Consider the following 55,291-nt stretch of genomic DNA (forward strand, 5'->3'; position numbering starts at 1 on the left):
CGGACCCGCCGCGACGGCGCTCGGCCACGATGGTGCGGACCGGCGGTGCCGGACCCGGCTCGGGGCGGTTCGGCAGCGCCGGGCGCCGCCGTAGGGGCTCTGCGTCGTCGCGGCGGTGTTGGGGTGGGCGGGGGAGGAGCGGGTTGGGAAGCACCGACGCGGTAGCTGACGGAGGTGGTCGTCGGCGGTCCCGGAACCGGTGTGGTTTGTCGGGCTTGTTCAGGGCCGTCGGCCCTGCCGGTCAGAAGAGGCGCAGCTTGTCGTCCTCGATGCCGCGTAGGGCGTCGTAGTCGAGGATCGTGCAGCCGATGCCGCGGTCCGTGGCGAGGACCTTCGCCTGGGGCTTGATCTCCTGGGCCGCGAAGATGCCGCGGACGGGGGCGAGGTGGGGGTCGCGGTTCAGGAGTTCCAGGTAGCGGGTGAGCTGTTCGACGCCGTCGATCTCGCCGCGGCGTTTGATCTCGATGGCCACGGTCTGGCCCTCGGCGTCGCGGCAGAGGATGTCCACCGGGCCGATCGCCGTCATGTACTCACGGCGGATGAGCGTGTAGCCGTCGCCGAGCGTCTCGATCCGGTCAGCCAGCAGCTCCTGCAGGTGCGCTTCCACGCCGTCCTTGATCAGCCCCGGGTCGACGCCCAGCTCGTGCGAGGAGTCGTGCAGGACCTCCTCCATCGTGATGATGAGCTTCTCGCCCGCCTTGTTGATGACGGTCCAGACGCCGGCCTCGTCACCCGTCCCCTCCTTGAGGGTGCATGGCGGCGACATCCAGTTGAGGGGCTTGTAGGCCCGGTCGTCCGCGTGGATCGAGACGCTGCCGTCGTTCTTCAGGATGAGCAAACGCTTTGCTGAGGGCAGGTGGGCGGAGAGACGGCCGACGTAGTCCACGGTGCAACGGGCGATGACGAGACGCATGGGGCCAGCCTACGGGGCTCGCGGACCGCCCAGGACCGCTCCGCCGGTCACGCCCCCGGGGCGCTTCCCGGGCAACACCAGGCCTCTGTCCGGCAGAAGGCCGGGCAAGGAAAACCGGAGTGAGGTCCGTGGCGGACGACAGCACACCAGATGTTCTCATCGCTGGGATCGGTTGCCCTTGAAGTGCATTGCGGAATCGTGTTCACGGAGTGCTGTGGAGGCCTTCCTCAACCCCTCCCTCCGATGCTCGGACCCTGCGATGGCTTCCGGCAGTTCGAGCCCCTGCCGCTCCAGCGCTGACGACGACTCCGCATCCCGGCTGATCCGCTTGACGGCCAACACGCGCATGCCCGTCTCGCTCTGTGTCCGTGAAGGTGCACCGCCAAGCTGGCGATCTTTGGTGAGTCGGGAGACCTGTCGTCTGTTTTGACCAGGATGCGCCGCCGATGATCGACTCGGGTGAGTCGCCTGCACACGCGTGTTCAACCCTGGCCGATTGTGTGCCTAAAGGGACCGTCGCATATACGCAATCTCCTGGTGGGGTCACCGCAGGTTGCCTACCGTAGTAAACGGGAGGTCGCGGATTGTGTACTCAGCGTGTTCGGTATCGCGAACTCCCTTACCTGTCCGCCAACCCCTGCTGTTCGGGGGTGCGAGAGGAGTACCCATGTCGCTCGACGTCTCACCGGCCCTACTCGAACAGGCCGAGCGAGGCGAGGTCGACGAAGCGGATTTCGTCGACTGCGTCCGGACCTCCCTGCCTTACGCATGGGAGATGATCAGCTCCCTGGTGGCCCAGCTGAAGGTGGACGGCGGAGACTTCGCCGACAACCAGACGCCCCCGCCGGACGAGCAGGCACGCGGTCAGCTGCTGCGTGCGCTCGCGAGTGACGCCATACGCGGCGCCCTGCAGCGGCACTTCGGTGTGCGGCTGGCCTTCCAGAACTGCCACCGTGTGGCGGTGTTCCCGCTGGACGCCTCGGTCGACGAGACGCTGGCCCGCTTCACCTCTGTGCGCAATCAGCTGTTGAACCAGTCCCCGGAACTCCGGGACTGCTGACGCCGTGCTCCGCCACTGCTGACGCAGTGAGCCGCTTGCTTGCCGCTCCACACGCGGGAGGTGCATCAGTCACTGGGGCGGCAAGCTCCCCGCGGCGGTGGGGTCACCGGAGGTGCGGCAGCACCTCGGCCCCCAGCCGCCGTACGTTCTCCTCCGTGGCCGCCAGATCCCCGGAGCCTTCGGTCAGCAGGGCGAAGCGGGAGATGCCGGTCCGCTCGGAGGTCGCGGCGAGCCGGTCGGCGCACAGCCGCGGGGTACCCACCGGGTGGAGTCCGCAGAGCAGTTCGGTGTACGCGCGCGGGTCCCGCATCGAGCGGAACCGGCCGTCCACCGTCACATGCGCCTCCAGGCCCTGTTTCAGCCAGCCCGGCATCGCCTTCGTCAGGGTCTCCGCGGCGTCGGTGCGGCTGTCGGCGATCTGGCAGACGCCGGCCGAGACATGGGCCGCCGCGGCGATCTCGTCGCCCGGTCGCCCGGCCGCCCGCGCGTGCTGCCGCCACAACGCGACCATCTCGGCCTTCTCCTCGTCGCCGACGTGCATCCCGAGCAGCATCGGCAGCCCCCGTTCGGCGGCCAGCCGGATGCTCGCCGCGGAGGTGCAGGCGACCACCACCTCGGGCCCGGGTTCCTCCGTCAGCGCCTCCGACGGCCGCGGTACGACGGGGACTTCACGGAACGAGAAGCGCGGACCGGAGGCCGACACGGCGGGTTCGCGCAGCCAGCGCATCAGCAGATCGAGTGATTCGGGGAAGCCCTGTTCGTACGCTTCCAGGCCCGCTCCGAAGACCTCCAGATCCACCCAGGGCCCGCCCCGCCCCACGCCGAGCGTGAAGCGGCCGCCGCTCGTCACGTGCAACAGCGCGGCCTGTTCGCCGAGGGCGACCGGGTGGACGGTGGGCAGCACGCTCACCGCCGTACCGACCCGCAGCCGCCGGGTGCGGCCCAGCAGTAAGGCCGCCAGCGTGACCGCCGACGGGCAGGTGCCGTACGGCACGAAGTGGTGCTCGGCCAGCCAGACCGCGTCCAGACCGGACTCCTCGGCCACCTCCGCCGTGCGCACCGCCCGGTGCAGGGCCTCCCCTTGGCCCTGGCCCGGGAACTGGGCGGCCAGCACAAAACTACCTACGCGCATCGTTTCTTCCTGCTTTCCTGGCTCCGACCCGGAGCTCCCCCACCGGGCATAACCGTCTGACACGTGCCGTGGACACGGCCTGACGGAGAGATTTGCGGATTGTCTGGAGAATGGGTCGCCCTGGTGGGGGACTTGTGCGGGTTCGTGCCCTACGCGTACCCCCGTGCGCGCGTCGTAGGCTGGACACAGCCCGTGCTTCCTGTATAGCCCCGAGAGGTGTCCCGTGTCCCCGCGTCGCAACCGACCCAAGGGCCCGAACGAATCGGCCTCGTCCGGCCGGAGCGCCGAGGACGACCGTGCGGACCGCTACGGCGGCTGGCAGTCCACCGAGAGCTGGCAGGGCGAGGAGTGGAGCGTGCGGCACGTGGCCGGCGCCAGCGCGGTCGGCAAGACGTACCGCTGCCCGGGCTGCGACCAGGTGATCGCCTCCGGCGTCCCGCACGTGGTGGCGTGGCCCGAGTACTCGGGCGTCGACGAGCGCCGGCACTGGCACAAGGCCTGCTGGAACGCGAAGGACCGCCGCACCACGCGGGTGCAGCGGTCCCGGAACGCGCCGAAGTTCTAGAGCGGAATCACACGTCCCGCTTCTCCAGCAGGACGTAGGCGCCGGCGAACGCGACGGCCGTCACGCCCAGGATGATCCACAGCGGGTCCCAGCCCGAAGGGCCGGAATCGCTCAGGGAGTTGGAGTAGAAGACGCTCAGCTGGTTCGGGATCGAGTACTCGAACAGGGCCGTGCGCACCTTCTCCAGCGACTGGGAGAACATGAACAGCGCGATCACCAGCGGGGCGAGCACCGCGCCGATCATGATCGTGATGGCTCCCGCCGAGTGCCGGATGACCGAGCCGATGATCAGCGAGAGCAGCCCGAGCAACGCGATGTAGAGGCTGACGCCGACGGTGCCCTTCAGCCATTCCCCGCCGGTCGGCGTCCGGGCGACGTCGCTCAGCATCGACACCTGCGTCATGGCCACGAACGCGCTGGCCGCGAGGGTGATCACGAACGCCACCGCGAAGAAGACGATCGCCTTCGCCGCGAGCACGCGCGCACGGGAGGGGCAGGCCACCATCGTCGTACGGATCATGCCCGTGCCGTACTCCGAGGCGGTCGTCAGCACGCCGAGCGTGATGATGCACATGCTGCCGAGCAGCAGGCCGAAGAAGCCGAGGGACAGCGCGCTCTCGCCCGACAGGTCGCCGGTCGAGGAGGAGTCGCTGACCACCGCGCCGGCCAGCAGGCCGATGCCGATCACGAGGAGAACGAAGACGCCGAGCGTCCAGATCGTCGAACGCACCGACCTGATCTTCGTCCACTCGGAGGCGATCGCGTGGCCGAGGTGGGTGCGCACCACCGGGATCGGCGAGACGTAACCGGGATACGAACCGCCGGGCGCCGCCTGCCAGTCGGGCGCGGACGGGGCGGCCTGCGGCAGCGGAGGCTGGTGGGTGCTCATCGGGCGTCCTCGGGCTTGGTCAGGTCGGCGGGAGCGGGGGCGGGGGCAGGGGCAGGGGCCGCATAGGGGTTGGGAGCGGCCTGCGGAGGCCCGTAGGGGCCCTGCGGGGCGGGAGGTGCGACGGGCGCCCCCGGCGGTCCGTACGGCCCCCCGAAGGGCTGGCCGCCCTGCTGGGGCGGCGGCGGGGCGTACCAGCCCGGCTGGCCCTGTCCCGGCACCGGCATCGGCGGCTGGGCGCCCGGCGGCAGGGGCTGCTGGAGGCCCGCCTTCTGGTCGGTCGAGGACCGGTAGTCGACGGCGCCCTGCGTCATCCGCATGTACGCCTCCTCGAGGGAGGCCTGGTGCGGGGAGAGCTCCCACAGCCGTACGTCCGCCTCGTGCGCGAGGTCGCTGATCCGGGGCAGCGGCAGCCCGGTCACTCTGAGCGCCCCGTCCTGCTCCGGCAGGACATGGCCGCCGGCCTCGGTCAGCGCCGAGCTGAGCTTCTCGCGCAGCTGCGGCTCGGTGTCCGGGGTGCGCACACGGGCGAAGTCGGCGGAGTTGGCCGAAATGAAGTCCGTCACACTCATGTCGGCGAGCAGCTGGCCCCGGCCGATGACGATGAGGTGGTCGGCGGTCAGCGCCATCTCGCTCATCAGGTGGGAGGAGACGAAGACCGTACGGCCCTCGGCGGCGAGGGACTTCATCAGGTTGCGCACCCAGAGGATGCCCTCGGGGTCGAGGCCGTTGACCGGCTCGTCGAAGAGCAGCACCTGGGGGTCGCCGAGCAGCGCGGCGGCGATGCCGAGGCGCTGGCCCATGCCGAGGGAGAAGCCCTTGGAACGCTTGCCGGCCACGCCCTGGAGGCCCACCACGCCGAGCACCTCGTCGACCCGGCGGGCCGGGATGGCGGACAGCTGGGCCAGGGAGAGCAGGTGGTTGCGGGCGGACCGGCCGCCGTGCACCGCCTTGGCGTCGAGCAGCGCGCCGACCTGACGGGCGGCGTTCGGGAGCTTTCGGTAGGGGAAGCCGCCGATCGTCACCGAGCCGGCGGTCGGGTTGTCCAGGCCCAGGATCATCCGCATGGTCGTCGACTTGCCCGAGCCGTTCGGCCCGAGGAAGCCGGTGACGGCTCCGGGTCGTACCTGGAAGGAAAGGTTGTACACGGCGGTCTTGTCGCCGTAGCGCTTGGTCAGGCCGACAGCCTCGATCATGCTCCGCACCCATCGAAAGGATCAGGACAGCGGGGCAGACGCCCCCCGTAAGGGTTAGGAGGATATCGGGGCGCTGACGGTTCCGCCCAAGAGCATGTAAAGACTTCCGGCGACAGACCCGGTCACGGCCCCGTCACTGGGCGTCGCGCCGCTTCAGCAGGACGTACCCCCCGGCCAGTGCCGCGACCACCCACAGCCCCATGATCCCGAGCCCGCCCCAGGGGCCGTAGGGCACGTCGTCGCCGACCCTCGGCACCACCTGCATGACGTGGCTGCCCGCCTGGTCCGGCAGGAACCGGCCGATCTTCTTCGTGGCGTCGACGTTGCCGAGGATGTTGGAGATCAGGAAGAAGAACGGCATCAGGATGCCCAGCGACAGCATCGGCGAGCGCAGCATCGCGGCCACGCCCATGGAGAACATCGCGATCAGCGTCATGTAGAGCCCGCCGCCGACGACCGCGCGCAGCACGCCGGGATCGCCGAGGTGGGCCCGGTGCGAGCCGAGCATGGCCTGCCCGAGGAAGAAGGCGGCGAAGCTGGTCACCATGCCGACCACCAGCACCAGGCCGGCCGCCACCGCGATCTTGCTGAACAGGAAGGTGGCCCGCTGCGGCACGGCGGCCAGCGAGACCCTGATCATCCCGGTGCTGTACTCGTTGGAGACGACGAGCACTCCGAACACGATCATCGCCAGCTGCCCGAGGGTCATCCCGGCGAAGCTGATGTTCGTCGGGTCGAAGGAGAGCCGTTCACGGGCCGGCATGTTGGAGAACTGGCTGTTCGCGAGCGCGGAGAGCAGCGTCCCGACGGCCACGGTGACCACCATGGCCAGCGACAGCGTCCACACCGTCGAGGCGACGGACCGGATCTTGGTCCACTCGGACCGTACGACCTGGGTGACGACGGCCATGTCACGCTCCCTTGTCCCAGCCGGTGCCCCAGGCCTGCGGCGGGGGCGAGTCTGCGTGCGCGTGGTACTCCACGGACTCCGCCGTCAGTTGCATGAACGCCTCCTCCAGCGAGGCCTGCTGGATGCTCAGCTCGTGCAGCACGATCCCGTTCTGCGCGGCCAGCTCCCCGATCGGTTCGGCCTTCCCGCCCTCCACCTCGAGGGCGCCGGTGCCGGTCTCGACGACGGTGATCCCGGCCGCGTGCAGCACGTCGAGCAGCCGCTCGCGCTGCGGGGAGCGGACCCGGACGTACGACCGTGAGTTCGTCCGGATGAAGTCCGCCATCGAGGTGTCGGCGAGCAGCCGCCCCTGTCCGATGACGACGAGGTGGTCGGCGGTCAGCGCCATCTCGCTCATCAGGTGCGAGGAGACGAACACGGTCCGCCCCTGGGCGGCCAGCGATTTCATCAGGGTCCGGATCCAGTGGATCCCCTCCGGGTCGAGCCCGTTCACCGGCTCGTCGAACATCAGGATCCGCGGATCACCCAGCAGCGCCCCCGCGATCCCGAGCCGCTGCCCCATGCCGAGCGAGAACCCCTTGGCCTTCTTCCGCGCCACCGCCGTCAGCCCGACGGTGTCCAGGACCTCGGCCACCCGCGCCCGCGGGATCCCGTTGCTCTGCGCGAGACAGAGCAGGTGGTTGAAGGCGCTGCGCCCGCCGTGCACGGCCTTCGCGTCGAGCAGCGCCCCGATGTACGTCAGCGGGTCCTTGAGCTGCTCGTACCGCTTGCCGTCGATCCGCACCCGGCCGGCCGTGGGGTGGTCGAGCCCGAGGATCATCCGCATGGTGGTGGACTTCCCGGCACCGTTGGGCCCGAGGAACCCGGTCACGATGCCGGGTCTGACGGTGAACGTGAGGTCGTCGACCGCCGTCTTGTCGCCGTAGCGCTTGGTCAGGCCCGCCAGCTCGATCATGCGGCCACGCTAAGACCGGCCTACCGGGGGTGCCACCGGAGCGCCGTGGCCGGGTGCACGCCGGTGGGGGCTGGTCGCGCAGTTCCCCGCGCCCCCAAAAGAAGGGCTTTGCGGCCGGCGCCCCTTCAGGGGCGCGGGGAACTGCGCGAGCAACCACACACATCCCGCGCTGTCGGAACGAAGATCAGCCACCCCGGAAACAACTCACCGCACCTCACGACAGAGGCCCGCACCCCCCGAAGGGAATGCGGGCCTATGACGTCGCTAGCGCTTACCGGGACTGCTGCGCCGGAACCCCACGGGAGATCGGCTCGTCCTCGGTCGGCGAGCTGGCGGCGGCCACCGCCGCACCCGTCAGCGTCGCCAGCATCTCGCGGACGTTGGTCAGCTGGGCGTTGATGCTGTCGCGGCGGTTGGTCAGCGCGGCGAGCTCGCGCTCGGATTCCGAGCGGATCCGGTCGGCCTTGGCGTTCGCGTCCGCAACGATGTCCTCGGCCTGGCGCTGCGCCGTCTCGACCGTCTGGCGGGCGCGGCGCTCGGCGTCGGTGCGCAGCTTCTCGGCCTCCAGGCGCAGCTGCTCCGCGCGGTGCTCGATCTCCGCGAGGCGCTTCTCCGCCTTCTGCTGACGCGAAGCGAGGTCACGCTCGGACTGCTCGCGGCGCTTGGCGAGGTTCGTCTCGAAGTCGGCGGCGGCCTGCGCGGCCTTCGCACGGGTCTCCTCGAAGAGGGCGTCCGCCTCCTCGCGCTTGGACTGCGCGTCCTTCTGGGCCTCGGCGCGCAGCTGCGAGGCGTCACTCTTGGCCTTCTCGACGATCCGGACGCCCTCGTCCTCGGCCTTGGCCTTGCGCTCCGCAGCGAACGATTCTGCGTCGTTGCGCACCTGCTGGGCCGCCGACTCGGCGAGCTCGCGGTGCTGCTCGGCCGCGCGCCGGGCCTCCTCGCGCAGGTCCTTCGCCTCCTCCTCGGCGAGGCGGAGGATCTTCTCGACACGCGCGCCGAGGCCGGCGTACGACGGCTCCGCGTCGGTTACCTGAGCCTGGGCGTTCTGCGTCTCGAGGTGGAGCTCCTCGATGCGCTTTTCCAGAGCGGTGATGCGGGCGAGAGCGCTGTCACGGTCGGAGACGAGCTTGGAGATCCGTTCGTCCACCTGAGCGCGGTCGTACCCACGCCGCACTAGCTCGAAGCCGTAGGGGGAAGTGTCGCTCATGGGGTTCCTGTCGAAAGAGACCGGTGAGGTGATAGGGGGAATCCTAGGGGCCGAAGCGGTGTGTCATCGAGCGGATACGTGTTTGATCTGGAGAATGACACCCCTTTTGAGTGGCTAGCTGTGAGATCGCTTGCCAAAGCCTCTGCCGCAAATTTAATCAAAAGCCCCAGAACACTACAGAACCGGCCCCGGTCTCTAGCCCTCTGACGACTTGCCACCCGATCGTGGCGCGCCCACCGTACTGCCCGCCTTGACCCCGCCGTCCTTGCCGGCCGACGGAGCCTCGAAGGATTCCAACGCCTCCAGGACGTCCTGGACACGGGAGATCTCGCCGTTGATGTTCTCCCGCCGGCGCTCCAGGATCTCCAGTTCGCGCTTTCCCTCCTCGACCGTGCGGCGGGCCTCGCGGATCGCCTCGGCCTTGAGCTCCTCGGCCTCCCGGACCAGCGTGGCCTTCTTCTGCTCGGCCTCCTTGAGCAGCCCCTCGGCCTTCTTGACGGCGGCGATCCGGACCTTGCCCGCCTCCGAGTTGGCCTCCGAGACCAGGTCCTTGGCCTTGGCCTGGGCCTTGGCGAGCTGCTCCTCGGCGGCCTTGATGAGCGCGTCGCAGCGGTCGCCGGTGGACTTCATGGTCTCGGCGGCCTCGCGGCGGGCCCGCTCGTGCAGCTCCTCGATCTCGGCGGTGATGCGCTCGCGCAGCTCCTCTGCCCGCTCCCTTATGGCGGTGGCGTCCCGGCGGGCGCCGACGAGCAGCTCGTCCGCGTCGGTACGGGCCTTCTCCACCCGCGTGTTGCCCTCGACCGTGGCCTCGGACACCAGCCGGTCGGCCTCCTTGCGGGCCGCGCCCACCATGGTGTCGGCCTGCGACTCGGCGTCCGCGGTGGTCTTCATCGCCTGCTGCTGCGCCTCGGTGAGCAGCTTGTCGGCCTCGGCGGTCGTCTCGTTGATGAGCGTGTCGACCTGCTCGGCCACGTCCTGACGGCGCCTGTTGGCGTCCTTGCGGGCCTCGTCGAGGGTGCGGTCGGCCTCCTCGCGGGCCGCGTTCAGCATGCGCTCGGCCTCGGCCTCCGCGTCCGCCTTGAGCCGCTCGGCGTCGGCACGGGTCCGGTCGGCGTGCAGCTGGGCGGAGCCGACCGTCTCGGCGGCGTCGGCCCGCAGCCGCTCCGCGTCGCCGGTGGCGTCCGAGATCAGCTTCTCCGCCTTGGCGATGGCGTCGGCGCGGACCCGGTCGGCCTCGGTGATGGTCTCGCTCTGGAGCCGCTCGGCCTCGTTGCGCGCCTCGGTGATGAGGGTGTCGGCCTGGGTCGCCGCGTCCGAACGCATCCGGTTGGCGTCCTCGCGCGCCTCGGCACGCGTGCGCGTGGCGTCCTGGTCCGCCTGGGCGATGGTGTCGGAAGCCTCGGTGCGCACCCGCTGGGCGTGCGCCGACGCCTCGGCCCGCACCCGCTCCGACTCGGTCATCGCTTCGGCGACGGTCCGCTCGGCGAGCGCCTTCGCCGCCTCGGACGCCTCGTTGGCCTCGCGCCGGATCCGGGTCGCGTCCTCGCTGGCCCGCTCCCGCTCGGCGTAGGCGTCGGCGCGGACCCGGTCGGACTCCTCCTCGGCCTCCCGCCGGGTGCGGTCCGCGGCGTGCTCGGCGGCCGAGCGCAGCCCGGTGATCTCCTCCTGCGCCTGCTCGTGCAGCCCGGAGACCGAGTCCCGTACCTGCTGGGCGTGGAGTTCGGCGGCCGACACCATCTCGGTGGCCCGGCGGTCCGCCTCCTCGACCAGCCGTACGGCCTCGGCCTGCGCCTCCTCGACCCGGTTGCGCGCCTGGGCCAGCAGGTCCTCGCTCTGCTCGCGGGCCCGCTCGCGCTCCTGGTCGGCCTCCTGACGCGCGGAACCGAGGAGTTCTTCGGCCTCGCGACGCCGTCGAGCGGCCTCCTCCTGGGCGGCGGCCAGCGTCTCGGACGCCTCGGTGGACAGCCGCTCGGCGGCCGCCTGCGCCTCGGCACGGACCCGGTCGGCGGTGTCCTGGGCCTCCTGCTTGAGCCGCTCCGCCTCGGCGGCCGCCTCGGACCGCAGCCGTACCGCGACGGTCTCGCCCTCCGCACGAGACGCCGACGCGTCGGCGGCGGCCTCGTCGCGCAGCCGCTCCGCCTCGGTCTCGGCCTGCTGCTGGAGCGCACGGATCCGCTCGGCGGCCTCGCCGCGCAGCCGGTCGGTCTCCTCGGCGGCCTCCCGGCGGATCCGGCCGGCCTCCTCGCGCGCCTCGGTCAGCGCCTGGTCGGCGCCCGTGAGCCGGTCCTCGGCCTCGGTGTGCAGGCGGGTCAGCTCGGCGGCCGCCTCCGCGCGCCGGGCCTCGACGCCCCGCTCGGTCTCCTCGCGCAGCTCGCGCGCGGCCCGCTCGGCGTCCGCCTGCATCGCCTCGGACTGCTCCTGGGCCTCCGCGCGGAGCCGTTCGGCCTCCTGGCGGGTGCGCTCCAGGGTCTCCTCGGCCTGCCGGCGCAGCGTGGTGGCGCGCTCGATGGCCTCGGTGCGGACCTTCTCGCTGTCCGTGGTCGCGGTCTGCCGCAGTTCGTCGGCGTCCGCCTTGGCCTTGGCGAGCAGTTCCTCGGCGGACTTGGCCGCCTCCTCGATCTGCTGCACGGCCTCGCGCCGGGCCTCGGCGCGGATCGACTCGCCCTCGGCGACCGCGTCGGACCGCAGCTGCTCGGCCTCGCCGCGCAGGCGGCGGGCCTCCTCCTGCAGCTCGACGGTCTTGGCGCGGTACTCCTTGGTGTCGTCCTTCGCCGTGCCCTTGAGCTGTTCGGCGATGTCGTGCGCCTCGGCGCGCAGCCGGTCCGCCTCGGTCTCCGCCTCGGTGCGGATCCGCTCGGCCTCCTCGGCGGCGGCCTTCGTGGTCTGCTTGGCCTCCTCGGACGCCTTGTTCAGGACGTCCTCGGCGGTCTTGGCGGCCTTCGCCAGCTGGGAGGCGCTCTCCTCGGCGGTGAGGCTGCGGGCCTTCTCGGAGGCCTCCGCGATGATCTTCTCGGCCTCGGCGCGGGCGTCGGCGACGACCTGCTCGGCGCTCGCCTTGGTGGCCTCGGCCTCCTTGGTGGCCTCGCTGACCAGCCGGGCGACCTGCTCCTTGGCGGTGCGGGTGCGCTGCTCGTTGGTGGCCTCGGCACTGGAGAGCGCCTTCGTGGCGTTCGCCTCGGCCTCGCTGACCAGCTTCTCGGCCTCGGACTGCGCCTTGCGCAGCGCCTCCTCGGCCTCCGCCATCCGCTGCTCGGCGGCCCGGCTCAGCTCACCCGCCTGCCGGCGGGCGGTGTCCGACTCCGTCGCGGTGGAGCTGCGGAGCTGCTCCGCATGGTCGGTGGCCTCCTGGGCCTGCGTGGACGCGGCGTTCAGCAGCCGCTCGGCGTCCCGGCGGGCACGCAGCAGGATCTGCTCGGCCTCGGTACGCGCCGCCTCGGCGTCGCTGGTCAGCCGCTGCCGGGCCTCGTCGGTCAGCCGCTGGGCCTCGGCCCGGGCGGCGGCCATGGCCTGCTCGGCCTCGGCCCGCGACTCGTCGAGCAGCCGCCGGGCCTGCGACTCGGTGCGGGCGCGCAGCTGCTCGGCCCACGACACGTTCTCGTTGACGTGCGACTCGACGGTCTGCCGGCGCTCGGCCAGCTCCTGGTCCAGCTGCTGGCGGCGGGTCACCGCCTCCTGGTGCAGCTCGGCCTGGAGCCGCGCGGCCTGCTCGGCGTGCTCCTGGAGGATGCGCTGGGTCTGCGCCCTGGCCTCCGCGGCCACCCGTTCCGCCTCCTGGCGGATCTGGTCGGCCTGCACCTGGGCGTTCCGCAGCAGCTGCTCGGCGTGGTAGCCGATGTCACCGCCGTCGAACGCGGGCCGGGACATGATGGTGCGCCGCGCCTCGTGCAGCTTGGCGCGCAGCACCTCGACCTGGTAGCCGAGGTCCTCGGCATGCTGGATCGCCTTTTCCCGCTCGGTCTTCAGCCGTTTCATCTCGGCCTCGAACCGAGAGAGGTGGTCGACGTCAGCCGCCGGCTCTCGCTCCTGGCTCTCGTAGCCCCGCACTGCGCGGTCCCATCCGTCCCCTGGTCGCAACCTTCTCCGAACGAGCTCCGTCCATCCGCCGAACGGGGCCCCCGGGGAATGGTGTCAGATCAACGGCGGAGCACGGGCTGCTGCCCCGACGCTCGTCCCCCGAAACCCGGACCCCGGCATGCGGCCGCCCCGGCCCTGCGAACGTGCGGAGGGACGACCGCCCCCAACCCTACCGGCCCATATGTACGAGGGTCAGTGCTCAGGTGACTCAACAGCCGCCGAAGTGACCAGTTCTGTCAGTACGCCGTGGCAGTCCTTCGGGTGCAGGAAGGTGATCCGCGACCCCATGGAGCCGATCCGTGGCTCGTCGTACAGAACGCGTACGCCCTTGGACCGGATGTCGGCCGCGTCCCCGTCCACATCCGCCGTACCGAAGGCGATGTGGTGGACCCCCTCGCCGTTCTTCGCGAGCCACTTGCCGACCGCCGAGTCCTCCCGGGTCGGTTCGAGAAGCTGCAGGTAGGAGGCGCCGCCGTCGGACGTCTCGTTGATCTTGAGCATGGCCTCGCGCACGCCCTGTTCCTCGTTGACCTCGGTGTGGAACACCTCGAAGCCGTACGTGGCCCGGTAGAACTCGACGGTCGCGTCGAGGTCGTGGCAGGCGATCCCGATGTGGTCGATTCGCGTCAGCATGGATTCAGTGCAGCGCCACGGCGGTGGTTACGCAACGTGCCAGCGATCACACTGACGGCCCGATGACGGCACGGAGTGCCACGCAATACATTCGAAGTAAACCCTCGTTCACTCCTCGGCAGTGCAGCCGGTAAGGGGATCGCAGCTCATGTCTTCTGGAACCGCTGGAACCACCTCAGTGATCGTCGCGGGTGCGCGCACGCCCATGGGGCGACTGCTGGGCTCGCTCAAGTCCTTCTCCGGAGCCGACCTCGGCGGCTTCGCGATCAAGGCCGCCCTCGACCGTGCGGGGATCGGTGGCGACCAGGTGCAGTACGTGATCATGGGGCAGGTGCTCCAGGCCGGCGCCGGGCAGATCGCGGCCCGCCAGGCCGCCGTGAAGGCCGGCATCCCGATGAGCGTCCCTGCGCTCGCGATCAACAAGGTCTGCCTCTCCGGCCTCGACGCCATCGCGCTCGCCGACCAGCTGATCCGCGCCGGCGAGTTCGACATCGTGGTCGCGGGCGGCCAGGAGTCCATGACCAACGCCCCGCACGCGCTCCCGAAGTCCCGCGAGGGCTTCAAGTACGGCGCCATCGAGATGCTCGACACGATGGCGTACGACGGCCTGACCGACCCCTGGGAGAACATCCCGATGGGCGAGTCGACCGAGAAGCACAACACCCGCCTCGGCCTCGGCCGCCAGGAGCAGGACGAGATCGCCGCCCTGTCCCACCAGCGGGCCGCCGCCGCCCAGAAGAACGGTCTCTTCGAGGCCGAGATCACCCCGGTCGAGATCCCGCAGCGCAAGGGTGAGCCGGTCGTCTTCAGCAAGGACGAGGGCATCCGGAGCGACACCACGGCGGAGTCGCTGGGCAGGCTCCGCCCGGCGTTCACGAAGGACGGCACGATCACCGCCGGCAGCGCCTCGCAGATCTCCGACGGCGCGGCGGCCGTGGTCGTGATGAGCAAGGCCAAGGCCGAGGAGCTGGGCCTGGAGTGGCTCGCCGAGATCGGCGCCCACGGCAACGTGGCCGGACCGGACAACTCCCTCCAGTCCCAGCCGTCGAACGCCATCAACCACGCCCTCGGGAAGGAGGGCCTGGAGGTCGGGGACCTGGACCTCATCGAGATCAACGAGGCCTTCGCGGCCGTCGCCATCCAGTCAATGAAGGACCTCGGGGTGTCCACCGAAAAGGTGAACGTGAACGGCGGGGCCATCGCCCTCGGCCACCCCATCGGCATGTCCGGCGCCCGGCTCGTCCTGCACCTGGCCCTGGAGCTCAAGCGCCGGGGCGGCGGGGTCGGCGCGGCCGCGCTGTGCGGTGGCGGAGGCCAGGGTGACGCGCTGATCGTGCGGGTACCGAAGGCCTGAGTACGTTTCGCTGAGCGAACGTAAGCGAACGGAGCGAACGGAGCTGTGATGCAGGACGTCTCCTCACTGGTGGCCCAGGCCAGGGAGGGCCGACCGCGTGCGGTGGCCCGCCTGATCTCCCTGGTGGAGGGGGCGTCCCCGCAGCTCAGGGAGGTCATGGCGGCACTCGCGCCGCTGACGGGCAATGCCTACGTCGTGGGTCTGACCGGCTCTCCGGGAGTCGGCAAGTCGACATCGACGTCGGCACTCGTGACCGCCTATCGCAAACAGGGCAAACGGGTCGGCGTGCTGGCCGTCGACCCGTCGTCCCCCTTCTCCGGGGGCGCCCTGCTCGGCGACCGCGTCCGCATGTCCGACCACGCGTCCGACCCCGGCGTCTACATCCGCTCGATGGCGACGCGGGGTCACCTGGGCGGCCTCGCCTGGGCGGCACCCCAGGCCATCCGCGTCCTGGACGCGGCGGGCTGCGAGGTGATCCTGGTGGAGACGGTCGGCGTCGGCCAGTCGGAGGTCGAGATCGCTTCCCAGGCGGACACCAGCGTGGTGCTGCTGGCCCCCGGCATGGGCGACGGCATCCAGGCCGCCAAGGCCGGGATCCTGGAGATCGGCGACGTGTACGTCGTCAACAAGGCGGACCGGGACGGCGCGGACGCCACGGCCCGCGAACTGAACCACATGCTGGGCCTCGGCGAGTCCCGCGGCCCGGGCGACTGGCGGCCCCCGATCGTCAAGACGGTCGCCGCGCGGGCGGAGGGCATCGACGAACTGGTGGAAGCCCTGGAGAAACACCGCGCCTGGATGGAGGAGCGGGGCGTCCTGGCGGAACGCCGCGTGGCCCGCGCCGCCCGCGAGGTCGAGACGATCGCGGTGACGGCCCTGCGCGCACGCATCGGCGACCTCCACGGCGACCGCCACATCGACGCCCTCGCGGACCGCATCGTGGCCGGTGAGCTCGATCCCTACCGGGCGGCGGACGAGCTGGTGGCGGGCCTGACGGAGGGCTGACGCGGGTCGGGCCGACGTCGCGCGGTGCGGGCTGTCCTCCCGCTGCGGGCCGGCGGGGGCTGGTCGCGCAGTTCCTCCCCCAGCCTTCGGCCGGGGGTGCCCCCAGCGCCCCAAAGGGGCGCTGCCGTACCGCTCTGGATTTCGGCGGCCTCGCTTGGCTGCGGGCCGGCGGGGGCTGGTCGCGCAGTTCCTCCCCCAGCCTTCGGCCGGGGGTACCCCCAGCGCCCCTGAAGGGGCGCTTCGCCCACCGCCCCTTCCCGGCCGTGGGCAGTCGTGCCGCTGGGGCGGCACGGGTGGGCGCGGGCGGTGCCCTGGAGGCGCCGGTAAGCGTCCACCGTCCACATACGGCGACCGGTGCTGCTACTTTGACCGCATGTTCCTCTCCTTGGCGTAGAGCGCACCCGGCGCCGCCGCTGGCACGTGAGTACGCCGTGCCGTGGCGCGCACAGGTGTCCCCTCTTCCGCCTCTGACAGAGGAACTCACTCATGTCCGCGTTGACTTCGTCGCGCCCTTCGTCTGCCCGGCGGCCGTCGTACGCCGCCGTCCTGCGCCTTCCGCACGCCCGCCGCACCTTCTTCGCCGCCCTGGCGGCCCGTCTCTCCTACGGCACGGTCTCGCTGTCCGTCCTGCTGTCGGTCACCCGGGCGACCGGCTCGTACGCCGTGTCCGGGGTGGTGATGGCCCTGTTCGGCGGCGCCACGGTCGTCCTGCTGCCGGTCCGGGCGGCCTTGGTGGACCGCTTCGGTCCGCGGCGTGCCCTGCCGCCCATGGCGGCGGTCTACAGCGTCCTGCTCTGCGCCCTGGCCGCCCTGGCCTGGCGTCCCGGCACTCCTGCGGCGGCGCTCGCCGCGGCCGCCGCGCTCACGGGCTGCTGCGCCCCGCCCCTGGGCCCGACCATGCGGGCGGTGTGGGGCCGCATGGCCGACGACCCGGCGCTGCTGCGGCGGGCGTACAGCCTGGACGGGGTCGCCGAGGAACTGCTGTTCGTGTCAGGTCCTGTGCTGGTGGGTCTGCTGCTCCGGTTCGGGCCGCCGCCGACGGGGGTGCTGCTGAGTGCGGTGCTGATGCTCGGCGGCACCTGGGTGTTCGTGGCATCGCCCGCGGTGCGGGGTGTGGTGTCGCCGAAGCGGGAGCCGGGCCGGCGGCCCGGCCGTTTCCCGGCGGCCCCGGTGATCGCGGCCGTGGGCCTCGGCCTTGCACTGAGCGCGGCCGACCTGCTGGTGATGGCGTTCGCCGTGCGACGGTCCTCCGGTGAGGCGGCGGTCCCCTGGGTACTGGCCGCGCTCTCGGCGGGCAGTGCGGTGGGCGGCCTGCTGAACGGTGCGGTGGACTGGCGCCGTCCGGCCGGGGAGCGGCTGGCGTGGCTGGCGGTGGGGCTGGGCGCGGTCCTGGCCGCGGCGGGTCTGGCACCAGGCGTCTGGACGCTGGCGGCGGCCATGGCGGTGACGGGGCTGTTCGTGGCACCGACGCTGACGACGGCTTATCTGCTGGCCGACGAGACGGCGGCGGAGGGGGAGCGGACGCGGGCCGGGGCGTGGGTGAACGCGGCCGTCAACGCGGGCAGCTCGGGAGGTTCGGTCGTGGCAGGGCTGTTGGTCGGAGGGCTGCCGGTGGCGGTCTGCTTTGCTCTGGCGGGAGGTGTCGCGGTCGTGTCCGCCGTGGGCGTGCGGGCCGTCGTCGGGCCGCGGGCGGGTGGGGGCTGGTCGCGCAGTTCCCCCCAGGGCCTCTGACGGGGCGCTCCCGTGATGCAGCGAGCGGCGGACGGGACCTGAACCCCCGTCCGCCGCTTTCAGGTGCTGTCTGTCGTCACGGGCGCCCGCGCTGCCCCCGCAGGTGCTCGGCGATCGGCTTCAGGCCCTTGTCCAGCTCCATGAGTGCCTCCGGCGACAGCAGGTCGATGAAGTGCCGTCGCACGGAGGCGACATGATGTGGCGCCACCTTCTTCATCGTCTCCATGCCGTGCTCGGTGAGGACGGCGAACAGCCCGCGGCGGTCGGACTCGCAGTTCTCGCGGCGGACCAGGTTCGCGTTCTCCATACGGGTGATCTGGTGGGACAGCCGGCTCTTGGACTGGAGGGTGGCGGAGGCGAGGTCGCTCATCCGCATCCGGTAGTCCTCCGACTCGGACAGGTTCACCAGGATCTCGTAGTCGTTCATTGTCAGGCCGAACGGCTGCAGATCCTTTTCGAGCTGGTACGTCAACAGCCTGTTGACCTCCAGGTGGGTGCGCCAGGCGCACTGCTCCGCATCGGTCAGCCAGCGCGTGGCCGTCTCGGTCTCCATGAATGAAGTCTACCTAAAATGTTGAAAGGCGAACTAGTGAGGGCGGTGTGACTGTGCGCACGCGTTCGATGTCACACTCCGCAGACTACCGCTCACAGCCCGAAGCGACGCTGGAGGTCCCCCAGCTGTCCGGGAAGGCGCGGTGCGCCCGGTTGTTGTGAATGACCTGTGGAGGGGGCGCCTCCGCCGGGCACTCCGGGCTCGTGCGGAACCGCTCCCGTGGACTGCTCGGCCATCAGGGTCTCGGTGGACTGGAGCAGGACCGTGCCGGCCCCTACGAACTCGAACTGGTGCTCCTCTCCGGAGGCCCCGCCGAGGCCCGTCAGTGCACGTAGACCGCCCATTACGCCGGTCATGTACCCATGGTCGTAGTGATGGCACGGGGAGGGGCAGTCGGCCCATCCCACCAGTGCCTGCGGATCCACCCGGATGGGGGGTTCCATGAACACCACCGGACCGTTGGACGCGGCCACAAACTTTCCGGTTCCGATAAGGGTCAGAAAACCGGGAACGATTGATTGCTTCAGCGCGAGACTTGGCTGAAAAGCGAGCAGGTTGCCGGAGCGAATGGTCAGGTTGCCGTCGTCCAGGTCGTACGAGTTCACGTCGAACGCCCGGTCGGCGAGGAGCATCTTGCCCGAGCCCTCCGCCACCACCCAGTCGCTCGCGTGCAGAGGCGAATGGAACGACGTACGGACAAGCCGGTCCAAACGGCCGTGCCCGATGCCGTTGAAGTCGATCGAGCCGTAGTAGGCGATCATCTTCCCCTTCTGCAGGAACCACTGGCCGCTCTTGAGCTCCACGCAGAAGGTGTACTTGTTGACGTTGTCGTCGACGGGAAGGGTCATCGGGTCGTACACGACAGGTCCGGCCGGCCCGGCTGCTCCGTATGAGCTCACAGCTTCTCCTCCGACGCCTGCACGTACACCATGCCGTTGCCGCTGAGCTCCAGCTGGAACGCCTCGCCGGAGCCGCGGCCCACCATCTCCCGCCAGCCGAGCGCGGACGACAGCTTGTTGCGTACGTCGCCGTGGTGGGCGACGTAGGCCTGCGGGTCGACGTGGACCGGGCGCTGCGGGGTGACCGGGATCTCGAAGACTCCGCCGTGGGCCATCACGGCGACCGCGCCGTGGCCCTTGAGGGTGGTGGTGAACAGGCCCTGGCCGGTGACCTGGCCGCGCACCATGCCCATCACGCCGCCCTGGGAGCCCATGAACATCGTCCCCTGCTGCAGCGTGCCCTCGAAGGCGAGCAGCCGGTCCGCCTCGACGTAGAGGGTGTCACCGGTGAGGGTGATGACGTGGACGTGGTGGCCGCCGTGCCCGAAGAAGACCGTGCCGCTGCCCTCGACGGTCATGAGGGGGGTCGCCTCACCGGCGACCCGGCGGCCGAGCATCGACATCAGCCCGCCCTGGCCGCCCTGGATGTTGGGCGTGAAGGACACCTCGCCCTTGTAGGCGAGCATCGCACCGCGCTGGCTGAACAGCCGCTGCCCGGGTACGACGGTCGCCTCGACCATCTTGGAGTTCACCTCGCGCAGGGCCATCTCAGACGTCCCCCGCGATCGTGTTGCGCTCGCTCGGCTGTACGTACACCAGGCCGTCCCCCTCGAACCGGATCTGGAAGGCCTCCCCGCCGCCCTCTCCGAAGAACGTGCGGAAGGTCACACCGGACTGGAAGGACTGGCGGAGGCGGCCCTGGTGGGCGATGTAGGCGCCCGGGTCGACGGTCAGCGGGTACTGCGGGCTGACTCTGAGCACCACCGCCGGGCCGTCCGACATGATCGCCGCCTGGCCGTGGCCCTCGACCGTGGTGGTGAACAGGCCGTTGCCCTGGGAGGCGCCGCGCAGGCCGGTGAACGTCGTGCCGGTGCGCAGGCCGGCGTCGGTCGCGAGCAGGTTGCTGGACTCGACGTACAGCTTGTCGCCCTGGAGGCCGACCAGGTTGATCTCGGACGCCCGGTCCGCGAACCAGCACGTCCCGTGCCCCTTCACCTCCATCACCGTCATCTGCTCGCCGGTGAGCCGCCGGGTCACCATCCCGCGCAGCCCCTCGCCGCCGCCGCTCAGCTTCTTGAACGCCATCTGCCCGTCGTACGCGACCATCGAGCCGTTCTTCGCCTTCACGGCGTCCCCGGTCATCTCGACGGCGAGCACCTTGCTGCCCTGGAGTCGGAACATCGCCACGCTGTGAAGGTAGCCGCAGGCAGACGGCGACGACAGGTCCCGTGGGTGGACATCATCCCGGATCCGTCCCCTAGGGGTGCGGCCGGAAGCGGTGTGCGGCCGTCACGGGTGCCGCCGCTCCCCGGGGAGGCGTATCACCGCCGTACCGGCCGTCAGGTCGACCGTGGACCTCGGCGGCGCGCCGTCCTCCTCGTCGTCGCGCAGCACCAGCGCGCTCTGCCGCTCCTTGAGCTCGTTCTGCTTGCCGGGGGAGAGAGCCGCGTGCAGCTGCTCGAAGCCGGTCGCGGAGATCTGGCCCTGCCGGCCGGCGTTCCGCCACGGCAGCGCCCCCGCCCGCCCGGCCCGCAGCAGCAGCTGGTCCACGAAGGCCAGCACCGTGAGCAGCACCACCAGCCCCGGCAGGGTCAGGAAGAACACGAACCCCATACCCGCGCCCCTTTCGTCGCGCGGCCAGCCTGCCACCCCCGCGCCGGGTCCGCGCCGTCCCTTTGCCACAATGGCTGAACGTTTGTGCTCGCGTTCACAAAGAGTGGACGTCTCTCCCACCGAAGGTGACTCGTGGACATCAAGACCGCCACCGCCATCCGCCGCCTGCGCCTGGTCTCCGCCCCGGAGGCCGTTTCCTTCCTGATCCTCCTCGTCTGCTCGGTGCTCAAGCGGACCACGGACTTCAACGCGGTGCCCGTGATGGGCGCGATCCACGGTGTCCTGTTCATCCTCTACGTGATCTTCTGGGCCGACGCCTGGAACCGCACCAAGTGGTCCCTGAGGACCGGCCTCTTCTACTTCGTCCTCTCCGTCCTGCCGACCGGCGGCTTCTTCGCCGAGCGCAGGCTCAAGCGCGCCGCCGAGGACGAGGTCATCGCCGCCCGCGCCCGCAAGGAAGGGGTCGTGAACGCATGATCGTCGCCTTCTCCGTGACGCCGCTGGGCGTCGGCGAGGACGTCGGGGAGTACGTCGCCGACGCCGTCCGGGTGGTCCGCGAGTCCGGGCTGCCCCACCGCACCGACGCCATGTTCACCTCGATCGAGGGCGAGTCGTGGGACGAGGTCATGGACGTCGTCAAGCGGGCCGTCGCCGTCGTGGAGAGGCGCGCCCCGCGCGTCTCCCTGGTCCTCAAGGCGGACATCCGGCCGGGTGTCACCGACGGACTCACCAGCAAGGTGGCGACGGTCGAGCGACACCTCGCCCAGTAGCCGACAGCGCACAAGGAGACCCCGGCCGCTTGCGGCCGGGGTTTTCTTCCGTCCGGTGATTGAGCGAACGCTCAAAACTCGGTACCGTCATCACCGGAGGGTTTGAGCGGTCGCTCAAAAGGACCTCCGAAGACCAGGTGACGGGGGTACAACACCGATGGGGCTCTACATAGAGGCGCACATCCGCGCCGACCTCGACGAACTGTGGGCCCGGACCCAGGACCCGGCCCGGCACCAGCGCTGGGACCTGAGGTTCACCGAGATCGATTACCTCCCGCGCACGGCGGACGAGCCGCAGCGCTTCCGCTACGCCACGCGCGTGCTGCCGTTCCTGACCATCGCCGGCACCGGCGTCTCGGCGGGGGAGAAGGAGCGCCCCGACGGCACCCGCACCTCGGCCCTGCGCTTCGGCTCCCCGCACCCGCTCTCGCTGCTCGCCGAGGGCAGCGGCTACTGGCGGTACATCCCGGTCGGCGACGGCGTCCGCTTCCTCACCGGGTACGACTACCGGCCCCGCTGGGGCGCCTTCGGCGCGCTCGCCGACCGGCTGGTCCTCCGCCCGCTCATGGGCTGGGCGACCGCCTGGTCCTTCGACCGGCTGCGGCTGTGGCTGGAGCACGGGATCACCCCGGAACGGGCCCGGCGGAACTGGCTGGCCGAGCTGGCGGTCCGCGCGCTGACGATCGCCGGCTGCGCCGCCGGCCTGGGCCGGGGCCCGTTCCTCGGCGCGCTCTCGCCCACCGTCGCCTTCCTGGTGCCGCTCCTCCTCGTGGTCGCCCTCTCGCTGGCCCTCTTCGCGGCCCCGCTCGCGACCACCCCCGCCGCCCGCCGCTGCCTGCGCACCCCGCCGGCCAAGGCCACCGCCCCCCGCGTCCTGCACACCCTGGAGAAGCAGTCGTGACCTCGATGTTCCGCACGGTCATGGGTCCGGACTTCGACCGGCTGCACCCGCAGCTCCAACGGCGCTTCTCGGTCGGCCTGGCGAGCGGTGAGGCCTGCACCGGCCGGGGCGTGATGGAGCACGTCTGGCACGGGCCGGCGTTCGTGAAGCCGTTCCTGGCGCTGGGCGCCACCCGCAACATCCTGGTCCCGGAGGCCGCCCGGAACGTGCCCTTCAAGATCGAGAATGTGCCCTACGCGGACACCTACGGCCGTGAGACGGTGACTTTCGTGCGCACCTTCGACCTGCCCGGCCGCTCCCGCCGCTTCGACGCCCAGATGGTGCTCAGCCCCAAGGGCGACCGCATCCTCGACTACCTCGGCACCCACCAGCACCTCGCCAGCGAGCTGCACCTCAGCGCCGAGGCCGACGGCTCCCTGCTGATCCGCTCCGGCGAACACCGGTTCCGGGAGGGCCCGGTGGACGTCCGCGTCCCCGAACTCGTCGGCGCCACCGCGGAGGTGCGCGAGTCCTTCGACGACCGCGCCGGCCGCTTCCGGGTCCGGGTGCGGGTCGTGAACCGGTACTTCGGGCCGCTCTTCGGCTACCAGGGTTCCTTCGAGGCGTCGTACACCGATGTCCGCCGCGGCGGGGTACGGCCGGGGCTGCGGCCGGTCCGTGAGGAGTCGCGCGCGTGAGCCCGGAGACCGCCAAGTCCCTGGAGACCAAGAACAAGCTGCTGGAGGGCGCGCTGCGGACCCTCACCGAGCAGGGGATCGCCAAGACCTCGGCCCGCACCGTGGCGGCGGCGGCCGGGGTCAACCAGGCGCTGGTCTTCTACCACTTCGGATCCGTGGACGAACTCCTCTCCGCCGCCTGCCGGTACGGAGCCGAGCAGGCCGTCGCCCGCTTCCGTCCCCGCCTCGCCGCGGTCGGCTCGCTCTCCGAACTCCTCACCGTAGGGCGGCAGATCCACGAGGAGGCGCGCGCGGGCGGCCATGTCGCCCTGCTCGGCCAGCTGCTGGCCGGCGCCCAGACCCACGAGGCGCTCGGCCCCGCCACGGCGGCCGGGCTCGACCTGTGGATCGCCGAGATAGAGGAGGTGCTCGTCCGCGTCCTCGCGGCGACCCCGTACGGGGAGTTCGCCGACCCGGCCGGGCTCGCCCGCGCGGTCGCCGCGTCCTTCGTCGGCATCGAGCTGTACGAGGGCGTCGACGCGGCCGGCGCCCACGCGGCCCTGGACGCCCTCGAACAACTCGGCGCACTGGTGGCCGCGTTGGAGGACCTCGGCCCGGTGGCCCAGCGCGCGGTCCGCCACCACCTGCGCCGGGTCGGCCGCAAGTAGGCGCTCCACTGGAACTCCGGCGATGTGCGATGTGCCGTCTGCCGTCTGCCGTCTGCCGTCTGCCGTCTGCGGCGCCGTCGTGGCCGGTCGCGCAGTTCCTCCGCCAGCCTTCGGCCGGGGGTGCCCCCAGCGCCCCTTCGGGGGCGCTGCCGAACCGCAGCGGACTTCGTCGGGCCGCTCGGCGGCCGCCGCGACCGCATGCGCGGGAGCGGCACGGGTCAGCCGCCCGGTGCCCCCGACGCCAGTGCGATGCCCAGCGGAGTCCGCTCGTACAGCACCTGGTGGCCGTAGCGGCGCGAGGTCAGCAGGCCCGCGTCGCGCAGTGCCGCCAGGTGTGCGGAGACCGAGGAGGGGGCGAGACGCAGCCGGTGGGCGAGGGCGGTGGTGGTGGCCGGTTCGGCGAGGGCGGCCAGGACCGTGGCGCGGCCCCGGCCCAGCAGCCGTACCAGGGTGTCGGGCGTGGTCTCGGCCGGGTCGGTCCACAGGCCGCCGATGCCCCGGGCCGGGTAGACCAGCGTGGGCCGGGCCGGCGGCTCGAAGGTGCTGATCACGTCCGGCCAGGTGAAGACGCTCGGCATCAGCACCAGGCCCTGCCCGCCCAGGCGCCGCTCGTACGCGCCGCCGGGCGAGGCCACGGTCAGCGTGCCGGGCCGCCAGCCGAACCGGTGGTGGATCTCCGGCAGCAGCCCGCCCAGACCGACCTCCGCGAGCCGCCGCGAGTGGAAGGCGATGTCCGCCTCCAGCAGGGCGCGCAGCCGGGGCCAGTCCGGGGCCACCAGCACGCGCCAGGCCTCCTCCAGCGCGTCCGTCAGCTCCCGGACCATGCGCGGCGGGTCGGCCAGCCACGCCCGGCCGGTCGCCGACCCCAGAGCGCCCGGCGTGTCCGCGAGCGAGCGCGCGGTGTCCGCCCGGGCCGTCTCCGGGTCCACCGCCCGCAGGGCCGCCAGTTCCTCCTCGACGGAGACCGCCGGACCGGTCGGCGGCGCGACCAGCCAGTCCGGCGAGTGGCCGCGCCGGGGCATCAGCAGCCAAAGCGGCCTCAGGTCGAGACCGGCCGCCACCGCCCGGATCCGCCGCAGCCAGGGCGCGTGATAGCCGTGCCGGTCCGGCCGCCGCAGCGTGCGCACCGCCTCCTGCGTCTCCCACAGCGGCGACACGGCGAACCGGCACCGGAGGAAGTCGTCCTCGTCGAAGTGGAGGTGGGAGGGCATGGCGGGACCGTTCCGGGGGGTGAAGGCGAAGATTCGGCTGGTGCCGAAACTCTAAGCGGTGGGCCGGAGCACGGGCACGCTGCCGTCCATGTCCGCGCCCGCCCTTGAGCGACCCGCCGGCTACGGCCGGGTCCTCGCCGTGCCCGAGTTCCGTGCCGTCTTCGCCGCCCACGTCCTGTCCATGCTCGGCGTGATCGTCAGCGAGATCGCGCTGTCCGTGCTGGTGTACGACCTCACGGGATCGCCCCTGCTCAGCGCCCTGACCTTCGCGCTGGGCTTCCTGCCCTACCTGGTCGGCGGCACCCTCCTGGCCCCGGTCGCCGACCGGTTCCCGGCCCGCCGGGTGCTGGTGGTGTGCGACCTGGTGTGCGCGGGCTGCGTGGCCGTGATGACGGTCCCGGGAACCGGGATCGGGGTGCTGCTCGGGCTGCGCTGCGCGCTCGCCGTCGTCTCGCCGGTGTTCGCCGGCACCCGGATGGCGACCCTCTCCGACGTCCTCGGCGGCGGCGACCTGTTCGTGCTCGGCCGCTCCCTGCTGCGGATCGTCGCACAGAGCGCCCTGCTGGTCGGCTACGGCCTCGGCGGACTGCTCCTCGCCGTCCTCGCCCCGCGGCACGCCCTGCTGATCACCGTCGGCACCTTCCTCGCCTCGGCCGCGCTGCTGCGCCTCGGCACCCGGCGCCGCCCCGCCCGCGCGCGGGCCCGGGAGGGCGGCGGCACCCGGCAGCCGTTCGCCGACCGCCGCATCCGTCTCCTGCTCCTCCTCTTCTGGGTCCCGGCGATGTTCGCCGTCGTCCCCGAGGCGCTCGCCGCCCCCTACGCCGACGCGCTCGGCACCGGATCCCCCGGGCTCGGGCTGCTGATGTGCGCGCTGCCGGTCGGCACGGTCGCCGGGGAGCTGTACGCGGGCGCCCGGCTCGGCCCGGCCGCCCGGGAGCGGATCGCCCTCCCGCTGGTCTGCCTCACCCTGCTGCCGTACCTGGGGTACGCCCTGCACCCGTCCCTCGCCCTCTCGCTGCTGCTCCTGCTGACGGCCGGGGCCGGGTCGGCGTACACGCTGGGCCTGGACCAGTGGTTCGTGCGGGCCGTGCCCGAGGAGCTGCGCGGCCGGGCCATGACCGTGCTCAGTGCCGGGCTGATGACGGTGCAGGGCGTCGGCATGGCGCTGGCGGGACTGGCGGCGGAGGCCGTGGGTGTGCGGGCGACCGTGGCGGGTGCGGGGGTGGTGGGGGCGGTCTGCTGCTGCGCCCTGGCGGCGGTGGCCCGGCGGTCGTCCCGGCCCGCCCCGGCAGAGGTGACCGAAAGCCGAGACACGGCTGACCCCTATATGACCGGCCGGTAGGGTCGGTGACGTGCCCAAGCCTCTCAGTCTCCCCTTCGACCCCATCGCCCGTGCCGACGACCTCTGGAAGCAGCGCTGGGGAAACGTCCCGTCGATGGCCGCGATCACGTCGATCATGCGGGCCCAGCAGATCCTGCTGGCCGAGGTCGACGCAGTGGTCAAGCCGTACGGGCTGACGTTCGCGCGCTACGAGGCGCTGGTGCTGCTCACCTTCTCGAAGGCCGGCGAACTGCCGATGTCGAAGATCGGCGAGCGGCTGATGGTGCACCCGACCTCGGTGACGAACACCGTCGACCGGCTGGTGAAGTCCGGTCTGGTCGACAAGCGGCCGAACCCCAACGACGGGCGCGGCACGCTCGCCACGATCACCGAGAAGGGCCGCGAGGTCGTCGAGGCGGCCACCCGCGACCTGATGGCGATGGACTTCGGGCTCGGCGTGTACGACGCCGAGGAGTGCGGGGAGATCTTCGCCATGCTGCGGCCGCTGCGGGTCCACGCGAACGACTTCGACGAGGATTGAATCCTCCCCTTCCTGGAGGGAGGGGAGTACTGGCTCAGGCCGCCTTCTGGAGCAGCGCTCCAGGAGGTCTTGCGCCATCGGGGCACATGCGTTCGCCTTCGCTCGGCTCGGCCGGGCGGGCGGGCGGGCGCGGTGGCGCTCCGCGTCCACGGGCGGGATGCGGTTCCTCCCCGGCGCGAACGCCGCGACCTTCGTGCCGGACACCAGGTGAACCTGCTGCCTGCCGAGCGGTGACCCGGGGCAAGATCTCCCGGAACGGGTGGTTACGCTCGTCCCCATGAAAAAGAGCGTGCTGACCCGCTACCGCGTCCTGGCCTATGTCACCGGTGTGCTGCTGGTGCTGCTGTGCCTGAGCATGATCGCCAAGTACGGGCTGGACATCGACGGTGCGGCCGACGTCACGCGCGTCGTCGCCATCGCGCACGGCTGGCTCTACGTCGTCTACCTGGTCTTCGCCTTCGACCTGGGCTCCAAGGCGAAGTGGCCGGTCGGCAAGCAGCTGTGGGTGCTGCTGGCGGGCACCATTCCGACCGCCGCGTTCTTCGTGGAGCGCAAGGTCACCCGCGAGCTGGACGCCCAGGTCGCCGAGGGTTCTCCGGTGGCCGCGAAGGTCCGGGCCTAGGCCGCAGTCCCCGGGACTCACCGCCGTACGGACACCCGTGCGGCGGTTTCCCATCGACATTTACTAGGACGTCCTAGTAAATTCGAAGGTATGGACGCTGACGCCATCGAGGAGGGCCGCCGACGCTGGCAGGCCCGTTACGACGCGGCCCGCAAGCGGGACGCCGACTTCACCACGCTCTCCGGGGACCCCGTGGAGCCGGTGTACGGGCCCCGGCCGGGGGACACTTACGAGGGATTCGAGCGGATCGGCTGGCCGGGGGAGTACCCCTTCACGCGCGGGTTGTATCCGACCGGCTACCGCGGGCGGACCTGGACCATCCGCCAGTTCGCCGGGTTCGGCAACGCCGAGCAGACCAACGAGCGCTACAAGATGATCCTCGCCAACGGCGGCGGCGGCCTCTCCGTGGCCTTCGACATGCCGACCCTCATGGGGCGGGACTCGGACGACGGGCGCTCGCTCGGCGAGGTCGGGCACTGCGGGGTCGCCATCGACTCCGCCGCCGACATGGAGGTCCTGTTCAAGGACATCCCGCTGGGCGACGTCACGACGTCCATGACCATCAGCGGGCCTGCCGTGCCCGTCTTCTGCATGTACCTCGTCGCCGCCGAACGGCAGGGCGTCGACCCGTCGGTCCTCAACGGCACGCTCCAGACCGACATCTTCAAGGAGTACATCGCCCAGAAGGAGTGGCTGTTCCAGCCCGAACCCCATCTGCGGCTCATCGGCGACCTGATGGAGTACTGCGCCGCCGGCATCCCCGCGTACAAGCCGCTCTCCGTCTCCGGCTACCACATCCGCGAGGCGGGCGCGACGGCCGCGCAGGAGCTGGCCTACACGCTCGCGGACGGCTTCGGCTACGTCGAGCTGGGGCTCTCCCGAGGCCTCGACGTGGACGTCTTCGCGCCCGGCCTCTCCTTCTTCTTCGACGCGCACGTCGACTTCTTCGAGGAGATCGCCAAGTTCCGGGCCGCGCGCCGGATCTGGGCGCGGTGGATGCGGGACGTGTACGGCTCCCGGTCCGACAAGGCGCAGTGGCTGCGCTTCCACACCCAGACCGCCGGTGTCTCGCTGACCGCCCAGCAGCCGTACAACAACGTGGTGCGTACGGCGGTGGAGGCGCTGGCGGCGGTGCTCGGCGGGACCAACTCGCTGCACACCAACGCCCTCGACGAGACCCTCGCCCTGCCGAGCGAGCAGGCCGCCGAGATCGCGCTGCGCACGCAGCAGGTGCTCATGGAGGAGACCGGTGTCGCCAACGTGGCCGACCCGCTGGGCGGTTCCTGGTACGTCGAGCAGCTGACCGACCGGATCGAGGCCGACGCCGAGAAGATCTTCGACCAGATCAAGGAGCGGGGGCTGCGCGCCCATCCGGACGGGCGGCACCCGATCGGGCCGGTCACCTCGGGCATCCTGCGCGGGATCGAGGACGGCTGGTTCACCGGCGAGATCGCCGAGTCCGCCTTCCAGTACCAGCAGGCGCTGGAGAAGGGCGACAAGCGGGTCGTGGGCGTCAACGTCCACACCGGGTCCGTCACCGGGGACCTGGAGATCCTGCGGGTCTCGCACGAGGTGGAGCGGGAGCAGGTGCGGGTGCTCGGCGCCCGGCGGGCCGCGCGGGACGAGGGCGCGGTGCGCGCCGCCCTGGACGCGATGCTGGGCGCCGCGCGGTCCGGCGCCAACATGATCGAGCCGATGCTGGAGGCCGTACGGGCCGAGGCGACCCTGGGTGAGATCTGCGGGGTGCTGCGGGACGAGTGGGGGGTGTACACGGAGCCGGCGGGGTTCTAGTCCCGTACCAGGGGGCTCCGCCCCCTGGACCCCCGAAACCCATGCCCACCCACCACCCGACTCGGTCGGCCGAGAAGTGGCCGCCCGGGTGGGCTCGGTGGGGTGAGGTGTGGCTGCCTGGGTGGGCTCGGTCGGACGAGGAGTGGCCGCTCCGGCCGGCCAGGTGGGCCGGGCGGCGGTCGGGCCGGTCGGGGCGGTGGGGCGGGGTGGGGCTGCTCAGGGCTGCTCGGTCGCCGGTGGGGCGGCGAGACCGAGCAGCAGGACTCGGGTGAAGTCGCGGACCCACTCCTCGTCCGCCGGCTTGCCGCTCATCAGGGTGCGGTGGACCACCGCACCCGCCACCATGTCGAAGATCAGGTCCACCGTGCGGGCGGCCTCCTCCGGGTCCGGCTCGGTGGGGAGTTCGCCCCGGCACTGCGCCCGGGCCCGGCCCTCCAGGACCAGCCGCTTCTGGCGGTCCACGATGGACGTGCGGATACGTTCCCGCAGCGCGTCGTCGCGGGTCGACTCGGCGACCGCCGCCATCAGGCCGCTCCGGGCCTCCGGGCGGTCCAGGATCGCCGCGAACTGCAGCACGACGCCCTCGATGTCGTTCGCCAGGCTGCCGCGGTCGGGGAGTTCGAGTTCGTCGAACAGTTCCGCCACCGCGTCGACGACGAGTTCGTTCTTGCCGGCCCAGCGGCGGTAGAGGGTCGTCTTTGCAACCCCGGCCCGCGTGGCCACGTCTCCCAGGGTGAGCTTGGACCAGCCCAGTTCGACCAGCGCCTGCCGCGTCGCCGCCAGGATCGCCGCGTCCGCGGCGGCGCTGCGCGGGCGGCCGGTACGTCCGGCGGGGGTGCGGCTCTGCATCCCACGACCATAACCGGCGGTTCATGTGATGCCGTGAGGGAGATCACCGGAAAGTGGTGTCGCGCGGGTCCCGGATGGCATTACGCTACGGGTCGTAGCGAAAGCTCGTGGGTGACCGCACGGGCGACGACCATGGCGTGGGGTGGGGACCCGGCGCCGTCGATGAACACAGGTTCGGCCCGGCTTTCACAACGCTTTTCACACACGCGCGGGAACGGGGGAGGATAGACGCATGCAGCCACGGAACATGTCCATGAGCGGCGTCGTCGACCTCGCCGCGGTCAAGGCGGCCCAAGAGGCCAAGACCAAGGCCGAGCAGGCGCGCGCCGAAGCGGCCCGGCAGGGTGGTGCCGGTGCCGTGTCCCCGGCCGATCTGGTCATCGACGTCGACGAAGCCGGCTTCGAGCGCGAAGTCCTCCAGCGGTCCGCCGAAGTCCCCGTCGTCATCGACTTCTGGGCCGAGTGGTGTCAGCCCTGCAAGCAGCTGAGCCCGGTCCTCGAGCGCCTCGCCGTCGAGTACAACGGCCGCTTCCTGCTGGCGAAGATCGACGTCGACGCCAACCAGATGCTGATGCAGCAGTTCGGGGTCCAGGGGATCCCGGCGGTGTTCGCCGTCGTCGCCGGGCAGGCGCTGCCCCTCTTCCAGGGTGCGGCCGGCGAGGAGCAGATCCGCGGGACGCTGGATCAGCTGGTCCAGGTCGCCGAGCAGCGGTTCGGCCTGACCGGCCTCGTCGTCGACCCCGACGCGGAGCCGGGGGTCCAGGCCGGCCCCGCGGCGGCGCCCGCGGGGCCTTACGACGCGCTCCTGGAGGCCGCCGTCCAGGCGCTGGACGCGGGCGACTTCGGCGGTGCGGTCCAGGCGTACAAGAACGTGCTGAGCGACGACCCGGCCAACAGCGAGGCCAAGCTGGGGCTCGCACAGGCCGAGTTGCTCCAGCGGGTGCAGGGGATGGACCCCCAGCAGGTGCGCAGGGACGCGGCCGAGAAGCCGGCCGACGCCGGGGCGCAGATCGCGGCCGCCGACCTGGACCTGGTGGGCGGGCATGTCGAGGACGCCTTCGGGCGGCTGATCGAGACCGTCCAGCGGACCGCCGGGGACGACCGGGATGCCGTGCGGCGGCGGCTTCTTGAGCTCTTCGAGGTCGTGGGCACCGACGACCCGCGGGTCGTGGGAGCACGCAGGGCGCTGGCGCGCGCGCTGTTCTAGGCAACGATCTGAACACGGGCCTGACCAGTCGCTAAACGTCACGTCCTGTGATGCCCGAGTGAAAGATTTGCCGAGACGGGGCCACGGCGGCCGCTCTTTACCAAATCTTGGTAATCGCGGCCGCTGTTACTCGGAGTAAATCAGGGCTGTTGGTCTGTCTGTTTTCGTCCACTGATCAACTGTTTTGCTCTGCCTCTGAATGCCACCCAGAGTCGCGCTCCGGGACCGGTGGGTCGTCCTTCGGTTATCCGCCCGTTACTACCGAGTAACGAAGCCCCTTGTGCGGGCGGCGAGAATGCACCACGATCGGCGACGCTCGGTCCATTCCCGTACCCCGACAGCCGGTCGGGCCGCGGGTTCATCTGGGTCCCCACCGAGCAGAGTCGGCGGCAGTGACGCCGGCTCTTGGGCAGGGGGGTCTTCGCCTCACGGTGAAGCCTGTCCAGCAAGGTTGTGCGTGATGCGTGTCAGGCGCGACCAGTGGTTGTCGCTCGGGGGTGATCGCCGGTGATCGAGGTGCGTTCGTGCCTCCGAGTACGGGCGCTCCCCTTCCGAGGACGTAGCACTTCTCCCATCCCTGCCCGGCCGAGCCGCCGTTGGGGGCGATTCCGGGCCAGGAGATGTACGTCCGAGAAGGAGGAAATATGGAGTCCCAGGTGCGTGGCGGGACCAGATGGAAGCGGTTCGCTGTGGTCATGGTGCCCAGCGTCGCCGCCACGGCGTGTATAGGTGTCGCCCTCGCGCAGGGCGCTCTCGCCGCGTCGTTCAGCGTGTCGGGCCAGCAGTTCAAGGTCTCGGCCGACTCGCTCGAGGGTGACGGCTTCGAACAGTACGGTGCTGTCGACATGGGCAGCAGCGCCACCAAGGCGAACACTCACCCGGTGGCGGTGTCGGCGTTCAACAGCGCGACCATCACCAACCTGTGCCAGTCCGTGGTCACGCCGAACGTGCCGTTCTTCGGGAACGTCAGCCTGATCCTGCACGCGGGCGCCGACGCGAAGAAGCCGGTCGAGGCCACCAAGCTGTACATCGACCTCGACGACCTCACCGCCGACGCGACGTTCACCAACATCAACATCGGTGTCGCCGCCGGAAGCATGAGCAAGGGTCCTGGCATCAAGCAGGACGAGGTCAGCAAGGGGCTGGCCAACCCGAACGGGTTCGGACAGGAGGCGGACCACGCCTCGCTGACCGGCGTGAAGCAGACGGCGTGGGCCACCACTGCCGGAACCTTCAAGCTGAGCGGTCTGCACATGTCGGTCTCGACTTCGGGCGCGGAGTGCTACTGAGCACTCCGTGACGGGCGGGGGAGCCGATGGCACCCCCGCCCGTCCACCTTCCGCCCACGGTCTTCACGCGTGGTGCACAGCACCACCCCTGCACCACCACAGCAACACCACCACAGCAACGCCGCACCAGGGAGCTGTTTTCCATGAGCGCCGAGACCCCTGCCGCCGCACCCGGCCAGTTCACCCGCCGGAGGCTGCAGTTCCGCGCCTGGCGGGGCACGCGGCCGTTCTGGGCCGGTCTGTACATCCTGCTCGCCGGCTTTCCGATCATGTACTTCCCGTACGCGCATCTCCAGCTCGGCAACCTGACGGTCGCGATGTCGACCACCGCAGGCGCCGGATCCCTGATCATCGGCGTGCTGCTCGTCGTCCTGGGCGTCAGCCTCTGGTTCCAGAAGCACATCCGCACGTTCGCGGGAGTCGCCGCGATCCTGCTGGCGCTGGTGTCCCTCCCCGTGTCCAACTTCGGCGGCTTCGTCATGGGCTTCCTGTTCGCCCTGATCGGCGGAGCGATGGCCGTGGCCTGGGGGCCGGGTACGCCCAAGCAGCCGCAGCCGGAGGGCGACGTGCCGCCGGCCGGGAGCGGCGCCCCGGAGGAGGCCGCCTACCACCCGGGTCCGGACGGCGTGGGCGACGGGGGCACCTCCCAGGCCCCTCAGGCGCTGGGGGAGAACGACCTGTCAGGAACGAGCCCGCTGAACGGGGCGAACGGGAGGCACAGTGCCGGCTGACGAGGTGACCCACGGGACTGATGTGGACGAGTCCCGTGCGAGAACCGGGCCGCGGCATGCGGCGCCCAAGAAGCCGCTGTTCACCAGGTTCCACATGCCGGCGGGCAAGGCGATAGCCTCCGTCGCGATGCCGACGGCCGTGCTCATGGGCTTCGGGTTCACGTCGACGCTGGCCATCGCCGACACCAACAGCACGTCGTCGGCGTCGTCGAAGAGCCTTGCCGAGGACTACAAGGACTGCGTCTCGGCCCTGGACTCCGCCTCGCCCTCCGCCTCGGCGGGCGCGAGCGACAAGGCCACGGACTCGGCCTCGCCGTCGGCGACGGCGTCGGACGACGCCAAGGACTCGTCGTCGTCGGGCAAGTCGTCCTCGTCGGATTCAGGTTCCGACGACACGGCCACGCCGACGCCGTCCGCCTCCAAGTCGTCCTCGTCCTCGGGCGATTCGGGTTCCTCGGACTCGTCGGGGTCCGGTTCGTCGGGCTCCGGGAGCACGGCGACCCCGTCCGCCTCCGCGAGCAGCACCAGCAGCAGCGGTGGCGGTCTGCTGGACTCGATCGGGAATGCGATCGGCAGCATTCTGAGCGGCGGCAGCACGACGAGCTCGTCCTCGTCGGACTCCACCGCGAGCGCGACCCCGTCGCCGTCGGCATCCGCGTCCTCCGACTCGTCGTCCTCGTCCTCGTCGGGCAAGGACAGCGGCTCCGACACCGTGTCCAAGACCGTCAAGAAGGTCACGGACACCGTGAAGGACACCACCGACACGGCGACGAAGGCAGCCGGTGACGTCACCAAGACGGCCGAGGACGCCGCCTCCACCGCCGCCTCCAGCGCCTCGCCGAGCCCGTCCGCGAGCTCCAGCACGTCGGCCGCCAACTGCGACGCCGCCACCGACGACGTGAGCGGTGTCGACAACAAGGTCGCGGTCGCGGACGACCCCTGGTACCTGGGCGCCAGCTCGCTGACGCTGAAGGGCGCCGACTACCAGGGCATCGTCGAGGTGAAGACGGCCAGCGGCAAGACGAAGAAGGTGCTGAAGTACGTCATCTCGGGTGGCACCGACATCGGTGACCTGCACCAGACGGTGAAGGACACCAAGATCAACAAGACGTACCACGTGCAGGCCGCGTCCGGTTCGACCTCCACGATCCGCAACGGCGCCACGACGATGTACACGGAGTCGATCTCGGGCAACCTGTTCGGCCTGATCCCGATCACGTTCGACCCGGACAACCCGCCGCCGCTGAACATCCCGCTGATCTACTTCACCAACGTGAAGGTCGTCCAGGCGGCCCAGTTCGGCGGCACCCTGCACGTGCCCGGGATGCACGTCTACACGACCGACGGCACCAGCTGAGCGCCACCACAGACCCTTCCGGGAGCCGCGCAGAGAGCTGTGGCCCGGCCGTCCGCCCAGTGCGGCGACCGGGCCACAGTGCTGTCCGGGGTCCCTTTGGCATCGTCCGCCTGGGCCTTGATAAATCATTAACAGCTTTCACACCGTCCTCATAAGGCTGCGCTTGCCGCGTGCATGACCAAGCGCGCGGCGTGGGGGAGGTGCCAGGCGGCCGCGACCGGTTCGCGGCGCCTTCGGCGTGCGTGTCCGCGACGTCCCCCGTCGACGCCGACGACGGAGTCGGGGTCGGCAAGAGCGCCGAGCGGATCGGGGAGGGCCGCCCGCTGGGGTCGGTCGCGGACGACGAGATCGGCGAGACCCTGGAACTGCTGTGGGGCACCGCAGCGGTCAACACCTGGAACGCCCGCCGGGCGGCGGTGCTCTCGTGGCTGGGCTGGTGCGAGTCGTACGGCTACGACGGCCCGGCGGTCCCGGCCTGGACGAAGCGGCTGTCGGTGCCGGACTCCGAGACCCCGGCCCGCTCGAAGATGGCCGTGGACCGGCTGATCGCCCGGCGCGAGGTCCATCTGCGGGAGAAGACGCTGTGGCGGATGCTCTACGAGACCGCTGCACGCGCGGAGGAGATCCTCGGCGTGAACATCGAGGACCTGGACCTCGCCGCCCGCGGCTGTCCGGTCAAGGCCAAGGGCGCCCGCAGCAAGGTCCGCCGCCGCGGGCAGGCCCGCGAGGACTTCGTGCTGGAGACGGTCTACTGGGACGCCGGCACCGCCCGGCTCCTGCCCCGGCTGCTGCGCCGCCGCACACGCGGACCGGTGTTCGTCACCCACCGCCGCCCCGGCCCGGGGAAGGTCGTCAGTCCGCGCGACGTGTGCCCGGACACCGGCCTGGCCCGCCTCTCCTACGGCCAGGCCCGCGCCCTCCTCGACGAGCACACCGCCGTGCGCGGGCCGGGGACGGGCCGGGACCTGCACGAGTACCGCCACGGGGCCCTGACTCACCTCGGCGAGCAGGGCGCCTCCCTGCTGATGCTGATGCTGATGGCGAAGTCGAGGCACAAGAAACCGGAAAACGTCCGCCGCTACTTCAAGCCGTCCCCCGAGGCGATCTCGGAGCTGACCAGTCTGCTCGCACCTGGCGACAGCCGCCGGTGAATGTACGGTGCTGCCGGGACGGGTGCGTATCCGATGCGGGCCGTGGTGGGGATGGGGCACTTGCTATAATCCAGCAGTCGGCCTTCGGCGCCCCAAGTTGGGTGCGCGCGAAGGCTTTTTTCATGCCTTCTGACACATCTGCCTCCGGCACTCCGCCCACCACCTACCGTGACCTGCTCCGCAACCGTGAATTCGTCGGCCTGTACGCCAGCTTCACGCTGACGGTCGCCGCGAGCACTTTGTCGGGCTTCGCGCTCGGCACGCTGGTCAACCAGCAGACCAAGTCCCCGTTCCTGACCGCTGTGAGCATGTACGGTGCCACCTTCGCGACGGTACTCGGTGCGCTGACGCTGATGTCGGTCGCGGACGGAAGCCGTCCTCGCCGGACCCTCGTCGCGCTCCAATGCGTCTCGCTCGTAGGTGTTGCGGCACAGGCGGTTCCAGGGCTGCCGCTCGCCGCCCGGTTCGGTCTGCTCCTTGTACTGGGCTTCTTCCAGTCCCTGGGAACGGGCGCACGGATGGGGCTGCTCGCCGAGGTGGTGCCGACCTCCACCTATGCACTGGCACGTTCGCTGATGAACATCACCTCGGGAGGCATGGCCATCCTCGGCTACGCCAGCGGCGCCGTACTGCTGCGGTACCTGAGCCCGCAGGAGGTCTTCGCCGTCGCGACAGCCCTGACCGGCGGAGGATTGATCACCGTGGCGGTGACAGTCCGGGAACGTTCGATCCGTCTGACCCGTCGCCCCGGACTGCGCCAGACCTGGACGACGAACATCGAGCTTTTCTCCCACTCCGGCCAGCGCGCGCTGCTGCTGAACCTGTGGGTCCCCAACGGTCTGATCGTTGGCTGCGAGGCCCTGTTCATCTCCTACGCCCCTCATCACGCCGGCGTCTTCCTGGCCGCCGGATCGGCAGGCATGCTCTTCGGTGACCTTGCTGTCGGGCGGCTGTTCACCGCCGAGCAGAGGCGCCGCTACGCATTCGCCCTGCGACTGCTGCTCGCCGCCCCCTACCTGCTGTTCGCCGTCCACCCGCCCGTGCTGGTGGCGACAGCCGCGGTGTTCATCGCCAGTGCCGGCTTTGCTGCCACCCTGCCGCTTCAGGAGCAGCTTCTGGAGTTGACCCCTGATCCGGTCCGTGGCCAGGTCCAGGGAGTTGAGTCCGCCGGCCGGATGACGTGGCAAGGTATCGGAGCCGCGATCGCTGGCGGCATTGCCCAGCACTTCACTTCTGGCACGGCCATCACCTTTGTCGCCGCCGTCTCCATCGCCATCACCGTCTGCTCCCGGCCCTTCGTGGTCCGCGCCCGAGCCGTCCGCGTCCAGGCGGCCAACGCATAGAGTCCCCACGACGGTGCGAGCGGCGGGCGCGGCCAGACGCGCCCGCCGCGTCTCGCTACTCGTCGACAGCGTCCGGGGCACGGAGGGGCCGCAGGCCGCCGGGCAGGTCAGGGAGCTGGAAGGAATACCGGCCCAGCGATCCCGCTCGGCCGGTACTCGTTCAAGCTGCCCGAGCTGCCCGGCGGGATGCGCCCGCTGCGTGACAAGGACGCCACCGACGACGAGTGACGTCATACGAATGGTTCATCGTGGTCGCCACCATCTTGACCTAGGCGTCTGCGCTGGCCAGGCCCCGGAGAGGGGTACGGGAGCCGTCACACCGGCCGGAGCTGTTACGGCTTCGCGGATCCGTTCGGCGGCCCAGCGTGCCCGGTACGCCTTCTGCCGGCAGGCGGGCCGGCGTCCCGGCGGTGACCGTGGCCCAGGGCGAACTGGTCCGGCTTCTCGTCGTTGGTCAGGTTCCCGTTTACCGGGGTGAGCGCCCGACGGCGAGCCGACCCGGTGCGTGGGCGCGGGGCCAGCTCCTGGTATCAGTGCGGCGTGACCTTGCCTGCTGGCTGATCACTTCGCCTGAGAGAGCGAGACCGCGTCAGGGCCGGCGGGGAATCGCAGCTGGCCCGTCGTGTCGTGCACGGCTCGCCACACTGTCTCGGCGACGTCGCTCTCCTTGGTGAACAGGTCCTGGCCCGTGAAGTCGCCCATGGCCTTCTTCGCCCATGGTGCATAGGGCGCCGGGACCAGCTCGTCCAGCGAGGCGCCCTTCGTCGCGTTGGCCGCGAAGTTCGTCGTCAGGCAGGCGCCCGGCTCGACCGTCTTCGCCCGCACACCGAACGGCGCGAGCTCGAGCGCGAGGGAGGCGGTGAACCCCTCGATGGCCATCTTGCTCGCCTTGTAGACGGCCGAGAGCGGCATGTGCCCCAGCACCACGCTCGAGGTCACGTTCACCACCACGCCGGAGCCACGCTCGCGGAACTGGGGCAGCACCGCCTGCGTCATCGCCATCACGCCGAACGTGTTGGTCTCGAAGACCTCCCGCACTCGGGCCATGGGGGTGCCCTCGAACACGCTGATCGAGGGCAGGCCCGCGTTGTTGACCAGGACATCGATGGGGCCCTCGGCCTCGAACGCGGCGGTGATGCTCTCGGGCCTGGTCACGTCGAGCTCGATGACGCGGAGCCGGTCCGACTCAGGAAGGACGCCTGGACGCGGCGTCCGCATCGTGGCGATGACGTTCCACCCCTGCGAGTGGAAGTAGAGGGCGGTCTCCCGCCCGTACCCGGATGAGGTACCAGTGATCAGAACTGTCTTCATGTTGTGCCCCTTTGCGATGTGGTGGGATCCATACGGGTAGGCAGGCATTTTCCTGCTCCACGGGAGAACCGGTGATCCCATTGAATCGCTCTGACCTGCGGAGATAGTAGAACTATCCTCGCTACTTCTTGCACGATCCTCCAGTAAAGCCCACCCAGGTCAGGGCAGGAGACCTGCCGGCGCACGCACGGCCTGACGCAGGCGGGCGGCGTCCTGGCTGGGGGGCGCGCCGAACTGGCGGCGGTACTCCCGGCTGAACTGCGACGGGTTGTCGTAGCCGACGCGGTGGCCGACTCCGGTGACGTCTCCGGGGTGGGTGGCAAGCAGCAGCCGGGCCTCCTGGAGCCGGATCTGCTTCTGGAACTGGATGGGGCTCATCGCGGTCACCGCTTGGAAGTTGCGGTAGAAGGCGGAGACGCCCATGCCGGACTGCCGCGCCACGTCCTCGACCCGGAAGGGCTGCGCGTAGTGCTCGCGGATCCAGCGCACGGCCCGCGAGATGTGGCTGAGGCTGCTGTCGGCCAGGCCGAGCTGGCGAACCGTCGCACCCTGCTCGCCGGTGATCAGACGCCACAGGATCTCGCGCTTGACCAGCGGGGCCAGTACGGCCCGGTCACGGGGCTCGTCGAGCAGGCGCAGCAGCCGGACCACCGCGTCCAGCAGCGCGGCCGGAGCGTCACTGACGGCGATCCCCGACGGCGCGCCCCCGCTGCTCCGGGGGGCGTCTCCGGGCCCGGCCTCAAGCAGCAGCTCGGCAACGGCGGACGGTTCCAGGACGAGACCGACCCCCAGCGCCGGCTGCTTGGGGTCGGCCTGGGTGAACTGTCCTGTGACAGGCAGATCGACGGATGCAACCAGGTACTGCCCGGGCCCGTACTCGAACACCCTCTCACCCAGGGCGAGGCGTTTGGCGCCCTGCGCGATGACCGCCAGGAGCGTGCCGGACATCGAAGGCGCCGGCGGATCAGGGCGGTCGACCTTCGAGATGAGGACGCCGTCGAGGGCGGTGGTCCAGTCGGGCCGCGCATGGCGGGCCAGCAGGGTGCGGAGTTCTTCGAGGTACATGCGTCCATTGCAGCACCATTCCGCGCCGCGGTTCCCAAAGCTGCGAGGATCGTGCAAGTACGAACGAGTATCGGTCTAACGTTTCCGCAGGTCAACCCGCTTGAATGGAATCACCGCACTCCATCACCGAAGAGGAAGAGAAGGAATCCATGATTGCCAACTACGGCTTCAGCGCCACCCTGACCGCCAGGCCTGGTATGGGCGACCAGCTCGTCGACCTGCTGCTGACCGGACTGAACGAGGGCAGCCCCGGCGCGAGCGAATACTGCCTCGTCTACCTCGTCTCCCGCTCCGCGTCCGACCCCGACGTCGTCCACGTCGCCGAAGGCTGGACCAGCGAGGAGGACCACCACCGCGTCTTCGCCGGCAAGACCGCCCAGGCCATCGTGGCGCAGATCGACCCGCTGCTCGCCAAGGACTCCGAGTACACCGACTACGTTCCGGTCCGCGGCAAATCCGCCCTCTGACCCGCCGAACACCCCACATCCCAGCGTCTGCCGCCTCGGTGCCCACCGAGGCGGCCCCCGTCCTCGCCCTACCGTCCCGCCACCACCCACGAGAGGCAACGACCATGACCACAGCACGCCCCTCCCTCGACCCCGAACTGCATGAACTCCTGGCCGACATGCCGCTGATGTCCCAGCTCAGCCCGGAAGTGCTGGCGCAGGTACGCCCCTTCTCCTCGACGCCCGTCGAACCCCTCCTCGAAGGTCGCGCTATCGACCGGCACGAGGTCACCGTTGCGAGTTCGGACGGCACCCCGATCCCCTTGTCCGTCTTCAGCCCCGCGAACAGCGATCGCACCGCTGCCGCACCCTGCGTCTACTGGATGCACGGCGGCGGGATGGTCATGGGCGACCGCTTCTCACAGATCGACATCCCGCTGGAGTGGCTCGACGAGTTCGGCGCCGTCGTGGTCTCCGTCGACTACCGGCTCGCGCCCGAGTCCACCGGCACCATCCCGGTCGACGACTGCTACCAGGGACTGCTCTGGATCGCCGACCACGCCGCCGAACTGGGCATCGACCCCGCCCGGATCATCGTCGCAGGCGCTAGCGCGGGCGGCGGCCTCGCCGCCGGCGTCACCCTGCTGGCCCGCGACCTCGGCACCCCGACGATCGCCGCCCAAGTCCTGATCGGCCCCATGCTCGACCACCGCAACACCACCACCTCCAGCCTCCAGTACTCGAACGGGCCCGGCGTCTGGACCCGCGAGATGAACGGATTCGGATGGCGCTGCCTCCTCGGCGACCTCACCGACGACGAGGTACCCGCATACGTCTCACCCGCCCTGGCCGACGACCTCGCGGGCCTGCCGACCACCTACATCGACACCGGCTCCGCCGAAGTCTTCCGCGACGAGGACACCGCCTACGCCACCCGCATCTGGGCGGCCGGCGGCCAGGCCGAACTCCACGTCTGGGCAGGCGGCTTCCACGGATTCGACGCCCTGTACCCGCAGGCACACATCTCGGCCACAGCCCGCCGAACCCGCACCGACTGGCTCGCCCGGCTCCTGCCCACGAACCCCGCCGCATAGGTGAAGTCGACGAGTTTCGGTCGTACGCTTCAGCCTTGGCTAAGACCTCGGCGTCTGCTGTCTCCGGGCGCGAGCAGGCTGGTGACCTCGGCGATCGCCTCCGCCGAGGGGTGGAAGGAGCGCCGTACGTTCTCCGGTTTCTTGTGCCGGGACTTCGCCATCAGCATGGGCAGGCTGGCCCCGGCCTCGCCGAGGTGGGTGAGACCAGAATGGCGGTATTCGTGCAGGTCCCAGCCTGTGCCCGGCACCCCGCCGACTGCGGTGTGGGCGTCGAGCAGGGCGCGGGCCTGGCCGTACGACAGCCGGACCAGCCCGGTGTCCGGGCACACGTCACGCGGCGCGAGGACCTTGCTGGGACCCGGCTTGCGGTGGGTGACGAACACCGGCCCGCGCGTGCGGCCCTTGATCAGCCGGGGCAGCAGGCGGGCGGTGCCGGCGTCCCGGTACACGGGCTCCATGACGTAGTCCTCGCGTGGGGCACCGCGGCGGCGGGTACGCGGCTTCGAGCCCTTGGCCTTCACCGGGGCCCTGCGGGCGGCAAGGTTCAGCTCCTCGATGTTGACACCGAGGATCTCCTCCGCCCGCGCGACGGTCTCGTACAGCATCCGCCACAGCGTCTTCTCCCGCAGGTGGACCTCGCGCCGGGCGATCAGCCGGTCCACGGCCATCTTCGAGCGGGCCGGGGTCTCCGAGTCCGGCGGGGGCATCCGCTTCACCCAGGCCGGGACAGCCGGGCCGTCGTATCCGCGCCCGACACACCAGCCCAGCCACGACAGCACCGCCGCCCGCCGGGCGTTCCACGTGTTGACCGCGGCCTCGCCCCACAGTTGTTCGAGGGCGCCGCCGATCTCGTCGTCCGCGACGGTTGCGAGCGGGCGGGCATCACCGAGGTGCTCGGCGGTCTTGCCGACGCCAATTCGGTACGACCGGAGCGTGTTCGCGTTGTCGAGCGAGTCGAGGAACACGTCGGCCGCCGCGCGGACGGTCAACGCCTTCCCGACGGGCAGTCGTACGACGGCGGGCACCGCTTCCCCCCTTGCCGCAGATAACGGGGCCGCTTCGTGCACAGCCCCGAGAACGTCGCCGCAGGTCGTGATCAGCGATGCCGCAGATAATAGGGCGTTATCCGTGGAACAACTTCAGACCGGTCCCACCGCCGGCGCCCCGTCAGCCGCCCACCAGGGCCGACGAACGCTTACGAGGTGGTCGGCTATTGATGTTGAGACGTGATGGTTGGGTGTTCACCCAGTTGGTGATTTAGCGGGTCATCGGGCTGACGGGCACGAGTTCGGCGCTCGGTTTGGGGCGGGTGGGGCGCTGGGCGGCCCGGTCGGAGACCAGGCCGGCGATGGCCCGGTGCGTGGCCGGGTAGTGCTCGCGGCGGCCGAGGAAGCGTTGCAGTGGGCGCCATTGCCTGTGCTCGGCGTTGGCGTGTTCGACGCAGATCCGCGCCGAGGACTGGCGGCGCCGATGCTCACGCCAGGCGTACTGGTCACCGAGAGCGGCGTCTTCCTTCGGCTTCTTCGGCGGTGCACTGACCTGTTCGGAGAATGCGTTCGCCAGACCCCGGTAGCCCTCATCCACCTCGGCTCTCACGTCCGGGTGGAGACGGAGCTGCTCGGCGATGCCCTCGGTGCGCATCGCGGTCTGGTCGTGCATTCTTCCGGGCCGGTCGGCCCCGGACCACAAGGTGCGGCCCTGGCCGTCGCTGATCGTGGTGGTCTTCATGGTGTTCTGCTTCTTCTTGCCGGAGACGAACGCGCAGCGGCCCGGCCGGTGAGCCTTCGGTCGGCGGACCTGGGTCTCGGTCCCGTCGATCCGCAAGGTCACGCCCTCCGCATCGGCGTAGGCGAACACGTCGGCCAACGTCCGCAGACGCACTCCGGGTCGACCGGGGACAGCGAAGCCGCGGTCGGCGAGCAGCGGGCGGATCTCGCCGATGGCCTCGGTGACGGTGGAGCGGCCGACCCCGTAGAGCTCGGCGAGCGCGGCGTGCGGGAGCTGAGTGCGCAGGTGGACCAGGGCGACCAGCACTCGGTCGGTGAACACCAGCTCGTGCTTGCGGCCGGCCCCGGCGGCACGGTGACGCTTCCCTCCCCGCCGCTGCTGCAATGCCGATTCACGCCGGACCTGCCACGGCCCGGCCAACTCCTCGATCAAACTGCCGAGATGCACGCGCGAGATGCCCATGAAGGCAGGATGGGACAAGGCCGCCCGGGCCCAATTCTTGGTCACACTCGAAGAACCCGTGCGGCCGTCCCCACGTCACGGCCTGTGATCGCGCTCATGTTTGGCGGGCAGGACGGAAGTCCTCCTCCAGGAACGCCGAAACCGCCTCGGTGAACGCCTCCGGCGCTGCGTGGTGGATCAGGTGTCCCACCGGGATGGTGACCATTCGCCCGCCACGGATGCAGCGGGCGAGCTCAGCGACGCCGGCCTGGGGAACATGACTTTGTGGGCCGCCGGCGATCACGAGGGTCTCGGCGGTGATCCGGTCGAGTCGCTCCAGCCACCTGGGATCGGGCTGGTCGATCTGCCGCCTGACAGCCAATACCATCTCCCAGTCGAAGGTCAGGGCGCCGTCCGGCCTGGCCGGGGTGCTCGGCTCCCGGGGACGGGGAACCGACACATCCTCCAGGACAAGCCGGCTCACCCATTGCGGATGGTCCTCCGCGAGCAGGTAGGCCACGAGCCCGCCCATGGAGTGCCCGATCAGATCCACCGGTCCAAGCCCCAGTGCGTCCAGGAACCGGAGCACATCGGCCTGCATCATTTCGAGCGAGTAGTCCCCCGGCCAGTCGCTTCGGCCGTGACCGCGAAGATCGAGGGCATACACCCTTCGGCTCCGGGCGAGAACGGGCGCAACCGCCTCCCAATCGGTGGCATCCTTGCCCAGCGCGTGCAACAGGACGAGTGGCGGAGCATCCGCAGGACCCGACAGCTGATAAGCCAGCCGGACCTCGCCAACGTCGACCGAGCGTTGATCAACCATGTCCGGACGATATGCGGACGAGTCCCGCCGGAGATTGGCGTTCACCAGCAGCCGAACCACCATCCCCGGTCAGCAGCTCGGATTCTCAGCCACACGGTTCCGGCCCCGACCTTCAATAGCCGACAAAGCCGTTAGCGCACGATCTGACACGGATGTTCCTCAGCCCCCAGGACAGCGCCACCTGCGTCGCGTCGTCGGGGTGACCCAGCACACCGCCGACGCCCTGGTCTCCGTCGGCCTCGGCGGGGAAACCGTACGGGCCACTCCGGAACATCCGTTCTGGGTGATCGGGAAGGGGTGGACGGGCGCTGAGTCGCTGCACCCCGGAGACCGGCTGCGCACCCTGGACAGCCAGGACACGCTCGTCAGGTCGGCGAAGCGGGCCGCGATCCGCACTCAGGTGTTCAACTTCGAAGTGGAAGGCGATCACACCTACTTCGTCGGCGGAACGCGCGTGCTGGTGCACAATGCCTGCACACTGTGGCCGAACACGATGTCCGCCACACTCGGTGAGGAACTCGCACTGGCCGAGCGGTTGGGCGTGCGTCCGGCGAAGCCGGGTTCCGCGGCCTGGGACGAGTACATCGACATGGACGGTGAGCCGATCAAGTGGGCCGTGCTGCAGGACGGAGACCTTTTGATCATGCCGAAGATGGTCCAGGGAGGGAGCTCTCCCACCCGGTGCTGAGCGGTGGTGCGCCGGTCAGGGCCGCCGGCGAGGCCGAGCTCGCCGGCGGGAACGGCCAGTACTTCGGTCTTCGTATCGACAGCCACAGCGGTCACTACTTCAAGTCGGGCGATCCGTACTGGGCACCCGGCGGCGGAGCGGAGCAACTGGGCAAGGAGATGTTCGAGGCGGCTGGGGTGCACTTCGGATGAGTGGTCTCTTCGACGGCCTCGACAGGCTGGACGTGGACGGGCATGCGCGCCGCTGGTCGGCACCGGACGTGATGCGGACCGACGGTGCGGTGAGCGAGTGGATCGGTGCCGCCCAGCTGTTCGCCGCCCGTGTTCAGCAGGACCCGGCGAAGCTGACCGGCGAGCAGTGGCGGGCGATCGCCGAGGCGTGGCCGCTGCTGCTGCTGGCGGCGGCCGAGCGGGCGACCGGCGCGCAGCATGACGAATGGCTGCTGCGCGACCTCTGGCTCAGGGCCTCCCTGTTGAAGGAGCTCAAGGAGGCGGGCGCGGCACCGGACGTTCCGCTGCTGGATCCGGGTCCGGTCCTCGACAGGGCCCTCGACGCGATGCCAATGGCCCCGGACACGGCCGCCGCGCTCGCCCCACGGTGGCGTGAGCTGGACCGTGAGCAGGTGCTCTCCCTGCGCATGGTCCGCCGGCTGCTCGGCCCCGCCCGCGCCGTGGCGCCGCTGCTCGGCGACCACCCGCGGCGAGGCGAGTTCGAGGCATGGGACCGGATCGCCGACGGTCTGCCATAGAGCCCCGTGACAAGAGCCGAGGGCGCCCCCTGTCGCAGGGAGCGCCCTCGGTGTCGTGCAAGGGGCCGTACAAGGCCCGTGCAAGGCCCTTCAGGCGGCCGTCACTTGTTGATGCCGCCGATGTGGTGGACCCGGAGCATGTTGGTGGTGCCCGAGACGCCGGGGGGCGAGCCGGCCGTGATGATGACGGTGTCGCCCGGGTGGAAGCGCTTGATCTTCGCGATTTCCATGTCGACCATGTCGACCATCTCGTCCGTGCTGTTCACGAACGGCACCACGTGCGACTCCACGCCCCAGCTGAGGGTGAGCTGGTTGCGGGTGTTCTCGTCGGTGGTGAAGGCGATGATCGGCTGCTGCGCGCGGTAGCGGGAGAGGCGGCGGGCGGTGTCGCCGGACTGGGTGAAGGCGACCAGGCCGCGGCCGCCGAGGAAGTCGGCGATCTCGCAGGCCGCACGGGCCACCGAACCGCCCTGCGTGCGCGGCTTCTTGCCCGGGACGAGCGGCTGCAGGCCCTTGCTGAGCAGCTCCTGCTCGGCCGCCACCACGATCTTCGACATCGTCTTGACGGTCTCGACCGGGTACGCGCCCACGCTGGACTCGGCGGACAGCATCACCGCGTCCGCGCCGTCCAGGATCGCGTTGGCGACGTCGGAGGCCTCGGCGCGGGTCGGGCGGGAGTTGGTGATCATCGACTCCATCATCTGGGTCGCCACGATCACCGGCTTGGCGTTGCGCCGGCACAGCTCGATCAGGCGCTTCTGCACCATGGGGACCTTCTCGAGCGGGTACTCGACGGCCAGGTCGCCACGGGCCACCATGACGGCGTCGAACGCCATCACGACGCCCTCCATGTTCTCCACCGCCTGCGGCTTCTCCACCTTGGCGATGACGGGGACCCGGCGGCCCTCCTCGTCCATCACCTTGTGGACGTCGTCGACGTCCTTGGCGTCCCGCACGAAGGACAGCGCGACCATGTCGCAGCCCATGCGCAGCGCGAACCGGAGGTCCTCGACGTCCTTCTCGGACAGCGCGGGCACGTTGACGGCCGCGCCGGGCAGGTTGATGCCCTTGTGGTCGGAGACGACACCGCCCTCGATGACGATCGTCCGCACCCGCGGGCCCTCGACGTCCAGGACCTTCAGCTCGACGTTGCCGTCGTTGATGAGGATCTGGTCGCCGCGCGAGACGTCGCCCGGCAGGCCCTTGTAGGTCGTACCGCAGATGGTCTTGTCGCCCGGGACGTCCTCGGTCGTGATGACGAACTCGTCACCGCGCTCCAGCTCCACCGGTCCCTCGGCGAAGGTCTCCAGACGGATCTTCGGGCCCTGCAGGTCGGCGAGGACGCCGATGGCACGGCCGGTCTCCTTGGCGGCGGCCCGGACGCGGTCGTACCGCCCCTGGTGCTCGGCGTGGGAGCCGTGGCTGAAATTGAACCGGGCCACGTTCATGCCCGCCTCGATCATGGCGACGAGCTTCTCGTGGGTGTCGACCGCGGGGCCGAGAGTACAGACGATTTTCGAACGGCGCATGGGGGCGATCCTATCGGTTTGTTTCGCTACGGAATATTCCGTCTGGTGGAAGATACAAATGGGCGCTAATGTGCTCAGCTGTTATTTCCGGCCGACGTCGATCCGGTGCCCACCAGCGCGTACGTCTGGGTGGCGATCTCCAGCTCCTCGTCGGTCGGCACCACGGCGACCGCGACCCGCGCGGCCGCCGGCGATATCAGCCGCGGCTCGTCCGCCCGTACGGCGTTCAGCTCCGGGTCGACCGCGAGCCCCAGCCCCTCCAGGCCCGCCATGGCCGCCTCCCGCACCGGGGCCGCGTTCTCGCCGACGCCCGCGGTGAAGGCCACCGCGTCGACCCGGCCGAGGACGGCGCAGTACGCGCCGATGTACTTCTTCAGGCGGTGAATGTAGATGTCGAAGGCGAGTTGTGCCTCTTCCTCGCCCTCGTCGATCCGGCGCCGGATCTCCCGCATGTCGTTGTCACCGCACAGACCGAACAGACCACTCCTCTTGTTGAGAAGAGTGTCGATCTCGTCCATGGACATTCCGCCAACTCGCGCCAAATGGAAAATGACGGCCGGGTCCAGATCGCCGGAACGGGTTCCCATCACCAGCCCCTCCAAAGGCGTCAGGCCCATCGAGGTGTCCACGCACCGGCCGCCCCGGACGGCCGACGCGGACGCCCCGTTGCCGAGGTGCAGCACGATGACGTTCACCTCTTCCGGTGTCCTTCCCAGCAGTCTCGCGGTCGCCCGGGACACGTACGCGTGCGAGGTGCCGTGGAAGCCGTAACGGCGGATCCGGTACCGGTCGGCGAGCTTCGGGTCGATCGCGTACCGCGCCGCGGACTCCGGCATCGTCGTGTGGAACGCCGTGTCGAAGACGGCGACCTGCGGCAGGTCCGGTCGCAGCGCCTGCGCGGTGCGGATGCCGGTCAGGTTGGCCGGGTTGTGCAGCGGGGCGACCGGGATCAGCCGCTCGATCTCGGCGAGCACCGCGTCGTCGATCACCGTCGGCTCGGTGAAGAACATCCCGCCGTGCACCACCCGGTGCCCGATCGCGGCCAGTTCCGGCGAGTCGAGCCCGAGCCCGTCCCTCGTCAGCTCCTCCGCCACGGCCTTCAGGGCGGCCTCGTGGTCGGCGATCGGCGCGACGGCCTCGCGGGTGACACCGCTGTCCAGGCAGGTGTGCCTGAGCCGTGAGGTCTGCTCGCCGATCCGCTCGACGAGACCGACCGCCAGCCGGCTGCTGTCCCGCATGTCCAGCAGCTGGTACTTCACCGACGAGGAACCGGAGTTGAGGACGAGGACACGGGTCGGACTGGGGCTCACTGGGCGGTTGCCTTCTCGCTCGGGGACGCGGCCGCGGGCTCGGCCGGGGACTCGTCCGGGTTCTGGGCCTGGATCGCCGTGATGGCGACGGTGTTGACGATGTCCTGGACGAGGGCGCCCCGGGACAGGTCGTTGACGGGCTTGCGCAGCCCCTGCAGCACCGGCCCGACGGCGATCGCGCCGGCCGACCGCTGCACGGCCTTGTAGGTGTTGTTGCCGGTGTTGAGGTCCGGGAAGATCAGCACGCTGGCCTGCCCGGCGACCTCGGAACCCGGCAGCTTGGTGGCGGCCACGGACGGCTCCACGGCCGCGTCGTACTGGATCGGCCCCTCGATCAGCAGATCGGGCCTGCGCGAGCGCGCCAGTCCGGTCGCCTCCCGCACCTTGTCCACGTCCGCCCCCGAACCCGAGGTGCCCGTCGAGTACGACAGCATCGCGATCCGCGGCTCCACACCGAACTGGGCGGCCGTACCCGCCGACTGGACGGCGATGTCGGCGAGCTGCTCGGCGTCCGGGTCCGGGTTCACCGCGCAGTCGCCGTAGACCAGCACCTTGTCGGCGAGGCACATGAAGAAGACGGACGAGACGATCGACGACCCCGGCCTGGTCTTGATGATCTCGAACGCCGGGCGGATGGTCGCCGCCGTGGAGTGCACGGACCCCGAGACCATGCCGTCCGCGAGGCCCTCCTGCACCATCAGGGTGCCGAAGTAGTTGACGTCGGAGACCACGTCGTACGCCAGCTCCACCGTCACGCCCCTGTGGGCGCGCAGCAGGGCGTACTGCTCGGCGAAGGCGTCGCGCAGTTCGGAGGTGGCCGGGTCGATCAGCTGGGCGTCGCCGAGGTCGATGCCGAGGTCGGCGGCCTTCTTGCGGATCTGGTCGACGGGCCCGAGCAGGGTGATGTCACAAACCCCCCGGCGCAGCAGCACCTCCGCAGCGTGCAGCACCCGCGCCTCTGTCCCCTCCGGCAGCACCACCCGCCGCTTGTCGGAGCGCGCCTGCTCCAGGAGCTTGTGCTCGAACATCATCGGGGTGAGCCGGCCGGTGCTCGGCGCCGAGACCCGCTTGTTGAGGCCCGCGGTGTCGACGTACCGCTCGAACAGGCCGAGCGCGGTCTCCGCCTTGCGCGGGGTGGCCGCGTTCAGCTTGCCCTCCAGGGAGAACAGCTGGGCGGCGGTCGGGAAGCTGTTGCCGGGCACGGACATCACCGGGGTGCCGGGGGCAAGCCGGGCGGCCAGGGTGAGGATCTCGTCGGCGGGCCGCTCGCCGAGGGTGAGCAGCACGCCGGCTATCGGCGGGGTGCCGGCGCTGTGCGCGGCCAGCGAGCCGACGACCAGGTCCGCGCGGTCGCCCGGGGTGACCACCAGGCAGCCCGGGGTCAGGGCGGGCAGGAAGCTCGGCAGCATCGCACCGCCGAAGACGAAGTCCAGCGCGTCCCGGGCCAGCCCCGAGTCGTCGCCGAGCAGCACCTTCGCGTCGAGCGCGTGGGCGATCTGGGCGACCGTCGGCGCAGACAGCGCGGGCTCGTCCGGCAGCACGTACACCGGCACCGGCAGCCGCCCGTCGATGCGCCGGGATATCTCGTCCCGGTCCTCGCGGACCACCCGGTTGGCGATCATCGCGAGCACGTCGCAGCCGAGACCGTCGTACGCCCGGAACGCGTTGCGGGTCTCCGCCAGCACCGACTCCGCGTTCTGGTCACGCCCGCCGACCACCGGGATCACCGAGGCGCCGAACTCGTTGGCGAGCCGGGCGTTGAGGGACAGCTCGTCCGGGAACTGGGTGTCGGCGTAGTCGGTGCCGAGGACGAGGACGACGTCGTAGTCACGGGCGACCAGGTGGAAGCGGTCGACGAGGGTGGAGACCAGCTCGTCGGCGCCCCGCTCGGCCTGGAGGGCGGAGGCCTCGTGGTAGTCCATGCCGTAGACGGTCGCCGGGTCCTGGGAGAGGCGGTACCGCGCGCGCAGCAGCTCGAAGAGGCGGTCGGGACCGTCGTGGACGAGGGGGCGGAAGACACCGACCCGGTCGACCTGCCGGGTGAGCAGTTCCATCACGCCCAGTTCGACGACCTGACGGCCGTCGCCGCGGTCGATCCCGGTCACGTACACGCTGCGCGTCACGTGTGCACTCCGTCTCTCTAGCCGTCTCTGTGGCAGCCGTCTCTGTAGCCGCACGAAAATCGCCCACCGGGGTGAGCGGAACCCCCTTGACAGTACCCCCGGCGCCGGATAAGGCGCCCGTCAGGATTTCACCGCCCCGCGTGTCATGAAACAATCGGATCGGCTCACCGGTAACGACAGCGAGCAGGAGACACAGCACCATGCGCATCGGAGTTCTCACCGCAGGCGGCGACTGCCCCGGCCTGAACGCCGTCATCCGATCGGTGGTGCATCGGGCTGTCGCCCAGTACGACGACGAGGTCATCGGTTTCGAGGACGGCTTCCGGGGTCTGCTCGACGGCCACTACCGCACCCTCGACCTGGACGCGGTCGGCGGCATCCTGTCCCTCGGCGGCACGATCCTGGGTTCGTCGCGGCTGGAGCGGGACCGGCTGCGCGAGGCGTGCGACCGGGCCACCGACATGGTCGAGGAGTTCGGCATCGACGCGCTGATCCCGATCGGCGGCGAGGGCACGCTGACCGCGGCGCGCATGCTGTCCGACGCGGGCCTGCCGGTCGTCGGCGTCCCGAAGACCATCGACAACGACATCTCCTCCACCGACCGCACCTTCGGCTTCGACACCGCGGTGGGCGTCGCCACGGAGGCGATGGACCGGCTGAAGACCACCGCCGAGTCCCACCAGCGGGTGATGGTGGTCGAGGTCATGGGCCGGCACGCGGGCTGGATCGCCCTGGAGTCCGGGATGGCGGCCGGCGCCCATGGCATCTGCCTCCCCGAGCGGCCCTTCGACCCCGCCGACCTGGTCAAGATGGTCGAGGAGCGCTTCGCCCGCGGCAAGAAGTTCGCCGTGGTGTGCGTGGCGGAGGGCGCCCATCCCGCCGACGGCACGATGGACTACGGCAAGGGCGAGATCGACCAGTACGGCCACGAGCGCTTCCAGGGCATCGGCACGGCCCTGGCGTACGAGCTGGAGCGGCGGCTCGGCAAGGAGGCCAAGCCGGTCATCCTCGGACACGTCCAGCGGGGCGGCACGCCGACGGCCTACGACCGCGTCCTCGCGACGCGGTTCGGGTGGCATGCGGTGGAGGCGGCGCACCGGGGCGACTTCGGGAGGATGACGGCGCTGCGGGGGACGAACATCGAGATGGTGCCGTTGGCGGAGGCGGTGACCGAGTTGAAGAGGGTGCCGAAGGATCGGATGGACGAGGCCGAGTCCGTCTTCTAGGGCTGGGGTTTCGTTTCGGGCCGCGGGCCGGTGGGGGCTGGTCGCGCAGTTCCTCCCCCAGCCTTCGGCCGGCGGTACCCCAACGCCCCTTTCAGGGGTGCTTGTCCTCGACTCTGTTCCAGAAGTGGCCGACGATCCCCGCCAGCAAGTCCTTGCCCTTGTCCTCGGCTGACTCCGATGTCGGGATGTTGCCCCAGGCCAGGGTTGCCGTCATCCGGCCCTGGTAGTCCTCGTGCAGTTCGCGCAGCGTGTCCTCGACCAGGCGTTTGTCCAGGGGGAGCAGTTTGCTCACCTGGCGGACGTAGGCCTGCCAGCGCGTGGTGACCGCGTTGCGCAGCAGCTCCGCCAGTTTCTCCTCCTTGCCGGTGACGGTGACGAAGTCCGGCAAGGACAGGCGGAGGGTCTCGGCCAGGACGGTGGACTGCCGTTCCGTGCCCTGCCAGTCCTCGTCCTCCTCCATCGCGAGATAGGCGAGCAGGTCGAGGCCGACCGCCAGGGCCACGTCCTCGGGCGCCAGCCCGCGGGCGATCCGGTGTTCGCGCAGGGTGCGCGGGCGTCCGATCAGTTCACCCGGCGTGCACCACAACACGCCCGCCAGCGCGGTGAGTTCGGGACTGCTGGGGATCAGCGCCCCGCGCTCCCAGGCACGTACGAGATCGGGCGTGGCGTACGGCAGCCCGTACGAGGCCCGCAGATCGTGGGCCACGTGTTCCGGACCCATGCCGAGAGCGGCACGGAGTCTGCGGGCGGCGGGCGCGTTGAAGGGAGGACCTGGCTGGTTCGGCAGAGCTGGGGGTCGGCGCACAGCCGACAAGGTAGAGGTGCCCGGCAGCACTGACTACGGTCCGTTCGGCCAGGAACACGGATTGTGGGAACGTACGGATTCACGGGCGGACCTTACCTGTTCATCCCTTGACGGCCCCGCCCAGTGCGAACCCGCCTCCCAGCCGGCGCGCGACCAGCACGTACAGCAGGATCACCGGCGTCGAGTAGATGACGGAGAAGGCGGCGAGCTGGCCGTAGGCCACCATGCCGCGGTTGCCGAAGAAGTCGTTGATGCTGACCGAGGCGGGCATCTGGTCCGGCGAGAGCAGCAGCATGAACGGGACGAAGAAGTTGCCCCACATCATCACGAAGGCGAAGACGGTGACGACGGCGAGACCGGGTCCCATCAGCGGCAGGACGATGCGCACCAGCGACTGCGCGGAGTTGGCCCCGTCCGTCCAGGCCGCCTCCTCCAGCTCTTTCGGGACGCCGTCCATGAAGTTCTTCATCAGCCAGATGGCGAAGGGGAGCTGGGAGGCGGCGAAGAACAGGATCGTGCCCTGCATGGTGTCGATGAGGTTGATCCGTACGAACAGCGCGTACACCGGCACCATGATCGCGGTGATCGGCAGGCTCGTCGCGAACAGGATGGACAGCAGGAACGGCCGGTTGAACCGGGAGCGGTAGCGGGAGAGCGGGTAGGCGGCGAGGGCGGCGCAGACCACGGTGAGCGCGGTGGCACCGCCGCACAGGATCAGGCTGTTGAGCAGCGGGGTGTAGGTGATCTCCGGGGTGAGGATGGCGTCGAAGTTCCCGAAGGTGAACCCGTCCGGGGTCCTGACCCGCAGGCCGGCGTGCGGATCGACCGCGGAGAGGACCACCCAGGCGAGCGGGAGCACGAAGGCGGCGGCCACGATGAGCAGCCCGAGGTCGGCGGCGAGCCGGTGGGAACGGCGTTGACGGCGGGGCATGTTCTGGTTCACACCTCCGTGCGCAGCAGTCGCATGTAGACGACGGAGAAGAGCGAACCGACCAGGAGAAGGAGCAGGGCGACCGCGGTCCCGTACCCGATCATGCTGTTCTGGAAGGCCTGTTCGTACATGAAGAGGGGCAGCGTCTGGCTCTTGTCGCCGGGCCCGCCCCGGGTCATCACCCAGATCAGTCCGAAGACGGAGAGCGTCTGGAGGGTGTTGAGCATCAGATTCGTCCCGATGGACCGCCGGATCATGGGGAGCGTGATGTGCCACATGCGCCGCCAGCCGCCGGCGCCGTCCACCTCCGCCGACTCCTCGATCTCATGGGGTATCTCGTCGAGCGCGGCGGAGTAGACCAGCATCGAGAAGGCCGTGCCCCGCCACACGTTGGCGAACGACACCGCCAGGATCGGAAGCGTGAACAGCCAGTTCTGGGACGGCAGATGGAGGAGGTCGAGGATGGCGTTGAGCGTGCCCTCCCGCCGGAAGAACGCGTACAGCAGGAACCCGGCGACGACCTCCGGCAGCACCCACGCCGTGATCACGATCCCGCCGGTGAGCGTCCGCACCGGCTTCGACGCCCGCCGCATCAGCGCGGCGAGCGCGAGGCCCAGCGTGTTCTGCCCGACGAGCGAGGACAGCACGGTGAAGACGAGGGTCAGCCAGACGGCGTTCAGGAAGGCGTCGTCGCGGAACGCCCTGCGGAAGTTGGCGAAACCGACGAACGAGGAGTGGGCCTGCCCGGTGAGCTGGAGGTCGGTGAAGGCGATCCAGGCGCAGTAGACGATCGGCCCGCCCAGGAACAGGAGGATCAGGACCAGGGCGGGGGTGAGTGGGAGAGAGCGGGCGATGCGACGGGTGGTCACCGGGTGACCACTTGGCCGTCGGTGACGTCCTTGAGGTTCGAGTCGTAGGTACTCGCCGCCTTGTCGACCGACGCGTCGCCGGTGGTCACGCTCTCCATGGCCTCCTGGATGGCGGTGGAGACCTTCGGGTAGGCCGTGTAGGCGGGCCGGTAGTGCGTCCTGGCGACGAGATCGGTGAAGAACTTGATGCCGGGCTGGGCGGACGCGTACGACGGGTCGCTCGCGACGTCCTTCCGCACCGCGATCCCGGAGTTGGCGATGTACCACTTCTGGGCGTTCGCCTTGGTCTGCATGGTCTTGATGAAGTCGAAGGCGAGGTCCGGGTTGCCGGCCTTGGCGGGGACGGCCCAGGTCCAGCCGCCGGACATGCTCACCTTGCCCGGGGCCTGCCCGTGCTGGGTGGGCATGTAGGCGAGCCCGAGCTCCTTCGACCAGTCGGGCCACTCGTGCCCGCTGCCCTGGAGCCAGTTCTGGGGCAGCCAGGACCCGTCGAGGTTGATGCCCAGCTTGCCCTGGGGCATGAGTTCACCCCAGACGGTGTTCCGGTAGTTGGGGTCGAGCGCGTCGGAGACGTCCGGCCCGAGCTTGTCCTTGTACACGGTCTCGACGAACGACAGCGCGTCCTTGAACCCCTGGCTCCCGGCGATCCACTTCTTGCTCGCCTTGTCGTAGAGCGGGTCACCGGTCCCGTCGTCGGTGCCGTACAGCAGCATCTCGAAGCCCTGCATGCTGGCGGTCTCACCGGCGGCCTTGCCGGTGTACACGTTGAGCGGCGTGACGCCGGGGACCTTCTTCTTTATCGTCCGGGCGGCGGCGAGCACGTCGTCCCAGTTCTTGGGCTGCCAGTCGGTGGGCAGCCCGGCCTTCGCGAACACCCGCTTGTCGAACCAGAGTCCGCGGGTGTCGGTCCCGTCCGGCACCCCGTACGTCTTCCCGTCCTCGCCCCGGGCCGCCGACTTC

At 70.4% G+C, this 55,291-nt stretch carries 54 protein-coding genes (1 of these 54 cut by a window edge); 26 read left to right on the forward strand and 28 right to left on the reverse strand.

Annotated features, from left to right (window positions below; all coding sequences use genetic code 11):
• Positions 1 to 241: 241 nt before the first annotated feature.
• Positions 242 to 913 (reverse strand): endonuclease NucS, encoded by a 672-nt coding sequence (gene nucS / locus ACFY6U_RS46120; RefSeq protein WP_390048242.1) that lies wholly within the window; start codon positions 911 to 913, stop codon positions 242 to 244.
• 667 nt (positions 914 to 1,580) lie between these two features.
• Between nucS and ACFY6U_RS46125 the strand changes: the two genes are divergently transcribed.
• The gene (locus tag ACFY6U_RS46125) at positions 1,581 to 1,973 is read left to right on the forward strand and encodes an SCO5389 family protein (protein ID WP_089098747.1); all 393 of its coding nucleotides are present in this window, start codon (positions 1,581 to 1,583) and stop codon (positions 1,971 to 1,973) included.
• Between the two features lie 103 nt (positions 1,974 to 2,076).
• Here the strand turns inward: ACFY6U_RS46125 and ACFY6U_RS46130 are convergent, their stop codons facing one another.
• A complete protein-coding gene (locus tag ACFY6U_RS46130) occupies positions 2,077 to 3,105 on the reverse strand; it encodes an LLM class flavin-dependent oxidoreductase (protein ID WP_390048244.1) in 1,029 nt (342 codons plus the stop codon).
• A 223-nt stretch (positions 3,106 to 3,328) separates the two neighbouring features.
• Between ACFY6U_RS46130 and ACFY6U_RS46135 the strand changes: the two genes are divergently transcribed.
• Positions 3,329 to 3,670, forward strand: coding sequence for an ATP/GTP-binding protein (locus tag ACFY6U_RS46135; RefSeq protein WP_390048246.1), 342 nt, complete (start codon positions 3,329 to 3,331; stop codon positions 3,668 to 3,670).
• 7 nt (positions 3,671 to 3,677) lie between these two features.
• Here ACFY6U_RS46135 and ACFY6U_RS46140 read toward each other — a convergent pair whose 3' ends face one another.
• From ACFY6U_RS46140 to mce, 7 genes are all read right to left on the reverse strand, one after another.
• Entirely contained in the window at positions 3,678 to 4,559 is an 882-nt protein-coding gene (locus ACFY6U_RS46140; protein WP_390048248.1) for an ABC transporter permease subunit, read from the reverse strand.
• Complete coding sequence (locus tag ACFY6U_RS46145) at positions 4,556 to 5,752, reverse strand: ABC transporter ATP-binding protein (protein WP_390048250.1); 1,197 nt, start codon at positions 5,750 to 5,752, stop codon at positions 4,556 to 4,558. The genes ACFY6U_RS46140 and ACFY6U_RS46145 overlap by 4 nt, the downstream gene beginning before the upstream one ends.
• Before the next feature lie 133 nt (positions 5,753 to 5,885).
• Entirely contained in the window at positions 5,886 to 6,662 is a 777-nt protein-coding gene (locus ACFY6U_RS46150) for an ABC transporter permease (RefSeq protein WP_390048252.1), read from the reverse strand.
• A gap of 1 nt (position 6,663) precedes the next feature.
• Entirely contained in the window at positions 6,664 to 7,617 is a 954-nt protein-coding gene (locus ACFY6U_RS46155; RefSeq protein ID WP_390048254.1) for an ABC transporter ATP-binding protein, read from the reverse strand.
• Positions 7,618 to 7,888: 271 nt separating this feature from the next.
• Positions 7,889 to 8,824 carry a cellulose-binding protein gene (locus tag ACFY6U_RS46160; RefSeq protein WP_390048256.1) on the reverse strand — a complete coding sequence of 312 codons (936 nt, stop codon included), beginning with the start codon at positions 8,822 to 8,824 and terminating at the stop codon, positions 7,889 to 7,891.
• Positions 8,825 to 9,019: 195 nt separating this feature from the next.
• Positions 9,020 to 12,868 carry a polarized growth protein Scy gene (scy, locus tag ACFY6U_RS46165; RefSeq protein ID WP_390048258.1) on the reverse strand — a complete coding sequence of 1,283 codons (3,849 nt, stop codon included), beginning with the start codon at positions 12,866 to 12,868 and terminating at the stop codon, positions 9,020 to 9,022.
• Positions 12,869 to 13,090: 222 nt separating this feature from the next.
• Positions 13,091 to 13,531 (reverse strand): methylmalonyl-CoA epimerase, encoded by a 441-nt coding sequence (gene mce, locus ACFY6U_RS46170; RefSeq protein WP_123974084.1) that lies wholly within the window; start codon positions 13,529 to 13,531, stop codon positions 13,091 to 13,093.
• Positions 13,532 to 13,679: 148 nt separating this feature from the next.
• Between mce and ACFY6U_RS46175 the strand changes: the two genes are divergently transcribed.
• The 3 genes from ACFY6U_RS46175 to ACFY6U_RS46185 all read left to right on the forward strand — a co-directional run bounded on the left by ACFY6U_RS46175 (position 13,680) and on the right by ACFY6U_RS46185 (position 17,621).
• A complete protein-coding gene (locus ACFY6U_RS46175; RefSeq protein ID WP_390048260.1) occupies positions 13,680 to 14,885 on the forward strand; it encodes an acetyl-CoA C-acetyltransferase in 1,206 nt (401 codons plus the stop codon).
• Between the two features lie 48 nt (positions 14,886 to 14,933).
• A complete protein-coding gene (meaB, locus tag ACFY6U_RS46180) occupies positions 14,934 to 15,890 on the forward strand; it encodes a methylmalonyl Co-A mutase-associated GTPase MeaB (RefSeq protein ID WP_351494359.1) in 957 nt (318 codons plus the stop codon).
• 486 nt (positions 15,891 to 16,376) lie between these two features.
• On the forward strand, positions 16,377 to 17,621 hold the full coding sequence (locus ACFY6U_RS46185; RefSeq protein WP_390048262.1) for an MFS transporter: 1,245 nt from the start codon (positions 16,377 to 16,379) through the stop codon (positions 17,619 to 17,621).
• Between the two features lie 76 nt (positions 17,622 to 17,697).
• On the opposite strand, the gene ACFY6U_RS46190 is transcribed toward ACFY6U_RS46185, so the two are convergent.
• The 5 genes from ACFY6U_RS46190 to ACFY6U_RS46210 form a co-directional block, all read right to left on the reverse strand.
• Positions 17,698 to 18,174, reverse strand: a complete 477-nt coding sequence (locus ACFY6U_RS46190; RefSeq protein WP_316782318.1) for a MarR family transcriptional regulator — start codon at positions 18,172 to 18,174, stop codon at positions 17,698 to 17,700.
• Positions 18,175 to 18,266: 92 nt separating this feature from the next.
• Entirely contained in the window at positions 18,267 to 19,022 is a 756-nt protein-coding gene (locus ACFY6U_RS46195) for an AIM24 family protein (RefSeq protein ID WP_390048351.1), read from the reverse strand.
• Between the two features lie 47 nt (positions 19,023 to 19,069).
• Entirely contained in the window at positions 19,070 to 19,720 is a 651-nt protein-coding gene (locus ACFY6U_RS46200) for an AIM24 family protein (protein ID WP_351494366.1), read from the reverse strand.
• Position 19,721: 1 nt separating this feature from the next.
• Complete coding sequence (locus ACFY6U_RS46205; RefSeq protein WP_390048353.1) at positions 19,722 to 20,354, reverse strand: AIM24 family protein; 633 nt, start codon at positions 20,352 to 20,354, stop codon at positions 19,722 to 19,724.
• Positions 20,355 to 20,462: 108 nt separating this feature from the next.
• Entirely contained in the window at positions 20,463 to 20,786 is a 324-nt protein-coding gene (locus tag ACFY6U_RS46210; RefSeq protein ID WP_390048265.1) for a DUF6191 domain-containing protein, read from the reverse strand.
• 132 nt (positions 20,787 to 20,918) lie between these two features.
• Here ACFY6U_RS46210 and ACFY6U_RS46215 point away from each other — a divergent pair, with 132 nt between their 5' ends.
• From ACFY6U_RS46215 to ACFY6U_RS46235, 5 genes are all read left to right on the forward strand, one after another.
• Positions 20,919 to 21,263, forward strand: coding sequence for a DUF3817 domain-containing protein (locus ACFY6U_RS46215; RefSeq protein WP_390048267.1), 345 nt, complete (start codon positions 20,919 to 20,921; stop codon positions 21,261 to 21,263).
• Positions 21,260 to 21,556 carry an MTH1187 family thiamine-binding protein gene (locus ACFY6U_RS46220; RefSeq protein WP_390048269.1) on the forward strand — a complete coding sequence of 99 codons (297 nt, stop codon included), beginning with the start codon at positions 21,260 to 21,262 and terminating at the stop codon, positions 21,554 to 21,556. The genes ACFY6U_RS46215 and ACFY6U_RS46220 overlap by 4 nt, the downstream gene beginning before the upstream one ends.
• A gap of 157 nt (positions 21,557 to 21,713) precedes the next feature.
• The gene (locus ACFY6U_RS46225; protein ID WP_390048271.1) at positions 21,714 to 22,457 is read left to right on the forward strand and encodes a hypothetical protein; all 744 of its coding nucleotides are present in this window, start codon (positions 21,714 to 21,716) and stop codon (positions 22,455 to 22,457) included.
• Complete coding sequence (locus tag ACFY6U_RS46230; RefSeq protein WP_390048273.1) at positions 22,454 to 23,134, forward strand: DUF4166 domain-containing protein; 681 nt, start codon at positions 22,454 to 22,456, stop codon at positions 23,132 to 23,134. The genes ACFY6U_RS46225 and ACFY6U_RS46230 overlap by 4 nt, the downstream gene beginning before the upstream one ends.
• On the forward strand, positions 23,131 to 23,781 hold the full coding sequence (locus ACFY6U_RS46235) for a TetR/AcrR family transcriptional regulator (RefSeq protein ID WP_390048275.1): 651 nt from the start codon (positions 23,131 to 23,133) through the stop codon (positions 23,779 to 23,781). Before ACFY6U_RS46230 ends, ACFY6U_RS46235 begins: the two co-directional genes overlap by 4 nt.
• Before the next feature lie 218 nt (positions 23,782 to 23,999).
• On the opposite strand, the gene ACFY6U_RS46240 is transcribed toward ACFY6U_RS46235, so the two are convergent.
• Complete coding sequence (locus tag ACFY6U_RS46240; protein ID WP_390048277.1) at positions 24,000 to 24,992, reverse strand: DUF5937 family protein; 993 nt, start codon at positions 24,990 to 24,992, stop codon at positions 24,000 to 24,002.
• Positions 24,993 to 25,080: 88 nt separating this feature from the next.
• Here ACFY6U_RS46240 and ACFY6U_RS46245 point away from each other — a divergent pair, with 88 nt between their 5' ends.
• From ACFY6U_RS46245 to ACFY6U_RS46260, 4 genes are all read left to right on the forward strand, one after another.
• The gene (locus tag ACFY6U_RS46245) at positions 25,081 to 26,334 is read left to right on the forward strand and encodes an MFS transporter (RefSeq protein WP_390048279.1); all 1,254 of its coding nucleotides are present in this window, start codon (positions 25,081 to 25,083) and stop codon (positions 26,332 to 26,334) included.
• 10 nt (positions 26,335 to 26,344) lie between these two features.
• Positions 26,345 to 26,854 (forward strand): MarR family winged helix-turn-helix transcriptional regulator, encoded by a 510-nt coding sequence (locus tag ACFY6U_RS46250; RefSeq protein ID WP_390048281.1) that lies wholly within the window; start codon positions 26,345 to 26,347, stop codon positions 26,852 to 26,854.
• Between the two features lie 277 nt (positions 26,855 to 27,131).
• On the forward strand, positions 27,132 to 27,476 hold the full coding sequence (locus tag ACFY6U_RS46255; protein ID WP_390048282.1) for a DUF3817 domain-containing protein: 345 nt from the start codon (positions 27,132 to 27,134) through the stop codon (positions 27,474 to 27,476).
• Positions 27,477 to 27,566: 90 nt separating this feature from the next.
• Positions 27,567 to 29,267, forward strand: a complete 1,701-nt coding sequence (locus ACFY6U_RS46260) for a methylmalonyl-CoA mutase (protein ID WP_390048284.1) — start codon at positions 27,567 to 27,569, stop codon at positions 29,265 to 29,267.
• A 216-nt stretch (positions 29,268 to 29,483) separates the two neighbouring features.
• Here ACFY6U_RS46260 and ACFY6U_RS46265 read toward each other — a convergent pair whose 3' ends face one another.
• A complete protein-coding gene (locus ACFY6U_RS46265; RefSeq protein ID WP_390048286.1) occupies positions 29,484 to 30,116 on the reverse strand; it encodes a TetR/AcrR family transcriptional regulator in 633 nt (210 codons plus the stop codon).
• A gap of 232 nt (positions 30,117 to 30,348) precedes the next feature.
• On the opposite strand from ACFY6U_RS46265, the gene ACFY6U_RS46270 reads away from it, so the two are divergent.
• The 6 genes from ACFY6U_RS46270 (at position 30,349) to ACFY6U_RS46295 (ending at position 37,194) form a co-directional block, all read left to right on the forward strand.
• Positions 30,349 to 31,323 carry a tetratricopeptide repeat protein gene (locus tag ACFY6U_RS46270; RefSeq protein WP_390048288.1) on the forward strand — a complete coding sequence of 325 codons (975 nt, stop codon included), beginning with the start codon at positions 30,349 to 30,351 and terminating at the stop codon, positions 31,321 to 31,323.
• Between the two features lie 644 nt (positions 31,324 to 31,967).
• Positions 31,968 to 32,612, forward strand: coding sequence for a DUF6230 family protein (locus tag ACFY6U_RS46275; RefSeq protein WP_390048290.1), 645 nt, complete (start codon positions 31,968 to 31,970; stop codon positions 32,610 to 32,612).
• 143 nt (positions 32,613 to 32,755) lie between these two features.
• A complete protein-coding gene (locus tag ACFY6U_RS46280) occupies positions 32,756 to 33,343 on the forward strand; it encodes a DUF6114 domain-containing protein (protein ID WP_390048292.1) in 588 nt (195 codons plus the stop codon).
• Entirely contained in the window at positions 33,333 to 34,700 is a 1,368-nt protein-coding gene (locus ACFY6U_RS46285) for a hypothetical protein (protein WP_390048293.1), read from the forward strand. Before ACFY6U_RS46280 ends, ACFY6U_RS46285 begins: the two co-directional genes overlap by 11 nt.
• Positions 34,701 to 34,942: 242 nt before the next feature.
• Entirely contained in the window at positions 34,943 to 35,851 is a 909-nt protein-coding gene (locus ACFY6U_RS46290) for a site-specific integrase (RefSeq protein WP_390048295.1), read from the forward strand.
• A 122-nt stretch (positions 35,852 to 35,973) separates the two neighbouring features.
• Positions 35,974 to 37,194 (forward strand): MFS transporter, encoded by a 1,221-nt coding sequence (locus ACFY6U_RS46295; RefSeq protein WP_390048297.1) that lies wholly within the window; start codon positions 35,974 to 35,976, stop codon positions 37,192 to 37,194.
• Between the two features lie 561 nt (positions 37,195 to 37,755).
• On the opposite strand, the gene ACFY6U_RS46300 is transcribed toward ACFY6U_RS46295, so the two are convergent.
• Together ACFY6U_RS46300 and ACFY6U_RS46305 are read right to left on the reverse strand one after the other, a co-directional pair.
• The gene (locus ACFY6U_RS46300; protein ID WP_390048298.1) at positions 37,756 to 38,505 is read right to left on the reverse strand and encodes an SDR family oxidoreductase; all 750 of its coding nucleotides are present in this window, start codon (positions 38,503 to 38,505) and stop codon (positions 37,756 to 37,758) included.
• 159 nt (positions 38,506 to 38,664) lie between these two features.
• The gene (locus ACFY6U_RS46305) at positions 38,665 to 39,570 is read right to left on the reverse strand and encodes an AraC family transcriptional regulator N-terminal domain-containing protein (protein WP_390048300.1); all 906 of its coding nucleotides are present in this window, start codon (positions 39,568 to 39,570) and stop codon (positions 38,665 to 38,667) included.
• Between the two features lie 149 nt (positions 39,571 to 39,719).
• On the opposite strand from ACFY6U_RS46305, the gene ACFY6U_RS46310 reads away from it, so the two are divergent.
• Both ACFY6U_RS46310 and ACFY6U_RS46315 read left to right on the forward strand, forming a co-directional pair.
• Entirely contained in the window at positions 39,720 to 40,037 is a 318-nt protein-coding gene (locus ACFY6U_RS46310; RefSeq protein WP_225080608.1) for a putative quinol monooxygenase, read from the forward strand.
• A 104-nt stretch (positions 40,038 to 40,141) separates the two neighbouring features.
• Positions 40,142 to 41,110 (forward strand): alpha/beta hydrolase, encoded by a 969-nt coding sequence (locus ACFY6U_RS46315; protein ID WP_390048302.1) that lies wholly within the window; start codon positions 40,142 to 40,144, stop codon positions 41,108 to 41,110.
• A gap of 29 nt (positions 41,111 to 41,139) precedes the next feature.
• Here the strand turns inward: ACFY6U_RS46315 and ACFY6U_RS46320 are convergent, their stop codons facing one another.
• The 3 genes from ACFY6U_RS46320 to ACFY6U_RS46330 form a co-directional block, all read right to left on the reverse strand.
• Entirely contained in the window at positions 41,140 to 42,135 is a 996-nt protein-coding gene (locus ACFY6U_RS46320; RefSeq protein ID WP_390048304.1) for a tyrosine-type recombinase/integrase, read from the reverse strand.
• A 232-nt stretch (positions 42,136 to 42,367) separates the two neighbouring features.
• Complete coding sequence (locus ACFY6U_RS46325; protein ID WP_390048306.1) at positions 42,368 to 43,300, reverse strand: transposase family protein; 933 nt, start codon at positions 43,298 to 43,300, stop codon at positions 42,368 to 42,370.
• A 94-nt stretch (positions 43,301 to 43,394) separates the two neighbouring features.
• Positions 43,395 to 44,102, reverse strand: coding sequence for an alpha/beta fold hydrolase (locus ACFY6U_RS46330; protein WP_390048307.1), 708 nt, complete (start codon positions 44,100 to 44,102; stop codon positions 43,395 to 43,397).
• A 199-nt stretch (positions 44,103 to 44,301) separates the two neighbouring features.
• Between ACFY6U_RS46330 and ACFY6U_RS46335 the strand changes: the two genes are divergently transcribed.
• From ACFY6U_RS46335 to ACFY6U_RS46345, 3 genes are read left to right on the forward strand one after another with little or no spacing between them, the layout of a single operon-like run.
• The gene (locus tag ACFY6U_RS46335) at positions 44,302 to 44,790 is read left to right on the forward strand and encodes a polymorphic toxin-type HINT domain-containing protein (protein ID WP_390048309.1); all 489 of its coding nucleotides are present in this window, start codon (positions 44,302 to 44,304) and stop codon (positions 44,788 to 44,790) included.
• On the forward strand, positions 44,784 to 44,981 hold the full coding sequence (locus tag ACFY6U_RS46340) for a hypothetical protein (protein WP_390048311.1): 198 nt from the start codon (positions 44,784 to 44,786) through the stop codon (positions 44,979 to 44,981). The genes ACFY6U_RS46335 and ACFY6U_RS46340 overlap by 7 nt, the downstream gene beginning before the upstream one ends.
• Positions 44,978 to 45,538, forward strand: coding sequence for a hypothetical protein (locus ACFY6U_RS46345; protein WP_390048313.1), 561 nt, complete (start codon positions 44,978 to 44,980; stop codon positions 45,536 to 45,538). Before ACFY6U_RS46340 ends, ACFY6U_RS46345 begins: the two co-directional genes overlap by 4 nt.
• A 101-nt stretch (positions 45,539 to 45,639) precedes the next feature.
• Here ACFY6U_RS46345 and pyk read toward each other — a convergent pair whose 3' ends face one another.
• The 3 genes from pyk to pta all read right to left on the reverse strand — a co-directional run bounded on the left by pyk (position 45,640) and on the right by pta (position 50,500).
• Positions 45,640 to 47,067: a pyruvate kinase gene (pyk, locus tag ACFY6U_RS46350; RefSeq protein ID WP_390048315.1), complete on the reverse strand. Its 1,428-nt coding sequence runs from the start codon at positions 47,065 to 47,067 to the stop codon at positions 45,640 to 45,642.
• Positions 47,068 to 47,141: 74 nt separating this feature from the next.
• Positions 47,142 to 48,377 carry an acetate kinase gene (locus ACFY6U_RS46355; RefSeq protein ID WP_390048317.1) on the reverse strand — a complete coding sequence of 412 codons (1,236 nt, stop codon included), beginning with the start codon at positions 48,375 to 48,377 and terminating at the stop codon, positions 47,142 to 47,144.
• Positions 48,374 to 50,500: a phosphate acetyltransferase gene (gene pta, locus ACFY6U_RS46360; RefSeq protein ID WP_390048319.1), complete on the reverse strand. Its 2,127-nt coding sequence runs from the start codon at positions 50,498 to 50,500 to the stop codon at positions 48,374 to 48,376. The genes ACFY6U_RS46355 and pta overlap by 4 nt, the downstream gene beginning before the upstream one ends.
• Before the next feature lie 200 nt (positions 50,501 to 50,700).
• On the opposite strand from pta, the gene ACFY6U_RS46365 reads away from it, so the two are divergent.
• Positions 50,701 to 51,726 carry an ATP-dependent 6-phosphofructokinase gene (locus ACFY6U_RS46365; RefSeq protein ID WP_390048321.1) on the forward strand — a complete coding sequence of 342 codons (1,026 nt, stop codon included), beginning with the start codon at positions 50,701 to 50,703 and terminating at the stop codon, positions 51,724 to 51,726.
• A gap of 91 nt (positions 51,727 to 51,817) precedes the next feature.
• On the opposite strand, the gene ACFY6U_RS46370 is transcribed toward ACFY6U_RS46365, so the two are convergent.
• From ACFY6U_RS46370 to ACFY6U_RS46385, 4 genes are all read right to left on the reverse strand, one after another.
• Positions 51,818 to 52,540, reverse strand: a complete 723-nt coding sequence (locus tag ACFY6U_RS46370; RefSeq protein ID WP_390048323.1) for an XRE family transcriptional regulator — start codon at positions 52,538 to 52,540, stop codon at positions 51,818 to 51,820.
• 91 nt (positions 52,541 to 52,631) lie between these two features.
• Positions 52,632 to 53,462 carry a carbohydrate ABC transporter permease gene (locus ACFY6U_RS46375; RefSeq protein ID WP_390048325.1) on the reverse strand — a complete coding sequence of 277 codons (831 nt, stop codon included), beginning with the start codon at positions 53,460 to 53,462 and terminating at the stop codon, positions 52,632 to 52,634.
• An 8-nt stretch (positions 53,463 to 53,470) separates the two neighbouring features.
• Positions 53,471 to 54,331 (reverse strand): carbohydrate ABC transporter permease, encoded by an 861-nt coding sequence (locus ACFY6U_RS46380; RefSeq protein ID WP_390048327.1) that lies wholly within the window; start codon positions 54,329 to 54,331, stop codon positions 53,471 to 53,473.
• Positions 54,328 to 55,291, reverse strand: partial view of an extracellular solute-binding protein gene (locus ACFY6U_RS46385; RefSeq protein ID WP_390048329.1) — the 3' portion only. It continues 404 nt past the right edge of the window; 964 of the gene's 1,368 nt are visible here — the last part of the coding sequence; the start codon falls outside the window, past its right edge; the stop codon is at positions 54,328 to 54,330. Before ACFY6U_RS46385 ends, ACFY6U_RS46380 begins: the two co-directional genes overlap by 4 nt.

The organism is Streptomyces sp. NPDC013157, from assembly GCF_042899865.1.
GTDB lineage: Bacteria > Actinomycetota > Actinomycetes > Streptomycetales > Streptomycetaceae > Streptomyces.

Excerpts from the sequence above, each read along its gene's own strand:
- nucS (WP_390048242.1), bottom strand. The coding sequence starts at position 913 with ATGCGTCTCGTCATCGCCCGTTGCACCGTGGACTACGTCGGCCGTCTC.
- ACFY6U_RS46125 (WP_089098747.1), top strand. The coding sequence starts at position 1,581 with ATGTCGCTCGACGTCTCACCGGCCCTACTCGAACAGGCCGAGCGAGGC.
- ACFY6U_RS46130 (WP_390048244.1), bottom strand. The coding sequence starts at position 3,105 with ATGCGCGTAGGTAGTTTTGTGCTGGCCGCCCAGTTCCCGGGCCAGGGC.
- ACFY6U_RS46140 (WP_390048248.1), bottom strand. The coding sequence starts at position 4,559 with ATGAGCACCCACCAGCCTCCGCTGCCGCAGGCCGCCCCGTCCGCGCCC.
- ACFY6U_RS46145 (WP_390048250.1), bottom strand. The coding sequence starts at position 5,752 with ATGATCGAGGCTGTCGGCCTGACCAAGCGCTACGGCGACAAGACCGCC.
- ACFY6U_RS46150 (WP_390048252.1), bottom strand. The coding sequence starts at position 6,662 with ATGGCCGTCGTCACCCAGGTCGTACGGTCCGAGTGGACCAAGATCCGG.
- ACFY6U_RS46155 (WP_390048254.1), bottom strand. The coding sequence starts at position 7,617 with ATGATCGAGCTGGCGGGCCTGACCAAGCGCTACGGCGACAAGACGGCG.
- ACFY6U_RS46160 (WP_390048256.1), bottom strand. The coding sequence starts at position 8,824 with ATGAGCGACACTTCCCCCTACGGCTTCGAGCTAGTGCGGCGTGGGTAC.
- mce (WP_123974084.1), bottom strand. The coding sequence starts at position 13,531 with ATGCTGACGCGAATCGACCACATCGGGATCGCCTGCCACGACCTCGAC.
- ACFY6U_RS46175 (WP_390048260.1), top strand. The coding sequence starts at position 13,680 with ATGTCTTCTGGAACCGCTGGAACCACCTCAGTGATCGTCGCGGGTGCG.
- meaB (WP_351494359.1), top strand. The coding sequence starts at position 14,934 with ATGCAGGACGTCTCCTCACTGGTGGCCCAGGCCAGGGAGGGCCGACCG.
- ACFY6U_RS46185 (WP_390048262.1), top strand. The coding sequence starts at position 16,377 with ATGTCCGCGTTGACTTCGTCGCGCCCTTCGTCTGCCCGGCGGCCGTCG.
- ACFY6U_RS46190 (WP_316782318.1), bottom strand. The coding sequence starts at position 18,174 with ATGGAGACCGAGACGGCCACGCGCTGGCTGACCGATGCGGAGCAGTGC.
- ACFY6U_RS46195 (WP_390048351.1), bottom strand. The coding sequence starts at position 19,022 with ATGACCCTTCCCGTCGACGACAACGTCAACAAGTACACCTTCTGCGTG.
- ACFY6U_RS46200 (WP_351494366.1), bottom strand. The coding sequence starts at position 19,720 with ATGGCCCTGCGCGAGGTGAACTCCAAGATGGTCGAGGCGACCGTCGTA.
- ACFY6U_RS46205 (WP_390048353.1), bottom strand. The coding sequence starts at position 20,354 with ATGTTCCGACTCCAGGGCAGCAAGGTGCTCGCCGTCGAGATGACCGGG.
- ACFY6U_RS46210 (WP_390048265.1), bottom strand. The coding sequence starts at position 20,786 with ATGGGGTTCGTGTTCTTCCTGACCCTGCCGGGGCTGGTGGTGCTGCTC.
- ACFY6U_RS46220 (WP_390048269.1), top strand. The coding sequence starts at position 21,260 with ATGATCGTCGCCTTCTCCGTGACGCCGCTGGGCGTCGGCGAGGACGTC.
- ACFY6U_RS46225 (WP_390048271.1), top strand. The coding sequence starts at position 21,714 with ATGGGGCTCTACATAGAGGCGCACATCCGCGCCGACCTCGACGAACTG.
- ACFY6U_RS46240 (WP_390048277.1), bottom strand. The coding sequence starts at position 24,992 with ATGCCCTCCCACCTCCACTTCGACGAGGACGACTTCCTCCGGTGCCGG.
- ACFY6U_RS46245 (WP_390048279.1), top strand. The coding sequence starts at position 25,081 with ATGTCCGCGCCCGCCCTTGAGCGACCCGCCGGCTACGGCCGGGTCCTC.
- ACFY6U_RS46255 (WP_390048282.1), top strand. The coding sequence starts at position 27,132 with ATGAAAAAGAGCGTGCTGACCCGCTACCGCGTCCTGGCCTATGTCACC.
- ACFY6U_RS46260 (WP_390048284.1), top strand. The coding sequence starts at position 27,567 with ATGGACGCTGACGCCATCGAGGAGGGCCGCCGACGCTGGCAGGCCCGT.
- ACFY6U_RS46265 (WP_390048286.1), bottom strand. The coding sequence starts at position 30,116 with ATGCAGAGCCGCACCCCCGCCGGACGTACCGGCCGCCCGCGCAGCGCC.
- ACFY6U_RS46270 (WP_390048288.1), top strand. The coding sequence starts at position 30,349 with ATGCAGCCACGGAACATGTCCATGAGCGGCGTCGTCGACCTCGCCGCG.
- ACFY6U_RS46275 (WP_390048290.1), top strand. The coding sequence starts at position 31,968 with ATGGAGTCCCAGGTGCGTGGCGGGACCAGATGGAAGCGGTTCGCTGTG.
- ACFY6U_RS46280 (WP_390048292.1), top strand. The coding sequence starts at position 32,756 with ATGAGCGCCGAGACCCCTGCCGCCGCACCCGGCCAGTTCACCCGCCGG.
- ACFY6U_RS46295 (WP_390048297.1), top strand. The coding sequence starts at position 35,974 with ATGCCTTCTGACACATCTGCCTCCGGCACTCCGCCCACCACCTACCGT.
- ACFY6U_RS46300 (WP_390048298.1), bottom strand. The coding sequence starts at position 38,505 with ATGAAGACAGTTCTGATCACTGGTACCTCATCCGGGTACGGGCGGGAG.
- ACFY6U_RS46305 (WP_390048300.1), bottom strand. The coding sequence starts at position 39,570 with ATGTACCTCGAAGAACTCCGCACCCTGCTGGCCCGCCATGCGCGGCCC.
- ACFY6U_RS46310 (WP_225080608.1), top strand. The coding sequence starts at position 39,720 with ATGATTGCCAACTACGGCTTCAGCGCCACCCTGACCGCCAGGCCTGGT.
- ACFY6U_RS46315 (WP_390048302.1), top strand. The coding sequence starts at position 40,142 with ATGACCACAGCACGCCCCTCCCTCGACCCCGAACTGCATGAACTCCTG.
- ACFY6U_RS46325 (WP_390048306.1), bottom strand. The coding sequence starts at position 43,300 with ATGGGCATCTCGCGCGTGCATCTCGGCAGTTTGATCGAGGAGTTGGCC.
- ACFY6U_RS46330 (WP_390048307.1), bottom strand. The coding sequence starts at position 44,102 with ATGGTTGATCAACGCTCGGTCGACGTTGGCGAGGTCCGGCTGGCTTAT.
- ACFY6U_RS46345 (WP_390048313.1), top strand. The coding sequence starts at position 44,978 with ATGAGTGGTCTCTTCGACGGCCTCGACAGGCTGGACGTGGACGGGCAT.
- pyk (WP_390048315.1), bottom strand. The coding sequence starts at position 47,067 with ATGCGCCGTTCGAAAATCGTCTGTACTCTCGGCCCCGCGGTCGACACC.
- ACFY6U_RS46365 (WP_390048321.1), top strand. The coding sequence starts at position 50,701 with ATGCGCATCGGAGTTCTCACCGCAGGCGGCGACTGCCCCGGCCTGAAC.
- ACFY6U_RS46375 (WP_390048325.1), bottom strand. The coding sequence starts at position 53,462 with ATGCCCCGCCGTCAACGCCGTTCCCACCGGCTCGCCGCCGACCTCGGG.